Annotated in this window: 38 protein-coding genes (1 of these 38 running past the window's edge); 15 read left to right on the top strand and 23 right to left on the bottom strand. The window is 68.1% G+C overall.

What is annotated here, in order from left to right; all coding sequences use genetic code 11:
* From SPHPH_RS20290 to SPHPH_RS0100195, 3 genes are all read left to right on the top strand, one after another.
* Nucleotides 1-3599, top strand: partial view of an Ig-like domain-containing protein gene (locus tag SPHPH_RS20290; protein WP_156025719.1) — the 3' portion only. 697 nt of this gene lie to the left of the window's left edge; the window shows 3599 of its 4296 coding nt (coding positions 698-4296); its start codon lies off the left edge, out of view; its stop codon occupies nt 3597-3599.
* Between the two features lie 154 nt (nt 3600-3753).
* Entirely contained in the window at nt 3754-10560 is a 6807-nt protein-coding gene (locus tag SPHPH_RS0100200) for an autotransporter outer membrane beta-barrel domain-containing protein (protein WP_156025718.1), read from the top strand.
* A 105-nt stretch (nt 10561-10665) separates the two neighbouring features.
* Nucleotides 10666-11082 (top strand): cupin domain-containing protein, encoded by a 417-nt coding sequence (locus SPHPH_RS0100195; protein WP_028964903.1) that lies wholly within the window; start codon nt 10666-10668, stop codon nt 11080-11082.
* A 132-nt stretch (nt 11083-11214) separates the two neighbouring features.
* Here the strand turns inward: SPHPH_RS0100195 and SPHPH_RS0100190 are convergent, their stop codons facing one another.
* The 4 genes from SPHPH_RS0100190 to SPHPH_RS0100175 all read right to left on the bottom strand — a co-directional run bounded on the left by SPHPH_RS0100190 (nt 11215) and on the right by SPHPH_RS0100175 (nt 16390).
* A complete protein-coding gene (locus tag SPHPH_RS0100190) occupies nt 11215-12771 on the bottom strand; it encodes a cryptochrome/photolyase family protein (protein WP_028964902.1) in 1557 nt (518 codons plus the stop codon).
* A gap of 76 nt (nt 12772-12847) precedes the next feature.
* Nucleotides 12848-13543 carry an O-methyltransferase gene (locus tag SPHPH_RS18365; RefSeq protein WP_156025717.1) on the bottom strand — a complete coding sequence of 232 codons (696 nt, stop codon included), beginning with the start codon at nt 13541-13543 and terminating at the stop codon, nt 12848-12850.
* Nucleotides 13544-14007: 464 nt separating this feature from the next.
* Nucleotides 14008-14415: a GFA family protein gene (locus SPHPH_RS0100180; protein WP_238302769.1), complete on the bottom strand. Its 408-nt coding sequence runs from the start codon at nt 14413-14415 to the stop codon at nt 14008-14010.
* Nucleotide 14416: 1 nt separating this feature from the next.
* The gene (locus SPHPH_RS0100175; RefSeq protein WP_081668388.1) at nt 14417-16390 is read right to left on the bottom strand and encodes an energy transducer TonB; all 1974 of its coding nucleotides are present in this window, start codon (nt 16388-16390) and stop codon (nt 14417-14419) included.
* Between SPHPH_RS0100175 and SPHPH_RS0100170 the strand changes: the two genes are divergently transcribed.
* Nucleotides 16389-16862 (top strand): TlpA family protein disulfide reductase, encoded by a 474-nt coding sequence (locus tag SPHPH_RS0100170; protein ID WP_156025716.1) that lies wholly within the window; start codon nt 16389-16391, stop codon nt 16860-16862. The genes SPHPH_RS0100175 and SPHPH_RS0100170 overlap by 2 nt on opposite strands.
* Nucleotides 16863-17124: 262 nt before the next feature.
* On the opposite strand, the gene SPHPH_RS0100160 is transcribed toward SPHPH_RS0100170, so the two are convergent.
* Nucleotides 17125-18891, bottom strand: coding sequence for a chloride channel protein (locus SPHPH_RS0100160; protein WP_028964898.1), 1767 nt, complete (start codon nt 18889-18891; stop codon nt 17125-17127).
* Between the two features lie 175 nt (nt 18892-19066).
* On the opposite strand from SPHPH_RS0100160, the gene SPHPH_RS0100155 reads away from it, so the two are divergent.
* The 4 genes from SPHPH_RS0100155 to SPHPH_RS0100140 all read left to right on the top strand — a co-directional run bounded on the left by SPHPH_RS0100155 (nt 19067) and on the right by SPHPH_RS0100140 (nt 27087).
* Nucleotides 19067-21868 (top strand): TonB-dependent receptor, encoded by a 2802-nt coding sequence (locus SPHPH_RS0100155; RefSeq protein WP_028964897.1) that lies wholly within the window; start codon nt 19067-19069, stop codon nt 21866-21868.
* Between the two features lie 302 nt (nt 21869-22170).
* Nucleotides 22171-23358 (top strand): histidine-type phosphatase, encoded by a 1188-nt coding sequence (locus SPHPH_RS0100150; protein WP_037487752.1) that lies wholly within the window; start codon nt 22171-22173, stop codon nt 23356-23358.
* 27 nt (nt 23359-23385) lie between these two features.
* Complete coding sequence (locus SPHPH_RS0100145; protein WP_028964895.1) at nt 23386-23871, top strand: nuclear transport factor 2 family protein; 486 nt, start codon at nt 23386-23388, stop codon at nt 23869-23871.
* A gap of 222 nt (nt 23872-24093) precedes the next feature.
* Entirely contained in the window at nt 24094-27087 is a 2994-nt protein-coding gene (locus tag SPHPH_RS0100140) for a TonB-dependent receptor domain-containing protein (protein ID WP_028964894.1), read from the top strand.
* A 3-nt stretch (nt 27088-27090) separates the two neighbouring features.
* On the opposite strand, the gene SPHPH_RS0100135 is transcribed toward SPHPH_RS0100140, so the two are convergent.
* Genes SPHPH_RS0100135 through SPHPH_RS0100125 form a run of 3 tightly spaced genes read right to left on the bottom strand, consistent with a single transcriptional unit; the run spans nt 27091 to nt 28570 of the window.
* The gene (locus SPHPH_RS0100135) at nt 27091-27639 is read right to left on the bottom strand and encodes an RES family NAD+ phosphorylase (protein WP_028964893.1); all 549 of its coding nucleotides are present in this window, start codon (nt 27637-27639) and stop codon (nt 27091-27093) included.
* Between the two features lie 9 nt (nt 27640-27648).
* On the bottom strand, nt 27649-28248 hold the full coding sequence (locus SPHPH_RS0100130) for a hypothetical protein (RefSeq protein ID WP_051272711.1): 600 nt from the start codon (nt 28246-28248) through the stop codon (nt 27649-27651).
* A 52-nt stretch (nt 28249-28300) separates the two neighbouring features.
* Nucleotides 28301-28570 (bottom strand): WGR domain-containing protein, encoded by a 270-nt coding sequence (locus tag SPHPH_RS0100125; RefSeq protein WP_037487748.1) that lies wholly within the window; start codon nt 28568-28570, stop codon nt 28301-28303.
* A gap of 160 nt (nt 28571-28730) precedes the next feature.
* On the opposite strand from SPHPH_RS0100125, the gene SPHPH_RS20285 reads away from it, so the two are divergent.
* From SPHPH_RS20285 to SPHPH_RS0100100, 5 genes are all read left to right on the top strand, one after another.
* A complete protein-coding gene (locus SPHPH_RS20285; RefSeq protein ID WP_051272709.1) occupies nt 28731-29477 on the top strand; it encodes an SIMPL domain-containing protein in 747 nt (248 codons plus the stop codon).
* A gap of 510 nt (nt 29478-29987) precedes the next feature.
* A complete protein-coding gene (locus SPHPH_RS0100115) occupies nt 29988-32816 on the top strand; it encodes a TonB-dependent receptor (RefSeq protein WP_051272708.1) in 2829 nt (942 codons plus the stop codon).
* The gene (locus SPHPH_RS0100110; protein ID WP_028964889.1) at nt 32813-33832 is read left to right on the top strand and encodes a phytase; all 1020 of its coding nucleotides are present in this window, start codon (nt 32813-32815) and stop codon (nt 33830-33832) included. Before SPHPH_RS0100115 ends, SPHPH_RS0100110 begins: the two co-directional genes overlap by 4 nt.
* A gap of 42 nt (nt 33833-33874) precedes the next feature.
* On the top strand, nt 33875-35044 hold the full coding sequence (locus tag SPHPH_RS0100105; protein ID WP_028964888.1) for a hypothetical protein: 1170 nt from the start codon (nt 33875-33877) through the stop codon (nt 35042-35044).
* A gap of 33 nt (nt 35045-35077) precedes the next feature.
* Nucleotides 35078-36247 carry a hypothetical protein gene (locus tag SPHPH_RS0100100; protein ID WP_156025715.1) on the top strand — a complete coding sequence of 390 codons (1170 nt, stop codon included), beginning with the start codon at nt 35078-35080 and terminating at the stop codon, nt 36245-36247.
* Nucleotides 36248-36264: 17 nt separating this feature from the next.
* On the opposite strand, the gene SPHPH_RS0100095 is transcribed toward SPHPH_RS0100100, so the two are convergent.
* Both SPHPH_RS0100095 and SPHPH_RS18355 read right to left on the bottom strand, forming a co-directional pair.
* Complete coding sequence (locus SPHPH_RS0100095; RefSeq protein WP_028964886.1) at nt 36265-36537, bottom strand: hypothetical protein; 273 nt, start codon at nt 36535-36537, stop codon at nt 36265-36267.
* Nucleotides 36538-36811: 274 nt separating this feature from the next.
* On the bottom strand, nt 36812-39535 hold the full coding sequence (locus tag SPHPH_RS18355; protein ID WP_051272706.1) for a Calx-beta domain-containing protein: 2724 nt from the start codon (nt 39533-39535) through the stop codon (nt 36812-36814).
* Nucleotides 39536-39701: 166 nt separating this feature from the next.
* On the opposite strand from SPHPH_RS18355, the gene SPHPH_RS21485 reads away from it, so the two are divergent.
* Nucleotides 39702-40361, top strand: a complete 660-nt coding sequence (locus SPHPH_RS21485) for a PEPxxWA-CTERM sorting domain-containing protein (RefSeq protein ID WP_028964885.1) — start codon at nt 39702-39704, stop codon at nt 40359-40361.
* Between the two features lie 41 nt (nt 40362-40402).
* On the opposite strand, the gene SPHPH_RS0100075 is transcribed toward SPHPH_RS21485, so the two are convergent.
* The 11 genes from SPHPH_RS0100075 to SPHPH_RS0100020 form a co-directional block, all read right to left on the bottom strand.
* On the bottom strand, nt 40403-40810 hold the full coding sequence (locus SPHPH_RS0100075) for a nuclear transport factor 2 family protein (RefSeq protein ID WP_028964884.1): 408 nt from the start codon (nt 40808-40810) through the stop codon (nt 40403-40405).
* 192 nt (nt 40811-41002) lie between these two features.
* On the bottom strand, nt 41003-41317 hold the full coding sequence (locus SPHPH_RS0100065; RefSeq protein WP_028964883.1) for a ribbon-helix-helix domain-containing protein: 315 nt from the start codon (nt 41315-41317) through the stop codon (nt 41003-41005).
* Nucleotides 41314-41970 carry a ParA family partition ATPase gene (parA, locus tag SPHPH_RS0100060; protein ID WP_028964882.1) on the bottom strand — a complete coding sequence of 219 codons (657 nt, stop codon included), beginning with the start codon at nt 41968-41970 and terminating at the stop codon, nt 41314-41316. Before parA ends, SPHPH_RS0100065 begins: the two co-directional genes overlap by 4 nt.
* A gap of 73 nt (nt 41971-42043) precedes the next feature.
* A complete protein-coding gene (gene repC, locus SPHPH_RS0100055; RefSeq protein ID WP_028964881.1) occupies nt 42044-43294 on the bottom strand; it encodes a plasmid replication protein RepC in 1251 nt (416 codons plus the stop codon).
* 621 nt (nt 43295-43915) lie between these two features.
* Complete coding sequence (locus SPHPH_RS18350) at nt 43916-44827, bottom strand: replication initiator protein A (RefSeq protein ID WP_081668383.1); 912 nt, start codon at nt 44825-44827, stop codon at nt 43916-43918.
* A gap of 406 nt (nt 44828-45233) precedes the next feature.
* Nucleotides 45234-45554, bottom strand: coding sequence for a DUF3147 family protein (locus tag SPHPH_RS0100045; protein ID WP_028964880.1), 321 nt, complete (start codon nt 45552-45554; stop codon nt 45234-45236).
* 1754 nt (nt 45555-47308) lie between these two features.
* Nucleotides 47309-47899, bottom strand: coding sequence for a hypothetical protein (locus SPHPH_RS0100040; RefSeq protein WP_028964879.1), 591 nt, complete (start codon nt 47897-47899; stop codon nt 47309-47311).
* Between the two features lie 76 nt (nt 47900-47975).
* On the bottom strand, nt 47976-48164 hold the full coding sequence (locus tag SPHPH_RS0100035) for a YbdD/YjiX family protein (RefSeq protein ID WP_037487743.1): 189 nt from the start codon (nt 48162-48164) through the stop codon (nt 47976-47978).
* Nucleotides 48148-50250: a carbon starvation CstA family protein gene (locus SPHPH_RS0100030; protein WP_051272703.1), complete on the bottom strand. Its 2103-nt coding sequence runs from the start codon at nt 50248-50250 to the stop codon at nt 48148-48150. The genes SPHPH_RS0100035 and SPHPH_RS0100030 overlap by 17 nt, the downstream gene beginning before the upstream one ends.
* A gap of 171 nt (nt 50251-50421) precedes the next feature.
* The gene (locus tag SPHPH_RS0100025) at nt 50422-51156 is read right to left on the bottom strand and encodes a 2OG-Fe(II) oxygenase (RefSeq protein WP_028964876.1); all 735 of its coding nucleotides are present in this window, start codon (nt 51154-51156) and stop codon (nt 50422-50424) included.
* Nucleotides 51153-51890: a 2OG-Fe(II) oxygenase gene (locus SPHPH_RS0100020; protein WP_028964875.1), complete on the bottom strand. Its 738-nt coding sequence runs from the start codon at nt 51888-51890 to the stop codon at nt 51153-51155. The genes SPHPH_RS0100025 and SPHPH_RS0100020 overlap by 4 nt, the downstream gene beginning before the upstream one ends.
* A gap of 84 nt (nt 51891-51974) precedes the next feature.
* Here SPHPH_RS0100020 and SPHPH_RS18345 point away from each other — a divergent pair, with 84 nt between their 5' ends.
* The gene (locus tag SPHPH_RS18345; protein ID WP_051272701.1) at nt 51975-53744 is read left to right on the top strand and encodes a putative 2OG-Fe(II) oxygenase; all 1770 of its coding nucleotides are present in this window, start codon (nt 51975-51977) and stop codon (nt 53742-53744) included.
* Between the two features lie 27 nt (nt 53745-53771).
* On the opposite strand, the gene SPHPH_RS0100010 is transcribed toward SPHPH_RS18345, so the two are convergent.
* Complete coding sequence (locus SPHPH_RS0100010; protein ID WP_028964874.1) at nt 53772-54338, bottom strand: invasion associated locus B family protein; 567 nt, start codon at nt 54336-54338, stop codon at nt 53772-53774.
* 58 nt (nt 54339-54396) lie between these two features.
* The coding region (locus tag SPHPH_RS0100005; protein ID WP_028964873.1) for an autotransporter outer membrane beta-barrel domain-containing protein at nt 54397-57671 on the bottom strand (3275 nt) is incomplete at its 5' end.

The following is a 57671-nucleotide window of genomic DNA, read 5'->3' as shown; positions in this document are numbered from 1 at the left end:
ATACCGCGAGCTATGCGGATCTTTCTGCGGCGTTCGGCACTGACTTGGCCGCCGCGACGCGCCATTTCGTGACCGCGGGTGCCGCGGAAGGACGCGTTCCCAATGCGCTTCTGGCCGGTCCGAAGCTGGCAGAGGCATCCGACAGCGGCCGTATCGGCGATGACATCACCTCCAATTCCACGCTGACGGTCGAAGGGCGCGCCGCTTCCGGTTCGCTGGTAAAGGTTTCTGTCGACGGACGCGCAGTCGGCACGGCCGTCGCGAACGGCGTCGGAGGCAAGTGGACGTACGACGTCGCGGACCTGAGTGACGGCACACACCGCATCTCCGCAAGCGTTGGCAACAGCGCGTCGCTGGGCGTCGCGATCACGGTCGACAGCATCGACCCGCTCCGTCCCGACACGCCTACGCTGACGCCCGCGTCCGACACCGGCGTGGCAAACGACGGGCGAACGACGGTGGTCCGGCCGGTCATCCAGGGTACGGCCGAAGTCGGATCCAATGTACTGATCTATCTCGACGGGCGCAGGGTTGGGACCGTGGCCACCGATGCCGCGGGTGCCTGGACGTACGAGGTCGCCTCGGCGCTGTCGGTCGGGAGCCACCAGGTCCATGTTCGCTCCGTCGATACCGCCGGCAACGTCAGCGACCGCTCCGACGCGCTCGCGCTACGCATCCAGGTGCCGGTCGATGCGGCAACACTGACCACCGGATCGGACGACATCGTCACATCCGACAGCGGTGCGATCGTGTCAGCGACGGCGGCGACGTTGACGGCCAGCACGACGATGCCCATCCCCGTCGCTCCCTGGTCGCAGACCGTCGAGGGCGACCGCCTGATCGGCGGGACGGGATATGATACGCTGCAACTTTATGGCGCGGGGGAGTTCCGGGTCGACAGGCTGGGTGCCTTCGCGGGTTTCGAAAAAATTCTCCTCAGCAACCTGACCCCGGGGATCGAGGCAAGCATCTACCTGGGCGCGCAGGATATCGCGGTGGGTGTGACGCAAGGAAACGGTATGAGCCGCCTCTATCTCGGCTCCGGTAAGGTGACGATCGAGGGTCTTCGCAACAGCTCGGTCACTGTCACGTCCGCCGCCAACTGGAACAAGGCGAACGTCATCAAGGCGACGACGGCCACCTCGGCCGACCCTTATCCCGGCCCGATCAGCGTCATATTCGGCGCATACTCCTACGGGACCATCCAGACCTACGACCTGCGCGCGGCGACCCTGAAGAACGTCAGCATCAACTCGAACACTGGCGCAATCTTCCTCGTCGACAGCGCCGTCATGGCGGGCGTGTCGTCGTGGTATGCGTACACTTATACGGGCGAAAACACGCTCAGCACCGCGGATGCCGCGATCGATCTGGGAACGGCATCGGTCAGCGGCTTCAAGATCGTGTCGACCAACACGGCCGGCACGATCTTCTCGACCGGCAACGCCACTGCCGCATTGCAGGTGCAAGGCGGCGCCGGTCAGGATACCTTGGTACTGCGCGGCACCACCTTCACCACCGACCAGCGCAATACGATCTTCGCCACCAGCTCGATCGAAACGATTACCGATGCGGGCGGCACCTACATCATGGATCCCAATATGGTGCGCCTGACCAGCGGCATCGACCGCGTGGTGATGCCGGCCACCGGCGGAACGGTGGTCGCCACGGCGGCGACGCTGACGGCCAGCGCCGCGATTAGTGGGTCGACTGGCAGCGCTGGCGACGAACTGATTGGTGGCGCCGGCGAGGACACGCTGCAGCTTTACGGTGGCGGGGATTTCCGCATCGACCGACTGGGCAGCTTTACCAATTTCGAGAAAATCCTCATCACCAATCCTCGCGGGGGTGCGGAGGCACGCATCTACCTCGGTGCACAGGACATCGCGCTCGGCGTGTCGCGGAACAGTGGCTCCAGCCAAATCTACCTGGGCTCGGGCAAGGTCACGATCGACGGCTTGATCGATGGCACGGTGAACGTCACCTCGACTGCGAACTGGAACACCGGCAACGTCATCAGGGGAACGGCCCCCACGCCGTCCAATCCCTTTGCGACGACGATCAACGTTACGTTCGGCGACTATTCCGCGGCCAGCCAGACCTTCGACCTGCGTTCCGCGACCTTGTCGTGGGTTAATCTCACGTCGCGAAACGCGAGCACCTTCCTGGTCAACAGTGCTGCGATGACGGGGGTGTCGAATTGGTCCAGCTATTATCTGGGTACCAGCACGCTCAGCACCGGGGATGCAGCGATCGATCTGGGCACGGCCTCGATCAGCGGCTTCAAAATCGTGTCGACCAACACGACCGGCACGACCTTCTCGACCGAACGGAGCGCCACCGCGATGCAGGTGCAGGGCGGAACCGGACAGGACACGCTGGTCTTGCGCGGATCGGTGTTCACCGTCGACCAGCGCAACACGATTTTCGCCACCAGCTCGATCGAGACCATCACCGATGCGGGCGGCACCTATGCCATCGACCCGAACATGGTGCGGCTGACCAGCGGTGCTGACCGCGTGGTGATGCCGGCCGCCGGTGGAACGGTGACAGCGACGGCGGAGACGCTGACAGCCAGAGCCCCCATCATCGGATCGACCGGCAGCGCGGGAGACCAGCTGATCGGCGCCGCTGGCTACGATACGCTGCAATTGTACGGTAGCGGCGAGTTCCACATCGACCGGCTGGGCAGCTTCACCGACTTTGAGAAGGTCCTGCTCACCAATCCCAGCGGCGGCGCAGAGGCCCGCATCTACCTGGGTGATCAGGATATTGCGATGGCCACATCCCAAGGCAACGGATCAAGCCGCGTCTATCTCGGGTCAGGCAAGGTAACAATCGACGGCCTCAGCAACGGATCGGTGACGGTCACATCGGCGGCGAACTGGAACGTCGGTAACATCATCAAGGGAACGGCGCCCACGCCGTCCAGCCCCTATGCATCGCCGATCGGCGTCACGTTCGAGAATTATTCCTCCGTCGGTATCCAGACCTACGATCTGCGTACCGCGACACTGGCGTGGATGTACGTCAATGCGACGGGTGGCAGCACGTTCCTGGTCAACAGCAGCGCGATGGCGGGGATTACCAACTGGTCCGGTTATTCCTATTCGTCCACCAACACGATCAGCGTCGCCGACGCCGCGATCGACTTGGGCTCGGCCTCGATCACGGGGTTTAGCGTGGTGTCCACGAATGCCGGCGGAACGGTCTTCTCGACCAGCAACATCACCGCCGCGTTGCAGGTCAAGGGTGGCGCGGGTCAGGACACCCTGACGCTGCGTAGCCTGACCTTCACTCTTGAACAGCGTAACGCGATTTTCGCCACGGGCTCGATTGAAACCATCACGGATGCCAGCGGCACCTATACAAAGCCGGCCGCATCGGTGATGCTGTCGTCCGATATCGGCTTGTTCGGGGACGACGGCGCATTTTTGACGACGTCGTCCCATAATGACGCGCAGACACCCTATTCATCGTTTATGTCTGAGCCTTCGGTGACGACGGACACGTCGTCGGGTTTCATCGACGAACATCTGCCGCTTGCCGTGCCGACCTTGGGCACGATGCCGTTCCAAGTCGATTACGCCTTCCTATGACACGCCACGACCGGGGCATCGCCGATGCCCCGGTCGTCGGGCGTTCATCCTTGATGCATTTTCACCGCGATCGGTTCTGGACGGCGTATCGCCGACGCCATAGACATGACGCGGGCAGGCGCAGGGGAGCGCTTCGCACAGGGGGAAGATGAGAATGGCAGTTCAGCGTTCGGTGCGGTTGCGCCTATGGTCGCTCGCGCTCGGCACCAGCATCGCGGCGATGGGGGTGGCAACGACGGCGCAGGCGCAATGCTCGCCCGATCCGACGGTCGCTTATGGTGAAACGACCTGCACCGGCGTCGATTCCAACGGCTTGAACGTCTCCACCTCCGGCACGCGCGTGATTGTCCGGCAGGGCGCGGTTGTGACGACCGCCAGCGGTGATGGCGCGATCTTTAGCACCGGGCCGAATGCCTCCTTCACCGTCAACGGGATCGTCGATGGGGGCGCAAGGGCCGGATTGGTGATGGCCGCATCGGTCGACCTGTACAATTCCACGACCATTAGCGTTGCGGCCGGCGGCACGATCCGTGGAACGCAGGCGCTGCTCCTCCGTCAGCGGCTCCCCTATGGCTATACCCAGCTTACGCCGACCATCCTCAATGCGGGCGCACTGACGGGGACCGCCGGTGCCGCGATCCTGATGGCGGACAATTCCGATTTCAACAGCATGTTCGGCATGCAGATCACCAATACTGCGACCGGTACGATCGCGGGCGTCGGCAATGCCATCGACACCACGAGCATCCTGACGCTGACAAACGCCGGAACGATCAACGGATCCGTCGTGTCGCGGACGACGGACCGATCGAGGGCCAGCACGATCGACACCGTCGCCGGAACGATCAATGGCGACCTGCTCCTCGGGGCGGGCAATGACGTATTGCAGGCACGGTACAATAATGGCGCGCTCGTCACCGGCGTCACCGGGGCAATCGACGGGGGTGACGGCGTCGATACGGTGCGTGTACGGTTCGCGACCGACACGACGCTGGGTCCACTGGCACTACCGACCGGGTTCGAGCGAACGGGATTGTCGCTTGCGTCGAACGCGACGGTCACGCTGAGCAGCGCCTTCACCGGTCCGATCACGGTGGAGGGCTCCGGGAGCGTCATCAACAATGCCACGCTCGTCGGCACGACCCAGGTGGTCACCCAGCCCTTCATGGCGCTGGAGTCCGTTGGGCTTATCAACAACGGTACGCTGCGCACGACTGCAGCCGGCGGTGTAGACCTATTCGCGATTGACTTGCGAAGCGGTAGTTTCCGCAATGACGGCATGATCGACGCCGCGGGCAACGGCGTTCGCTCCTCGATTTCCGGTCCGTTCGTCAACACGGGCGTCCTTCGAGCGATTGGCACGGCGGTGTCGCTATTTGGAAGCAGCTTCGACAACAGCGGCACGATCCGCTCCACCGACGGCGTGGGGGCATTCCTGAGTGGCTCGTACGGTTTGAACTGGGTCAATAGCGGCACGATCGAGGGTGCGACCATCGGTGCGCAGCTGTCGAGCAAATTGACGAACGGCGGCACCATCTCTTCCGCCGGTACGGCGGTCGCGCTGGATTGGTACGGCGTCATCGACAATCTGGCCGGCGGCCGCATCGTCGGCGGGCAGAACGCCATCGCCCCCAGCAGCGGCTATTCCTCCGACGTGCAGAGCGCGGTCGTCGCCAATGCCGGCACCATCGACGGCAACGTGACGCTTGGCCGGCGACCGATCAACATCTATTATAACGACAATTATTATTTTGCGCTGCCCGGCGGCGTGTTGAACGGCAATCTGACGCTGGGCGGCGGCGACACGCTGATCACCGAACTGGCGAACAGCGGCGCCGGGGCGTTCGCGGGGATAAGCGGTACCGTGTCGGCAACGGAATCGCTCCTGCGCTATCGTGTCCGCGCGAACGCGAGCGCAGTTCCAACATTGCCGACCGGCTTCATCAAGCTGGGCTACGACCTGTTCGACGGCGCCGCGCTGACGCTGACCGGCGCGTCGACGCCGCTGACCTTTGCGGGCACCGGCAACGTCGACATCAGCGGCGACATCGTCGCCGGGCGTGACACTGCGATCTCTACCACCACCCTGCGCAATGCGCCGGGTGTGACCACGATCCCGCCCGCGAACGCGCTGTCGATCGTCAGCCGCGGTACGCTGACGCTCACGCGGCTTGACAGCATGCAGTACAGCAACGCCGCCGTGGCCATCGGCGGTGAGGATATCTTCACCAACGCCGGCACGATCCGCGTGATCGACCGTGCCTCGCCGATCTACAACCCGCTGACCGCGATCCGAGGCGCAACGATCATCAACGACGGCACCATCGCGGTGGGCGGTGCGACCGCCATCGACGCCGTGACCATTATCAACAACGGCTCGATCGTGCAGGTCGCAGGCGAGCGCAATGCGCAGGCGGTCGCCAATACCTACGCCAGCTTTACGCTGACCAACACCGGCACGATCGACGTTGCGAACGACGCGGTGACGGGCGACCGTGGCATGACGGTCGACAACAGCGGCCGGATCGCCAGCACAAGCGGCATCGCGATCGGCAGCCAAGCCTATGCGACCGGCTCCATCGTCAATCGTCTGGGCGGCACGATCATCGGTAACGGGACAGCAATCCGTCTGAGCGGCGGCATGCTGGAGAATGCCGGTACGATCGATGGTTCGGTCGACCTGGGCTTCTCGCCATTCGGCCGGTCGCGCTTGGATGCCATCTATGTCGCTCAGGGCGGCACGATCGCGGGTGACCTGTCGTTCGGTGACGGCGACGACACGCTCGTCGCGTACGACGACGTGACCGGCGTCAGCGGCACGATTGACGGCGGCGCGGGCATCAACACCTATATTTACGCCCGCACCACCAGCGGTATAGTAACGCTGGGCGGCGCTTTGCCGACCGGCTTCACTGTCGAGGGCGTTCGCGCCGTGAACGCCGACACGCAAGTGACCCTCGCGGCCGCGGCGCCCGTGACGACGGAGCTGGGCCTGTCGGGCATCGGTAGCATCGTCAACACCGCGACGATCGGCGGGATGGTGCTGACCGACAATGATCCATGGGGCAACGGGGCTGGGGCCGACGCGCAGATACTGGCGTCCTTCACCAACCAGGGCCAGCTGAACGGCGGCTTCCGCGGCAGCGTCGGGCAGTTCGTCAATAGTGCCACCGGCACCATGACCACACAGGATACGCAGGGAGCCGCGGTACGCATCGCACAGGCCGCTGCGATCGACTTCACCAACGCCGGGACGATCGACCGAGGCAACGGAGAGCAAGGGGCGCTGCTCTATTCGGACAGCGCCGTGACCGCCGTCAACGATGGTACGATCGTCGGCAGACTGGCCGCGTCGGTGCAGAACCGTACCAATGCGATCGCCGCCCAGCCGTTGACGGTATCGCTGATCAATCGCGGCACGATCAGCGACGACGGCGGCAGTACCGCGGTCGAGCTGGACACGATCGACGATGCCGGTGGAACATCGTCGGTGACGCTCGACAATCGCGGCACGATCGCGGTGACCGGAAAGGGCGGCCACGCCGTTTATCTCGAAACCTATGGCTTCGATGGCAACGGGACACCTTCCGGCGGCACGCGGCAGATCACCCTCACCAACAGCGGTACGATCCGCGCCAATGACGGTGGTCAGAATTTGACCTCCACCTATCAGGTGTTCAACCCGGCAACCGGGCAGATCGAGGATCGAACCGAAACCTACACGGAATCCGCCTCGGCGCTGAACCTGTGGGCCGACGCCGGCCATGCGATTACCGTCGTCAACACCGCGACCGGTACGATCGAGGCCACCGGTGTGCTGTCGACCGCCATCGTCGCGGGCGGCACGCTCGACCTTTCCAATGCCGGCACGCTTCACGGCGGGGGTAACTTCACCACCGCTTATGGTGAAACCGTCGCCGGTGCGATCCAAGCGTTCGACGCCAACGACCGCATCGTGAACACCGGCACGATCATCGGCTCGATCGCGACCGGCGCCGGCGACGATCGAATCGAGAATTATGGCACGATCACCGGCGACGTGTTCCTAGGCGACGGCGACGACACGTTCCTGCACCGTGCGTCGGCGACGCTCACCGGGACGGTCGACGCGGGCAACGGTATCGACAGTCTCATCATCGACGGGACCGGGGGCGGCACGGTGCGGGCCGGCCAGTTCATCAACTTCGAACGCTTCAGCCAGATCGGCAACGGTGCGGTCGATTACGTCGGCGCGTTCCAGGCCGATACGATCGGAGTCAGCGGCGGCACCGTCACGGTCGCCGCGGGCGAGACGCTGAGCAGCGCCGGCGCGGTCACTATCACCGGCACCGACAATGCCGAGACGGTCGACAATGCCGGGACGATCACCGGCGCGGTGGCGCTGGGCGCGGGCAACGACACGTTCGTTGAGCGGGCGGGCAGCAGCGTCGTCGGCGGGGTCGACGGCGGCGCGGGCATCGACACTTATCGCGTCGCACTGTCGGGCGACCGCAGCGGGATCGGCGCGCGCAGCGGCTTCGAGCAGCTTGCCGTCACCGGCTCGGGCACGCTGGGGCTGACGCTCGACCAGAGCTTCGACAATGTCGCGCTGGCGGGCACTGCGCTGGCGCTGACGCTGAACGGCAACACCGTCGGCGCGGTCACCGGCAGCGATGCCGCCGAGACGCTGAGCGTCGATAGCGATCTCGCGCGCGTCGCGCTGGGCGGCGGCAACGACACGCTGGCGCTGGGGACCGCAACCGCCAACGGCAGCTATGCCGGCGGCGCAGGCAGCGACGCGCTGCGCTTCACCGCGAACGCGCCGGTCACGCTGGCGGGCAACGCCAGCGGGTTCGAGACGATCGCGCTGACCGGCAACGCGCTGACCGTCACCGGTACGCTGGGCGCAAGCGGCGAGACCGCGACGCTGGGCGACGGTGCGCAGACGCTGACGCTCGCCAACGGCGGGACGATCGCCGGGACGATCGACCTTGGCGCGGGTAACGACAGCTTCAGCCTGGCGCCCGGCGGCACGCTGGCCGGCACCGTCGCGGGCGGCGCGGGCGACGATCTCGCCACCGTCACGCTGGCGGGCGCACGGACCCTCGATGCCGCGTCGCTGACCGGTTTCGAGACGCTGGCCAGCACCGGCACGGGCACGCTGACGCTGACCGGCGCGCAAAGCTATGACCAGGTGCTCGCGGGCACCGATCTGACGATCGCGAGCAGCGGGTCGCTGACCACCGGCACGGTGCGGATGGACGGCGGCAACGAGCGGCTGACGATTGCGGGCGGCTTCGCCGGCGCGGTCGACGGCGGCGCCGGGACCGACACGATCGCGGTATCGGGCGGCAGCGCCAGCGCGCCGGTCGCCTTCACCAACGTCACCAATGTCGAGGCGTTCGGGATGAGCGCGGGCTTCACGACGGTCTCGGGCAACGCGTCGCTCGGTGCGGTGACGCTGAGCGGCGGGCGGCTGGTCGGGCTCGCCAATTCGACGCTCAGCGCCAGCCGCTTCGACGTCGCCGCGGGCGCAACCTTCGGCTCGGCGGGCACCGTCAACGGCAACGTCAACGTCGCGGGCATCCTCAGCCCGGGCGCTTCACCCGGCGTGATGACCGTCAACGGCAATGTCGCGCTCGCCAGCGGGTCACGCGCGCTGTTCGAGCTGACCCCGACGATCTCCGACAAGCTGGTCGTCAACGGCGCGATGTCGATCGCCAGCGGCACGACGCTGGAAATCGTGCCGGTCGGCACGTTGCGCGCCGGCACCAGCTACGACCTGATCACCGCCAGCGGCGGGATCACCGGCGGGTTCACGACCGTGTCGAAGCCGGCGTCGCTGTTCGGGGTGATCGTCCAGCGTGCCGACCGCATCCAGCTGCTCGGCCAGTTCCTGACCGACGCGCGCTTCTCCCCGCAGGTCGCGCGCAGCATCGCCTATGCGAATGCGACGCTGGCGGTGCAGCCGGCGACGAGCACGCTGTTCGACAGCCTGCCCGCGTTGGTGGACGCGTCGGGGGCGTCGAACGCACGCGGCTTCGCGCAGCTGACACCGGAGGCCTATGCCTCGGCGACCCAGCTCGGCGTCGACCATGCGCTGTCGCTGACCCAGGTGGCGCGCGGCAACGGCTTCGCCACCGATCGCGAGGACGCGGGCGCGTTCACCTTCGCGCAGACCGTCGGCCAGTGGCACACGCTGCAGGGCGACGCGGCGCAGGGCAGCAACACCGCGCGCGCGCAGAGCTACGGCTTCCTCGGCGGGGTCGGCTATGGCGACCGGACGTGGATGGTCGGCGCGTTCGCCGGCTATCTCAACGGGCGGCAGCAGATCGGCGCACTGGGCGCACGCACCCGCGCCGATGGCACGGTCGGCGGCATCCACGCGCGCTACGGCGCGGACAGCGGCTGGGGCATCAGCGCCTCGGTGCTGTACGACGGCGGCAAGGCGCGCACCGACCGTGCGCTGCCCGGCGCGGGCGCGGTGAGCGGGCGCTACGATCTGCACAGCTGGGTCAGCGATCTCGCCGCCAGCTACGGGCTCGACACCGGTGACGGCTGGTCGCTGCGCCCGCGCGTCGGCGTGACCTATATCCGCACCACCCGCGCGGGCGTGGCGGAAGAGGGCCGCAGCCCGTTCGCGTTGCAGGTCGCGCGCGACCGGCATGTCGCGGGCTTCGCGGATGCCGGCGTGACGCTGGCGCGCAGCGACGCGTCAGACGCATCGTTCCGGCCGTTCGTAACGCTCGGCGCGCGCTACCAGATCGAGGGGCAGCGCGCCGACGCGCTGGCGGGCTATGCCGGGGGCGGGCTCGGCCTCAACGCGGTCGGCGCCGCCCGCAACGAGCTGGTCGGCACCGCGGCGGGCGGGGTCGGCTATCGCCTGCCGAGCGGGCTCGACCTGTTCGCCTCTGCCTCGGCGCAGACCGGGCGCGACGACCATCAGGAGACGATCAGCGCCGGCGTGCGGCTGCGCTTCTGAGCGTGAACGGGCGGGGAGCGCCGCGTCGCTCCCCGCCCCCTAATGCATCCCTTCGCCGGCTGCGCCGTTCGTCTCCTCGAACCCATTCGAGAAAGGACGCGCTTCATGGCGATCTTCAACAAGGACATGGTCGCGCTCGCGGGCAAGAACGAGCTGTGGCAGAAGGAAGTGTACCGCGACGCCAAGGTGCAGATCGTGCTGATGGCGATCCCGGCCGGCGAGGAGATCGGGATGGAGACGCACCGCGCCGACCAGACCACCTTCATCGTCGAGGGCGAGGCGAAGGTGACGATCGACGGCCACAACACCACCGCCGGGCCGAACCATCTGGTCGTCGTGCCGAAGGGCGCCGAGCACAACATCGTCAACAAGGGCACCGCCGCGCTGAAGCTGTTCTCGGTCTACGCGCCCCCCGCCGAGCCCGAGGGCGCGGCGTTCAAGACCAAGGCCGAGGCCGAGGAGGCCGAGAAGGGCCTGCTGGCGAAGGCGGCGGAGAAGGTGAAGGACGTCATCGGCGGGTGACGTTCGGGGGCACCTGCCTCTCTCCGTCATCCCGGACTTGGTCCGGGATCCCGCTTCTTCCCTTAGGTCGAGAAGGAGAAGCGGGGCCCCGGATCAAGTCCGGGGCGACGAAGGAGGGGGAAGCCGCAGCCATCACGGCTGCCGCGCCCACCCCTCCTCCGCCGGGGTCAGCGTCTCGAGGAACGCCGTCGCACTCTCCCGATATTCGGCCTGCTTCTCGGGCGAGAACCGCTCCCACGTCCCGTACATATTCCGCATCCGCGCATTGCCCCCAAAGCGCTTCTCGTGCCGCGCGAGAAAGTCCCAATACAGCGCGTTGAACGGGCACGCGCCCTCCCCGGTCTTCTTCTTCACGTCATAGCGGCAGCGCCCGCAATAATCGGACATGCGGTCAATATACGCCCCGCTCGACACATACGGCTTGGAGGCGATCGCGCCGCCGTCGGCGAACTGGCTCATCCCGATCACATTGGGCATCTCGACCCATTCATAGGCGTCGAAATAGACGACCAGGTACCAGTCCGACACCGCCTGCGGGTCGATCCCCGCCAGCAGCGCGAAATTGCCGAGCACCATCAACCGCTGGATATGATGCGCATAGGCCTCGCGCTTCGTCTGCCCGACGCTTTCGGCGAGGCAGCGCATCCCGGTGTCGCCGGTCCAGTAGAAATCGGGGAGCGGGCGCTTGGCCTCCAGCGCGTTGCGCGTCGCCAGTTTCGGCATATCCCACCAATACATGCCGCGCATATATTCGCGCCAGCCAATGATCTGCCGCACGAAGCCCTCGACCGCGTTGAGCGGCGCATCGCCGCGCGCATAGGCCGCGACCGCCGCCTCGCACACCTCGATCGGGCCGAGCAGCCCGAGGTTGAGGCACAGCGACAGGCTGCTGTGGAACAGATAATCCTGCCCCGCGATCATCGCATCCTGATAGCGGCCGAAATCGGGAAGCGCGGCGGCGATGAAATGATCGAGCGCAACCAGCGCCTGCGCGCGCGTCACCGGCAGCGCGAACGGCGCCAGATCGCCGAAATGATCCGCGAAACGCGTAGCCACCAGCGCCAGCACCTCGTTGGTGATCGCATCGGGGGCGAAGCGTTCGGGGGCGGGATAATTGACCCCGCGCGGCGGCGTGTCGCGATTGTCGTGGTCGTAATTCCACTTATCCCCCTCGGGCTTGCCGTCAGCGGTCATCAGCAAGCCGGTGCGGCGGCGCATGTCACGGTAGAAATATTCCATGCGCTGCTCGCGCCGCCCCTGCGCCCAGGCGTAGAAATCGGGGAGCGGGCAAACGAAGCGATCGTCCTCCAGGATCTCGACCGGCAATCCGGTGCGCAATGCCCAATCGTCCTGCGCCTGCCGCACCCGATATTCGCCGCCTGCGACGGTACGGATCGCGCGCGCATCGTGACGCACCGCGGCGCGCGCGACCTCGCCGGTGAAGCTGTGGGTATTGTCGGCCGCGTCGAGCGTGACGTAATCGACCGTCAAGCCCTCCGCGCGCAGTTCCTCGGCGAAGTGGCGCATCGCGGCGAAGATCAGCGCGATCTTCTTCTTGTGGTGGCGGACGTAGGTCGCCTCGTCCCACACCTCCATCATCAGCACCACCGCGTCCCCGCGATCGGCGTCGCGCAAGCTGGCAAGCGTGTGGGTAAGCTGGTCGCCCAGCACCGGGATCAGGACGGTCATGCTTGCGGGAACGCCCCAATGCGGGTTTGGGGCGCGTGTCAGCGGGGGTCGGGCTGCGGGAACGCGGCTGCCGCTCTCAGACGCGGATCGCCACGTCATGAAGGAAGGTCTGGCCGAGCGCCTGCGTCGCAACGCCCGCCATCCGGTAACCGTTCGTCATGTCGGTCAGATAGGCGATATGGGCGGCGGCACGATCACCGTCCCCGCCATCGAGGTCCGCCCGGTCGCTGACGACCAGCCCGCCCTTGCGCAAACGCGGCTCCAGAAGTCGCAGCACGTCGAGGTAGAGGTCCTTCGCCGCGTCGAGGAGGATGAGGTCGATCGGCGCGCCATCGTCGGACCGCAGCGTCTCGCGCGCATCGCCGACGCGGATCTCCACCAGATCGGCCAGCCCGGCTTCGCGCAGATTGGCTTCGGCGCGCGCCGCCTTGGCGGGGAACAGCTCGGTGCTGACGATCCGGCCGCCCCCGTTGTCCCGCAGGGCGGCGGCAAGAAACAGCGTCGAGACGCCGAACGACGTCCCGAACTCGACCACCTCCCGCGCCCCGCTCGACCGTGCCATCACGTAGAGAAGGTTGCCGAACTCCGGCGTCACCGGCATCCGCGCGTCGGTCATCGCCGCATAGAACCCTGCGTGGCTCTCGTTCGCCATTCCTTCGGCAAGCGCCGCATCGCGGGTTCGCGGGTCCTGCGCGACCGTCTCGGCGTAGAGACGGTTGATGACCCGCTGGATGGCCGGGGGAAATTGCGGACGGAAGAGCGGCGCTGTCATCATAGCCCTCGGCCTGTTGGCGATCGGCAGCTTGTAGCCGGATCGTTGCGAAAACGAAACCACCGGCAGCCATCCGATGCCTGTCGGAAAGCGCCGCCTAGGGTCTGTACTCAATCGCAACAAGGATCGTGATCGCCCGTGGAAGGTCGCCCACGAGGAGCGCAGCGCAGTCGGGTAGCAGAGCTACCCGCAAGCAAGTGACGATGTGCAGGTGACATCGTCCCCCGGACGATGTCAGCCATGCCGGGGGCATGGCGACCTGCACATGGCCGGCCTTCCACGGGCGACCGCTGCGCGGCGGGCGGATTTTGGCGCCATGCGGCGTCGGGGCTCCCCGCAAAGTACTACTTTGCGGGGAGCCCGGCCGCGCGTCGGTCACGATGCTTTGGCATCGCTCCCTCCTTGCTCCTTGCCTGGCGCCAAAATCCGCTCCGTCACGACCTTGTTGCGGTTGAGTACAGACCCTAGCCTGCGTCGATCGTGCACCAGCCCACGCGGCGCTGGTCGAACACCTGCACCGTCGGCCGGGGAAAGTCGGTCGACGCGAAGGCCCCCGCCGGCACGGAGATCATGCCGGGGCGCATCGCTACGTCGTAGAAGACCGTCGAGCCGCAGGTCGGGCAGAAATGATAGACATTGGTTCGCCCGGAGTCCGTCGCCCGCGCAAAACGATGTCGCTCGCCCGCCGTCGTCACCGCCCCGGCGGGAAAGCTCGCGTTCCATGCGAACGCGCTGCCCGTCCGACGCTTGCAGTTCGTGCAGTGGCAAACGGAGACGCGATCGGGCTCGCCGACACAGGTCGCACGAAGCTGGCCGCAATTGCACTCTGCCTGCCATTCCACTCCGCTACCCTCCGCCTTTGGTTCGCGCACGTCACGACGCCGGCGGCGCGCCGCCCGGCAGCACGAAGCGGATCGCCTGCTGTTCGCCCGAACAGGCCAGCGCGCCTTCGGGGCGGAAGGTGCTGGTATAGCGGGTGTCGCGGATCATGCCGGTCGCTGCTTCGTCGAAGATGAACGGCGGATAGGCGATCACGCTGCGCGGCGCGACCGTGTGGCCGTCCGCGGCGATGTCATAGGCGATCCGCACCCAGCCCTCGAACCCCATGCGGATCGCCTCGTCGGGATAGTTGCTCGCGCCGAAGCCGGTGCGCTTCATCGCGGGTTGCAGCCCAAGCATCGAACATTGCTCGCCGGTCAGCCCGGTGCGCGCGAACACGCCGCTGGCCCCCGCCAGATCGCCCTTCGCCGCGAGCAGATTGGCCTGCTGCAACAAGGCGGCGATCTTCAGCGGATGCTGCGCCGGTAACGACGGCTCGTCGGCCACCGCATGCAGCAACGCATCCGCGTCGGCGGGCGGGCGCGTGGTGAACACCGGTTGCGCGATCAGCAGCCGCAGCGTCGCCGCGGTCAGCGGATCGCGCGCCAGATCGGGCCGCACCAGCAACGCGCGCAGCCGCTTGCGCTCCGCCTCGGGCTTGCCGCGGTGGCTGTCGTCGCTTTCGATGTCGATATAGCCGCGCACCGACGCCGGCGCCGCCAGCGCGTCGGCCGCGGCGCGCGCGGCGGCATAGGTCGCCGCCTTGTCGGCGTCGGCGATCACCGGGTTCGTCCCCGCCGCCAGCGCGGCCTGCAACTGGTGCAGCCGATCGCCGGCCGCGGTCGCGGCGGTCAGCGCGGCGCGCTGCATCGGCAAGGCGATCGCCGGGGCGCGATCCGCCCAGGCCGGCGTGCCCGCGCCCTTTTCGGCGAGCCACGCCTCGGCGGCATCGGCAAGCGGCTTGATCAGTTGCGGCGCGCGATCGGCGACGACGCACCGGATCTCGACCCGCGTCGCCATGCGGAACAGCGGCGCGATCTTCGCGGCATCCGCGGCGCGCCACGACCAGTCGGTGACCGCGCGCGCAAAGGCGATTGCCTTCTCGCGCCCGCCATTGGTGTAGATCGGCGCGACGCCCGCGACATGGCCGTCCTCCTCCATCGAGAATTCGACGATCGCCTCGTCCTCGGGGGTCAGCCCGCCCTCCCCGCACGTCGGCGGCTCGATCGCGCCGTACGAGGTGAACGGCGTATTCTCCACCCGCCCGGCACCGGTATAGGCCAGATAGCGGCGCGCATTGTCGCGATCGCCGGTCTTGAGCGCGGCGATCGCCAGGTCCGATCGCGTCGCGATGTCCGACGCGCCGACGCGGTTGGTGAGCCCGCCCTGCTTGGCGAGGCTGTCCTTGAGCAGCGCATAGGCGTCCTTCGCGCGCCCTTCGTTCAGCAGCACACGCGCGCGGATCGTCTGCACCGCGGCGAGGTTCTTCTTGCCGAGATCGGACGCGGCGGCGAGCCGCAACGCCTCATCGGTCGCGGCCAGCGCGCGGCCGTCGTGATCGAACAATGTCGCCTGCGCCAGCCGCAGCAGCGCGGGGATGCGCGCGGCGTCCTTCACCTGTGCGGCGGCATCGGCATAGGCGCGCGCGGCGGCGTCGTAATCGAAGTCGCGCTGCGCCTGACGGCCGAGCGCCATCTGCGCGTCATAGACGTCGCCCGCGAACCCCTCGCCCTTCTCGCGCAGCACCGGCAGCCCGCGCGCGATCGCGGCCTTGCCCTCCGCGGCGCGCGGCCCGTCGAGCAGGCAGCGGCCCTTGCGGACGCCAACGGTCGCGCCGAGCAGCGCGTTGCGCTTGGTCGCGCCGCTCGCGTCGAGCTGGTCGAAATAGCTCACCGCCTCGGCGCAGCGGCCGTCGGAGGCGGCGGCGGTGCCGGCGTCGAACAATGCCTGCGCCCCCTTCGGCGCCGCGGCTGCGGCAGGCGCGGCGGCTTGACCGGCGATCGCCAGCGCGAGCAAAGATATCGACATGAACCCTCCCGTTGTTCCCGCCAACACATCATGGCGCGCCCGCGCTGTCGAGGGGGTCCGTGGCCCGATGCGGCTGGCGGCGCTGGCGCTGTTGCTGGGCGGCGCGGCACCGGGGACGGACGCGCCGCGCTATCCCGCCGACAGCGTCCTGCTGCTGATCGCGCCGTGGTGCGCGCCGTGCCATGCCGAGCTGGCGCGGCTCGACACGATCGCCGCGGCGGTCCGGCCGCGCGCGGTGCGGGTGTTCATGGTCGAGGACGGCGCGCGCGCCGCGGCGATGTGGCGGCGCGTCCCCGACACCTATCGCTGGACCCCGCCCGACGGCGAGGTACGCCGCTACCGCACCGACGCGCTTGCGCGCGCCGCCGGGCTGCCGTTCGCGATCGCGACCGACGCGCGCGGGCGTGTCTGCGCGACGCGTGACGGGGGGATGGATGCGACACGGGTGGTGGCGCTGGTGGGAGCGTGCTGAGCTAGACTCGCCTCCCTTGAAAGGGAGGGGAGTCTAGATTGTTCCACTTTTGTTCTTTCCTACATCCTCCTAACCTGCTGAGGTAACGGCAGGAAAGGAGGTCGAGTCATGATGATCGACACGCCCGTGCTGCTGGCGGTGGCCGCGATCCTCACCGCTTTGGCGAACGTGATCTGGTCGCTGCGGCGCAAGCCCTGAACGCGTCGTCGTTGTCGCGTCGGTCTCGGGAACCGGCTCGCAGCGACGACGGTCGGTCCCGCCCTCACCGCTCCCCGAAGATCTCGCGCTGGTGGCGGTCGAGTTCCTCGAAATAGCGGCGGCGCGCATAGACTTCGGTCACGATCCCCACCACGCGCCGCTCGTCGTCCACGACAGCGATCTCGTCGGCGATCGCGCTGTCGAACGCCGTCAGCAGCACGTCGATCGGGGTCGCGCGCGCGACCGCGGTGTCCTGCAGCGTGAGCAGCGCGGCGAGCGGGGTGTCCGCGGCCACGTCGCTGGCATGGCCCGCCGCGGTGGCGAGGATGCCGGCATAGCGCCCGTCGCCGTCGAGCGCGACGACCTTGGACGCGGTGCCCAGCGGCACCGCGGCGCGGAATGCCGCGACGGTCAGGTCCGCCGGCACCGCGACGAAATCGCGGCGCATGATCCACCCGGCGGGCAGGTCGCTGGTCCAGCCGATGTCGCGCGGGCTGCGCACCCGCGAGCCGCGCAGGTGGAGCCGCCACGTCGAGAAGGAATAGCCGAACAGCTCGCGCGTCACCGCACTGGACAGCAATGTCGCGAGCAGCACCACCCCCATCAGCGCGAAATCGTGCGTGATCTCCAGCATCAGGATCGACAGCGTCATCGGCCCGCCGACGATCGACACGCTGAGCGCCGCCATTCCGACCAGCGCGGCATCCTGCGGGTCGATCGCCAGCCCGGGCACCACATGGCCGAGCGCCGCCGCGAAGATCTGCCCGACGATCGACCCCAGGAACAGCGACGCGAAGAACAGCCCGCCGCGAAACCCGAACGCTAGCGAGACCACCGACGCCGCGATCTTGAGCGCCAGCACGGTGGCGAGGAAGACGATCGTCGGGTGCAGCACGAGGTCGAGGTGCAGCGCGCCATGCCCCGCCGACAGCGTCTGCGGCGAGACGAGCGCCAGAGGGATCAGCAACAGGCCGCCGATCACTGGCCGCCACATCGTCCAGCGCCCGAGCCGCGCGGTCGCCTGCTCGACCGCCGCGACCAGCCGCATGATGAAGATGCCGAGCAGCGCGCACGCGAGCCCCAGCATGGCGAAGGCGAGATAATGCGACAGCGGAAACGCGGGCGTCGCGGTGGTCGCGATCAGATAGGGCGCGATGCCGAGCGCGTGCGACAGCGACACCGCGGCGAGCGATGCCGCCAGCACCGGCGCGATCGTCGCCGGGCTATACGTGCCAATCACGATCTCGAACGCGTAGAAGGCGCCGGTCAGCGGCGCGCCGAACGCGGCGGCGATCGCGCTCCCCGCCCCCGCCCCGACCAACGTGCGCAAGTCGTTGCGCCGCAGCCCCAGCCACATGCCGAGCAGCGACGCCGCCCCGCCGCCCATTTGCGCATAGGCGGCCTCCAGCCCGACTGATGCCCCCGCGCCATTGGAAAGGATCGTCTGCGCCGACACGGCAAGGCTGTCGGTGGCCGGGATGCGCCCGCCGTGGAGCGCATTGGCCTCGACGACGTCGACCGGCGCGGGCACCCGCCGGCGCAACGCCGCGGTCAGCGCGACGAGCAACAGCCCGCCCAGCGGCAGCGCGATCAGCCGCCACGGATGGTGGATCGACCCCAGCGCGCTCAGCCGGTTGACGCTGACGCCGTAGAACAGGCTCTGGAGCCCGTGCGCCAGCATCTGCTGCGCGATCGCGAGCACCCCCGCGACCGCGCCGGCAACCGCCGCCAGCGCGATGAACGCCGCCTCGCTCTTGCGCAACCGCCGGCGCTGCCGCGCGAGCAGCACGCGGAGCGACACGCGCAATGACGGGGAAGCGGGCAGCGCCATGAAGTTGCTCAATGCCTCCGACGCCGCAGCGTCAATGGCCAATGTGCCACACGCTCTCGCGCCGACGGCGTCCGGTTTCACAAAAGTACTAAATTGGTGTCATCGAATCGTCGCACATCGGCCCTAACGCGCCGCATGCGGCAGCGACCGCGTATAACATATCACCGGGGGTTCCATGTTCTCGCATCTTCCGCTGCCGGGCGTCCGGCGGCGTCGGCTTCGTTCGTCCTGCGTCCGTCAGTTGCTGACCTGTTCGGCGCTCGCGCTCAGCCTGCCCGCGTTCGCGCAGGAGCGCGCGCCCGACGCGACCGACACCGCGGGACAGACGACCAGCGAGATGCTGACCGGCGACATCGTCATCAACGGCCGTCGTGATCGCAGCGCGCTGGCCGAAGAGCGCAACATGCCCGGCGTGGTCGACATCATCACCACCGGCGACGTCGCGATCAACTCGCAGACCAACGTCACCGATCTCGCGCGGCGGCTGCCCGGCGTGTCGGTGGCGCGCGATCAGGGCCGCAACCAGAGCGCGACCGGCGAGACGCAGTTCGCGACGATCCGCGGCTTCGACACCGGGTTCAACGCCTATACGCTGGACGGCGTGCGCTTGCCGCAGACCGCGGGCAGCGGGCGCGCGATCTCGCTCAACCTGTTCTCGCCGTTCGCGATCGGCGGGCTGGTGGTCGACAAGACCCCGGGCGCGTCGCGTGACGCCGATGCGATCGCCGGCATCATCGACCTGCGCACCCCGACCGCGTTCGATTTCAGCACCAACTTCACGCGCGGCCGCGTGCTGGCGCAGGGCGCGGGCCTCGCGCTCGATCGCAGCCAGGAAGCATGGGGCGGCGCGATGGGGATCGACGCGGCACGCCGGTTCGGCGACGCGCAGCAGTTCGGCTTCTACATCGCGGGCTATTACGAGGAACGCGCCAATGCCGCGGAATCGACCGCGGTGCAGAACGATTACAAGACCACGAAGGTCAACGTCGGCACCGCGCGCGCCAACGCGGATGCGCTGTCGGCGGACGGCGTGCAGTGGAATTTCTACAACAACAAGATCAAGCGCTACGGCGCGAGCGGTTCGCTCGACATGCGCACCGATCCGGTCGATCTGTACGCGCGCGTCAATTACGCGACGTACCTCAACACCAACACGATGAACCAGACCGGCCTGCGCAACGAGCTGACCAGCGGTCAGACCAACCCCAATCCGTCGCAGGCGCACAACGGCGGCAAGACCACCGCCTATAATGCCGCGGGCGTCTACGCGCCGATCGGCGTCAACCCGGCCAGCTATTTCCGCACCGAGGACGTCGAGCAGGAATTGTTCTCCGCGCAACTCGGCGCGAAGGCGCATTGGAACGGCTTCACCGCCGCGCTGGAGGGCGCCTATGCCGATGGCCGCTTCGACCAGCCGACGCGCATCGAGGCGGCGTTCCGCGGCATCTCCTACGGCAACGCCACGCAGAGCGGCACCGCGACCGAGGCGTGGGGGGTCGACCTGTCCAACCCGATCTCGCCGCGCCCGGTGCTGTCGACCGGCGCGCAAGCCTATGTCGCGTCGCTCGATCGTCCGACGCAGCTCTACGTCCAGCAGGGCTATGACTATCTGAGCGAGAAGAAGAAGACGCTGCGCGCCAGCATCGGGCATGACGGCGACGGCGTGTTGCGCCGCGTCGAAGTGGGCGGGCTGTACGAGGATGCGGATCGCACCGGCCGCTCGCTCGCGCCCGACGCGACGCGCTACCGGTTCAAGACCCCGCTCCAGAACGGCAGCGTTACGGGTCCGACGATCAACGAATATCTGGGCTACGTCCTCAAGGACTTCCTCGATTACTACCCGGTCCGCCCGATCAAGGTGCTGTCGCGCGCGCAGCTCGACAGCCAGGCGCGGTTGCTGGTGCCGTCGGTCGCGGTGTCGCAGGCGACGATCAACCAGGGGCTGTTGCAGGGCGAGGAGCAGCGCAAGGCGCTCTACGCCACCGCGACGCTCGCCGCCGGCAATTTCGAGCTGGTGCCGGGCGTGCGCTACGAGGCGAACGACTTCTCGGCGCGCTATTATTTGTCCGACGCCGATGGCGCGCGCTTCGTCAACGCCGGTCGCCGCTACGACCATGTCGACCCCAGCGTGCTGGCGGCATGGCGTCCCGACGAGCGCTTCGTAGTGCGCGGTGCGGTGCGCTCCAGCTATGCGCGCCCGGCGTTCGACCAGCTCGCCGGCCCGACGCGCATCACGCGCGACATCGATCCGAAGACCGGCCAGTCGGTCATCACCGCGATCATTCAGCCGAACCCGAACCTGAAGCCGGTGCAGGCGTGGAGCTACGACCTGGGCGTCGAATATTACGGCGGCACCGGCCGCTATGCGCAGGTTGCGGTCTATCACAAGGATCTGACGAACATCCTCGTCCCCACCGCGGTGCGCACCGCCGGCCAGACGATCGACGGCATCCAGTACACGCGCCCGAACAACGGCGGCACCGGCAAGGCGACCGGCATCGAGGCGTCGGGGCGCTTCACGATCGGCGATCTCGTCACGTCGCCGCTGCTCAGCGGCGTCGGCGTCGGCGGTAACGTGACGTGGCAGAAGACCGAGGCGACCTATCAGATCGCCGCCAGCGACATCCGCACCTCGCGGCTGCCGCAGGCGCCGAACCTGATCTACAACGCCGAACTGTTCTACGCCGCCGGGCCGATGCGCGCGAACCTGTGGTACAATTACACCGGCAGCGTGCTGGCGACGGTGCAGGACAGCCAGCCCGACATCTACGTCCAGCCGCTCAAGGAGCTGAACTTCGGTCTCGCCTTCGCGGCGACCGATCACCTCGAGATCGGCGTGTCGGCGCGCAACCTGCTCGACAGCGCCAGCTACTGGACGACGGTCGGCAAGTCGGAGAAGTACATCTCGAACGACCGCAACGGCGGCTATCTGAAGACCGGCCGCGTCTTCCAGATCAGCCTGACGATGACGCGGTAAGGCACCCGCCCACCACCGTCGCCCCGGACTCGATCCGGGGCCCCGCTTCTTCTGCAACGGTCAGGTCAGAAGCGGGACCCCGGCTCAGGGCCGAGGCGACGGTAAAGGCCACGCCATACCACCCCGGCGGACGCGAAACCTCTGCGAACCTCCCCTTCTTGTACCCCGGCGAAGGCCGGGGCCCAGTTGGGGGACGTTTGTAGCCAACCGAAACACCTTCCCAACTGGACCCCGGCCTCCGCCGGGGCACGGCTTACGAAGGATATGAGCCGCACTCTAACCACACTCGTCATTGAAAACCTATGAACCTCGCCCGCACCCTGCTCGCCATCGCGCTCGCGCTCACCCCCACCGTCGCGAACGCCGCCCCGACGGTCGAGCGCGTGGTGATGGTGATGCGCCACGGCGTGCGCGCGCCGATCGACGGCGAGGTGCCCGCGGGCACGCGCACCGCCGCGCCGTGGCCGGCATGGCCGGTCGCGGCGGAGCAGATCACCCCGCACGGCGCGCGCGCGTTGCAGGCGCGCGGCCGCGCCGATCATGCGTGGCTCGCCGCGCTGGGCGTGGTCCCCGCAACCGGCTGCCCGGCCGCGGGCAGCGTCCGCGTCTGGACCAACGTCAGCCAGCGGACGATCGACAGCGGAACGGCCTATCTCGCCGGCTTCGCGCCGACGTGCGCCATCACCGTCGGGCACCGCGCGGTGGGCGAGGTCGACCCGCTGTTCGAGGCGCTCCGCGCCCACACCACCGACTTCCGCGCCGCCGACGCGATCGCCTCGATCGAGAAATTCACCGGCGGCATGGACCGGCTGGTGACGAAGCACGCCGGCGAACTGCGGCTGCTCGACCGCGTGCTGGCGTGCGCGCAGCCGACGTGCAGCCCCGGCGCGCCCTCCGCCTTGCGCGCGACCGCCGACGGGCGCGGGATCGACCTCGACGGCCCGATCCGCCGCACCTCCGGCATCGCGCAGGTGTTGCTGCTCGAAGCCGCCGAGGGGATGCCGCACCCCGGCTGGGGCCGCGCGACGCCAGCGGTGCTGGAGCGCATCGGGCGATTGCACGCCGCGCTGTTCGACATCTTCACGCGCTCCCCCTATATGGCCGCGCACCAGGCCGGCCCGCTCGGCCGCCGCGTGATCGCATCGCTGACCGCGCAGGATGGCCCCGCGCTCGACCTGCTGGTCGGCCACGACACCAACGTCACCGCGCTCGCGGCGGCACTGGGGGTCGATCTGGTCTCACCCGGCTATGCGAGAAACGACACCGCTCCGGCGGGCGTGCTGGTGATGGAGCGGCTACGCGACGCCCGCGGCGCACGCTTCATACGCCTGTCGTACCGGACGCAGACCCCTGCGGAACTGGGCCGACTGGGGCGCCACGTCACGACGACGCCGATGACGGTGCCGGGCTGCGCGCGGCTGTGCCCGGTCGAACGGTTCGCGACCTTGCTCCGCGCACGGCTGGCGCCGGCAGTGGACAGCGGCACCTGACCATTGCGACGGCTGTCGGCGTACGGCATGATGGCGCCGCGCATGGGAGAGAAGGTGATGTACAGGATCGCCGCACCGCTGCTCGCACTGATCGTCGCCGCCCCCACCCCCGCCCTCGCCCAGCTCGCCCCCGGCGTGCGGATGCCGCCCGAGATCGGTCAGGCGTACGGGCGCTTGGGGAAAGCGATGATGGCGCATGACGCGAACGGCGTGCGCACGGTGTGGGCCGAGGATTTCGTGGTCAACTCGCCCGGCGACGCCGTGCTGCACCGCGAGGAGGTGATCGCGCTGATGGCGCAGGACTTCCTCGACTATAAGGATTTCCGCAAGCACATCACCTTCGTCGGCGAGAAGCCCGAGGTGACGGTCGTCATGGGATATGACACGATGGTCCCGCTCAAGGGGCCGGGCGCGGGCAAGCAGGTCACCCGCCCGTTCACCGATGTCTGGGCGAAGCGCGCTGGCGGCTGGCAATTGATCGCGCGACAGGCGACGATCGCGGCGGCGCGCTGACCAAGCCGCTTACGGATCGATACGCTGCTTCCCCGAACGGCGTCCAGTCGGTCGGTTCGCGACGCTTGGCATGCGGCCGACGCAAAGCAGCCGCTAATCACAGACTAAAAATACTGTATAATATATTTGTCATAACGTCAGCGATGTGCTTGAATGCTCCTACAAAAATAACGCGGGGAATCCGAAATGGGGGAATTTCGTTGCGCACGGCAGCTCTTGGGAGTGTCGCTTCTCGCGCTGGCGTGGCCGGGTGTCGCCGCTGCACAAGTCGCCGCCGATAGCATAACCCCTGCGCCACAGGACGAAACGCCCCCCGTCACCGGCGTCGCCGCCTCGACCGACCGCATCGACGCGAAGCAGGACAAGGCCGATCCCGGCGACGTCATCGTCACCGGCACGCGGATCATCCGCCCCAACATGACGAGCAACGCGCCGATCGCGACGATCGACTCGACCTATCTCAAGGAGCGCGGGCTCGCACGCGTCGAGGATGCGCTCGCGCAATTGCCGCAGGTCACCCCGATGCTCGGGTTGCAGGGGCAGAGCTGGACGTCGGGCGCGGCGTCGGTCGGCCTGCGCAATCTCGGCGCGGGCCGCACGCTGACGCTGCTCAACGGGCAGCGGATGGACAATGACGTCAACATCATCCCCGGCGCGCTGATCGACCGGATCGACATCATGACCGGCGGCGCGTCGGCGGTCTATGGCTCGGACGCGATCGCGGGCGTCGTCAATTTCGTCCTCAAGCGCAAGTTCGACGGCATCGCCTTCGACGGCGAGGTCAGCGGGTTCAGCCACAACAACGACAGCCAGCTGCTGCGCGAGACCGCGCAAAAGGCCGGCTACAGCTATCCGCGCGGGCCGTGGCTGGGCGGCGGCAATTACTTCGCGTCGCTGGCGGCAGGCAAGAACCTGCTCGGCGGTGCGCTCAACATCAGCGCGTTCGCGACCTACAAGCTGGCGCTGCCGATCCAGTATCGCGAGATCGACACGGTCAATTGCCCGTTGCTGATGTTCGATCCGAACAATCGCGACGCCGGCAACACCAGCTATGCCTGCGACGGCACCACCTACAACCCGTACAATTACTTCAACATCAACGGACAGGATCGCACCAACGCCCTTGATGGGTCGCGCGCCTTCCGCCCGTATGACACCGCCGACGAGGTGCGCATCCAGCGCGTCGATTCGATCCAGCGCCGCAGCGAAACCTACAATGCCGGCGGCTTCCTGACCGCGGAGCTGCCGCTCGGGCTGCGGCTCAACGGCAGCTTCCTCTACAGCCGGATCAACGAGCGCGGCGCGAACTCGGTCGACGGCGGCATGTATACCCCGTCCTCGCCGGTCAATTGCGACAATCCGTACCTCAGCGCGGCGCAGGCGCAGGAGATCTGCGGCGCTAAGGCCGGCACCACCGCGCTCAGCGATCCGATCGCGCTGTCGCTGTTCCGCCCGGGGATGATCCAGAATTTCCGCAACAGCACCACCGACTGGCGCGGCGCGCTCAACCTGTCGGGGCGGATCGTCGACAACATCCGCTTCGAACTCAGCTACCAGCAGACCCGCAACATCATGGAGGGGTCGTCCGACCATCTCAACTTCGCCGATCAGGCCGACCGCCTGACCAAGGGGTTGCAGGTCCGCAACGTGAACGGCGTGCCGACTTGCCTGTCCACGATCGACGGCAGCGATCCCAGCTGCCAACCGATCGACGCCTTTTCCTCCAATTCGACGATCAGCGACGCGGTCTATAATTACGTGACCGGCGACGGCAGCCGTCGCCAGCAGAACGACCTGCAGGTCGTCAACGGCGTCATCTCCGGCACGCTCGAAAAATACGGCATCAAAAGCCCGTTCGCGACCAGCGGTATCGGCTTCGCGGTCACCGGCGAATATCGCAAATACCGCAACCAGTCGCAGGGCTTCGGCGCGTGGTCGATCTTCACCACCTATGACGGGCGTACCAGCGTCAAGGAGCTGGGCGGCGAGATCGACATCCCGCTGATCGAGGACAAGCCGTTCTTCAAGGAACTCAGCGTCAACGGCGGCTATCGGATCTCCGATTACGACGTCTACCAGAAGCTGATCCGCAGCTGGAAGGCGGAAGCGAGCTGGGCGCCGGTCGACGGGTTGCGCTTCCGCGGCAGCTACAACCGCGCGGTTCGCGTGGGCGTGCAGCAGCGGCTCGAGGGCGAGAACCGTTACCCCAATACGCCGATGCTCGATCTGTGCGCCCCGCCGCGCGCCGCGAGCGACGGCAAGGGCGCGACGCGCTACACGTTCGATCAATGCTCGGTCGCGATGACGCGCGCACAATATGATGCGCTCAGCAGCTACACCGGGTGCGATTCACAGGGTTATTGCCCGACGACGCTGGTCAACGGCGGCAATTCGGCGCTGCAACCCGAACGCTCGCGCAGCAAGACGCTCGGCGTGGTGCTGCAACCGCGCGGCATCCCCGGCTTCACCGCCTCGGCCGACTGGTACGACATCAACATCCAGGGCGCGTTCGAATGGACGCGGATCGGGATGGCGTTCAACCAATGCTACGACAACAAGGTCGAGTTTTTCTGCCAGTTCTACCAGCGCGATCCGCAGACCGGGCAGCTGGTCGTCGCCGATGCGCGCTACAACAATTCTGGCTACACCGCGACGCGCGGGATCGACTTCAGCACCAGCTATTCGCTCGATCCTAAGCGGCTCGGTATTGCCGACAACATCGGCACGTTCGGGCTGAACTTCAACGGCACGCTGACCACCAAGTTCGAGAAGCAGTTCGCGCCCGGCAATCCGTCCTGGTCGTGCCTCGGCTATTTCGGCTTCGCCTGTCAGGACCCGATGCCACGCTGGCGGCATGTCGCGGGCGTCAACTGGCAGCTGCCGTGGATCAAGGGCGGCATCGGCTTCACCTGGCGCTATATCGGCGGCACCGAGAATTCGAAGCTGTCGAGCAGCACGGTGCTCAAGGCGGCCACGGGGCAGACCTATCCGCTCGCCAACCGCATCCCGGCCTGCAGCTACTTCGACTTCAACACCAATGTGACGCTGGTAAAGGGCATCGACGTGCGCTTCAACGTCCAGAACCTGTTCGACAAGGACCCGCCGCTGATCGGCAACGATCTGACCTACGGGATCGGCTATGGGTTCAACACCTTCCCGACCTATTATCAGGTCCGCGGCCGGACGGTGCGGGTCGGCCTGTCGGCGCGCTTCTAGCGCTCAGGCATCGACGTACTGCTTCCCGAACCGCGCGGCGAGCGCGTGCGCGTCTTCGGGGAGCAGCGCGGCGGTCGTCGTGATCGCCACCGCATCACGCGCGCGGTCGAACAGCGCGACGCAGCGCCGGTCATTGAAGCGCGACGTATAGAGGATCCCGTCCGCGCTGCTCCCCGCGTGGATTGCCGCGCCGATCGCCTGCGTGCGGCGATAGTCGCTGCCGTGCAGCTCGGTGAACGACAGGCCGTGCGCCGACACGCCGGCATCGACCAGCGGATATAGTTTCAGCGCGCGCCGCGCGACCAGTTCGCTGCGCGCACGCACCGCCACGTCGCTCGACAGCACGTCGGTGACGGTCGGCACGCGCACCAGCGTCTCGCCGAACGCCGTCTCCAGATCGAGCGCGAGATACAACAGCTTATACCCGCCCGCCGGATCGTCGTAGCGTTGCAGCGGGGTCACGCCGTTCGGGCCGAAGAACAGCGGCGACAAGGCCTTGCGATGGATGCGGTGAAACACCGCGCCCTCGCGCATCCGGCGCAGCCGCAGCATCGGTCGGCGTCAGGCCGCCCAGCCCGCCGCCAGCGCCGCCAGCCGCGCACGCGTCTCCGCATCGGCCCCGTCCGCCAGCAAGGCGAGCACCGACGCGGGCGCATCCCCGAACCCATCGAGCGGCGCGGCGAGCAATTGCAACTGCCCCCACGAGTTCATGTCGCCGAACGCATCGAGGATCGGCTTGAGCCCGGCAACCGCCGCGCCGTCGCGGAACTGCGCCGCCGGATAGCGGATTTCGTTGCCATAAGGCACGCCGAGAATCTGCCGCCGTTGCCGCTGCTTGTCGATCGCCGCGGGGGTAACGCCGAGCAGCTCGGCGACCTCGGCGCGGTCGTACATCCCCCCGACCCGCGCCGCCAGTTCGGCGCGGAACCCGGCGGTGCGCGCCCGCGCGGCGCGCTCGGCGGCGAGCCGTTCGGGGGGCGGCGGGGCGAGGTCGCGCGGCGCGATCGCCAGCGCCTCGCGCGGGTCCTGTGCGCCGACGATCGCGGCCAGCGTCTCCTCGCTGGCGCTGTCGAGCGCGCGCGCGACCGCCTCGGTCAACGCCTGCATCGCGCGGCGGCGCAGCGTGTCGGGGGTGGCGAGCGAGCGGGCGAGCGCGGTCATCAGGCTGTCCTTCCTGTCTGCGATATAGCGGATCGAGACAGAGTGGACAAGGTCAGGCGACGACATATCCGGTGCCGATCCGCCGCGGCGCCCCCGCCCGACGCCGCAGCAGCGCACGCACGTAGCGCAACGCCTCGTCCTCGGCGGCGAAGCTGCGCACCAGCGTGCGCCCCGGCGCGCCGATCCGGCCCCATGCGGTTTCGACGGTGACGCGCCCGAACAGGTCGCGCGCCGCGTGCAGCCGCCAGCGCCGGTACACCCCACGCGCCGGGTTGCGCGCGACCAGCTCGATCGGGGCATAGGGGAGCGTATCGGGCGTCATCGCGGCCTCCTGCGGTACACGGCGGAAGGTAGCGCGACGGCACGTGGCTGTCCGACGGATTTCCTGACTCACCGGCGGCGCAATGAGTCACGCACTCGATCAGTCGCGCTCGACAGGGGCCGCGTCGTGGCTAAGCTGGGCCAAAAGACGGGGGAACTTAATGCTACGAAACATCCTGTTGGCGGCGGCGCTTGTCGCGACTCCCGCGCTGGCAACCGCGGCCGAGGATCCCTCGCGGATCAGGGTGACCGGCCACGGCAAGGTCAGCACCGATCCCGACGTGGCGTCGCTGTCGTTCGCGATCCGCGGCGAGGGCACCAGCACCGACGACGCCGCCCGCGCCCTGTCGCGCAAGCGCACCGCAATCGCCGAGGGGCTGGCCGGGTTGCTCGGCCCCAAGGCGGTGTTGCGAACCGGCGATTTGTCGATGGTGGAGGTGCGCGACCGTGCCTGCTTCGGCACTGATGGCGACGATGATCGTCCCAAACTCTCCTCGGGTGCGTGCGCGGTGCGCGGCTATATCGCCGTCATGGAAGGTTCGCTGCGGATCAGCCCGGTCAAGGACGCGGGCACCGCGCTGAGCCTTGCCAGCCGGCTGGGGGCCGTCAACGCCCGGCTCAGCGGCTTCTCGCTCGGCAGCCCCAGCGCCGCGCGGCAACGCGCCCAGGCAGCGGCGATCGCCGACGCGCGCGCCCGCGCCACCGCGATCGCTGCGGCTTCCGGTGCGCGGCTCGGACGCTTGCTGAGCGTGGAAGACCCGGAGGCGCGATCGGGCGGGCAGGATATCGCCGTTACCGCCACACGCGGTGCCAACGCTTACGCCCCCGCCCCGGTCGCGATCGACATCACGCCCGAGCCGGTCGACACCTCCGCGACCCTGATCGTCACCTACGCGATCGAATCCTAGGAATGGTCGACATTCGGGCTCCTGAAGGAGCGTAAGAAAAAGGGGTTTTCACGCGGAGGCGCGAAGGACGCAGAGATGTTGCGCTCGCCACATCTGGAGCGATCCGTAATGACAGGATCACGCGTACACCGCGCGGTACATCTCCGCGTCCTCCGCGCCTCCGCGTGATCCAAACCGGCTGCCGACACCTAGCGTGCGCAGCTGGGCTGGAGCGGAATGACATCAACTTGACCACGTCATTGCGAGCGTAGCGAAGCAATCCAGGGCGTCCTGATCCGGCTCTGGATTGCGTCGCTGCGCTCGCAATGACGATCAGCGATCTCAGCTCATGTCCTCCCGCCTGCTCGCTCATGCGAACACCCCCCCCGCTGTGCCCCAACAGCCACAGCCCCACCGCTGTCATATCCACGTCACCAAACCTGCGTCGTTCCGTCATCTAACCCCGTCATGCGCACCCCCATCACCGGCCGGCGGCCAACGCCGGCACCACAGCGCCCAAGGGGGAGCCACATGCTCGTCACTCACTCCGGCGTCCGCGCGTTCGCGGGCGTCTCGCTCATCGCACTCGCCATCGCCGCGCAACCCGCCGCAGCGGCCGACACCACCGCGCCCGATGCCGCCCCCGCCGGCACCGTCGCCGCGGTCGCGGGGCCGAGCGTGTCGGGGCACGTCTATGACGCGACCGGCGCGGCGCTGCCCGGCGCGCGGATCGTCGTCGAGGGCACCGGCGCGCAGGCGACCACCGATCTGCAGGGCGGGTTCACGATCGCCACCCCCGATGCGACCAGCGCGGTGACGCTGCTGATCGACTATCTCGGCCGCCCGCAGGCGACGCAGGGCGTCACCGCCGCGGAGCGCGTCCGCGATGTCGAGATCACGCTCCCCGCAGCCGGCGAAAACAGCGGCGACATCGTCGTGCGCGGCGCGTCGCTGTTCGACAATACCGCGCGCGCGCTCAACCAGCAGCGCACCGCCAACAACACGATCACCGTCATCTCCGCCGACGCGATCGGGCGCTTCCCCGATCCCAACATCGCCGAGGCGCTGCAACGCGCGCCCGGCGTCGGGATCGAGCGCGATCAGGGCGAAGGCCGCTATATCAACGTGCGCGGCGCGCCGAGCGAATGGTCAGCGATCTCGGTCGACGGCATCCAGATCCCGTCGGTCGATCCCACGACGCGCGCGGTCGATCTCGATACCTTGCCGTCGGACATCGTCGCCAATCTGGAGGTGACCAAGTCGCTGCTCCCCAATCAGGATGCGGATTCGATCGCGGGCGCGGTCAACATCACCACGCGTTCGGCGTTCGATCGCAAGGGCTTCGCGCTGACGGGCATGGCGGGCGCCAGCTACAACCAGTTCGGCAAGGGCAGCGACTACCGCGCGTCGGGATCGGTCGGCGACCGCTTCGGCGCCGATCGCCAGTTCGGCCTGCTGCTGTCGGGCAGCTATTCGCGCACCGATCGCCAGCCCGACAATGTCGAGAACGCCTGGACCCCGACCAGCGCCGGGCTGCGCGTCACCGAGACGCTGTTCAAGGATTACGTGACGAAGCGCGAGCGGATCGCGGGCACCGCGGCGCTCGAATGGCGCCCCACCGACGCGACGCGCACCTGGGTGCGCGGCACCTATGCGCGGTTCGAGGACAATGAATATCGCGACCGGATCGGCATCACCTGGAACGCCGATCAGGCCGCGCCGGTCGCCGGATCGACCGACACCGCCGCGACCTGGACCAAGACGCGGATCGAAAAGGCGCTGCGCCACCGCCAGCAGGTCAACGAGATCAAGACCGTCACCGGCGGCATCGAGCAGCAACTCGGCGACGGGCAGGTCCGCGCCGATGTCGCGTACAGCGAGACGTCGCAGACCTATCCGCGCCGCGACGAGCTGGTGTTCCGCTCGACGCTGCGCCCCACCCTGTCGTACGATTTCGGGCGCGACACCGATCTGCCCGGCTATTCGCTGTTCACCTCGAACGAGCATCTCCAGCTCGATCGCTACGGGTTCCGCGAGAACAGCTATCGCAGCAACACGACGAAGAACGACGAATTCACCGCGCAGATCCGCATGGACATCCCGCAGCCGCTGGGCAGCGGCACCGCGACGCTGTCGACCGGCGGCAAGTTCCGCGCCCGCAACATCCGCGCCGACGAGGAACGGCTGCGCGACCAGCGCGCGTCCGCCGCGCCGACCCAGACGCTCGCCGGATTGCTGTCCGACGAAGACTCGCGCAACTTCGACTATGCGCTCGGCGACCGCTTCGACACCGGCTTGGTCGACAGCTATTTCGACGCCACCAAAAGCGCGGCGCAACGCCGGCTGCCGCAATCGGTCAGCGCCGATTACCGCGCGACCGAAAAGCTGCTGGCGATGTTCGGGATGGGCACGTTCGAATTCGGCGACACGACGCTGATCGCGGGGCTACGCGTCGAGGCGACGTCGTTCCGCAGCGAGGCGCCGACCGTCTCCGCCAAGGGCGTGATCGGCAATGCGCGCGGCGACACCAGCTACACCGATTTCTTCCCCAATCTGACGCTGCGTCAGGCGTTCACGCCGAACCTGATCGGGCGCGTCGCGCTGACCCGCGCGATCAACCGCCCCAACTTCCCGCAAATCGCGCCGCGCGTGCTGGAGACGACCGAGGGCAATACGGTGCGCGTCGAATTCGGTAACCCGAATCTGCGCCCGACGCTGTCGAACAATGTCGATGCCGGCTTGGAATATTACATCCGCCCGCTCGGGGTGATCGCGGTCAATGCGTTCTACAAGGACCTCAGCGACTATCGCTACAACGTCACCGGCTTCGGCACCTATAACGGCGTCGCGGGGGCGGTGCTCAGCCGTCCGGTCAACGCGCGCGAGGGCAAGCTCTATGGCGTCGAGGTCAATTGGCAGCAGCAATTGTCGTTCCTGCCCGGCGCGCTCGGCGGGTTCGGGGTGTTCGCCAATTACACCTATACCGCGGGCGATGCGCGCTTCGACACCGCGTTCGGCGGGCGCACGCGCTTCCGCCTGCCCGGCCAGTCGACGCATATGTGGAACGCCAGCCTGTTCTACGAACGCGGGCCCGTGAACCTGCGCGTCGCCTATACCAAGCGCAGCGATTACCTCGACGAGATCAACGCCGATCTGCCGGCGCTCGACCTCTATTGGGAGGGCCGCGGGCAGCTCGACGCGACTGGCAGCGTCCAGCTCACCAAGGAGATCAACCTGTTCGTCGAGGGCAAGAACCTCACCAACTCGGCGGGCGTGCGCTATTACGGCGAACGCCAGCGCGTGTATGAATATGAGAAGTTCGGTTACACGATCTTCGGCGGCGTGCGGGTGAAGCTGTGAAGCGCGCGCTTCCCCTCGCGCTGCTGCTGTCGGCCTGCGCAACCGCGACGCCGGCCGCGGACGTGGTACCGACCGTCGCCGCGACTGCCGAGACCGATCCGGTCGACACCGCCGCCGATGCCGCGGACGATCCCGCGATCTGGCGCAACCCGCGCGACCCGGCGAAGAGCCTCGTGATCGGCACCGACAAGCAGGCGGGCATCCACGTCTACGACCTGAAGGGCAAGCGGCTGTCGTTCACCCCGGCGGCGCGGCTCAACAACGTCGACCTGCGCGACCTCGGCGGGCGGGTGATCGTCGCGGCGAGTGATCGTGCCGACAAGACGCACGGGCATGTCGCCTTGTTCACGCTCGATACCGCGCGCGCCACCTTGCTGCCGCTCGGCCGCTATCCGTCGGGTGCGGGCGAGGCCTATGGCATGTGCCTGTGGCAGCGCGCGCGCGACAAGGCGCTGTTCGCGTTCGTGGTGATGAAGGACGGCCGCATCGATCAGGTCGCGATCGACCTGACCGCCGCCACCCCGCGCGTCACGACGGTGCGCTCGATGAAGCTCGCCACACAGTCCGAGGGCTGCGTCGCCGACGACCGCACCGGGCAATTGTACGTCGCGGAGGAAGACGTCGGCCTCTGGCGCTTCGCCGCCGACCCCGCCGCGCCGGTCACCGCCACGCCGGTCGCGAAGGTCGATGGCAAGACGCTGGTCGCCGATGCCGAAGGGCTCGCGCTCGCGCCGCGCGGACGGGACGGCGGATTTCTCGTCGTTTCCAGTCAGGGCGACAGCAAATACACGCTCTACCGGCTACCGGACGTCACCTTCGCGGGGTATTTTCGGATCAATGGTGGCACCATCGACGGCACCAGTGATACCGACGGCGTCGAACTGGCGCTCGGCGATTTCGGCCGCGACTATCCCGCCGGGCTGTTCGTCGCGCAGGACGGCGACAACGCGCCCGACACGCAGAACTTTAAATATGTGAGCTGGTTAGCGGTGCTGAAGGCGCTGAAGCTGCGATAAACCGCGCTTGACATGGGGTGGGCGGCGGGTGAGCCTCGCTCCATGACGGGTCCGCTGCTGCTTCTGCTGGCGCAAGTCGCCGCTTCCTCCACCCCCGCGGAGCCGAAGGACGTGATCGTCGTCGGCCACCGCGCGGAAAAGGAACTGGCGGCCTGCCTCGCGCGGAATTGCCCGCCCGCGCAAGAGGTTGAGGCATCGTTGCAGGCGTCGGTCGAACAATTCGCCGACGGCCGCTACACCGACGCGCGCCGCACGCTGCAACGCGCGATCACCCGCAACAAACGCCACGCCGCCGAGCTGCCGGGCCCGGTATCCAGCCTCTACGCAACCCTCGCAACGGTCGCCGAGCATGAGGGGGACGAGGACCTGTGGCGCACCGCGTCGCGCAACAACCTGCTGACATTGCGGGGGCAATTGGGCGACACCAGCCTCGCGACGATGGGCGAGGAGCTGAAGTTCGCCGACGACATGGCCGCGCAAGGCGCGTTCGATCTCGCCGACGGCACCTACACCAAGGTCCAACGCAACGCCGCCGCCACGGGCCGCAACGATCTGGCGGCGGGCGCGACGTTCCGGCGCGCCTGGCTGGCGCTGGCGCGCGGCCGGAATCGCGACGCCGAACGCTTCGCCGACGCGGCGGTCGCGCTGGCCGGGCCGGGCGACGCGACGATGGCGCAACTGCGTGACATCGTTCGGACGCGGGTCGCGGTGCGCAAGGGCGACAAGGATGCGGTCGACGCGCTGGCTGCGCGCATCCGCCAGTCGACCAACGCGCCACCGATCCTGCTGTATGCGCCGCCGATCGAGGACATCAATCCGCCGCCGGGTTCCATCGCGATCATGTCTCAGTCCGACACGAGTATCCGGTTCGCCGACGTCGGCTATTGGATCCGCCCCGACGGCCGGATCGCGGACGCCGAGCTGCTCCGCACCAACGAACTGGGGCAATGGTCGCCGGTAATTCTGGAGCAGGTCCGGGCGCGCCGCTACGTTCCACCGAAGCTCGCGGAGGGTGAACCGGGGCTCTACCGGATCGACCGGTTCACGGTACGCGGCACGATGGGGACGCCAGTGGGGACACGCATCGAACAGCGCACCGGGCGCATGTCGGTGCACGTCATCGACCTGACCGAAACCCAGGCGATGAGCGAAGCGCATCGGGCGCGCGTGGCGAAAGGTCTTTCGACCGCGATGACGAACGAAACGAACTAGCCGTCACCGGCGTCAAGGCGAGGAGTCCGTTAGATGCCCGGCCGATTGTTGCTCCTGCTGGCGCAGGTCACCACCACTCCGCCCCCTGCCCCGCCAGAACCCACGACATTGCGTGACGTCATCGTCGTCGGCCACCGCGCCGAGAAGGAGCTGGCGGCCTGCCTCGCGCGGAATTGCCCGCCCGCGCAAGAGGTTGAGGCGTCGTTGCAGGCGTCGGTCGAACAATTCGCCGACGCGCGCTACACCGATGCGCTGCGCACGCTGCAACGCGCGGTCGGCCGTAACAAGCGCTATGCGGCGCAGCTCCCAGGACCGGTATCGAGCCTGTATGCGACGATGGCGACGGTCGCCGAGCATGAGGGTCTGGACCGGATCTGGCGCAACGCCGCGCGCCACAATGTCGAGGTGCTGCGCACCCATATCGGCACCACCAACGCTGCGACGCTGACGCAGGAGCTGCAACTGGCCGACGACCTGCTCGCGCTCAACATGCCGGGCGCGGCGGAGGGGATCTACAAGAAGGTGGCGCAGCGCGGGCGCGACAACGGGCAACCGGCGATGGCCGCGAACGCGACGTTCCGGCAGGCGTGGGTCGCGCTGATGCGCGGGCAGTTCCGCAACGCCGGACGATTGGCCGACGAGAGCGTCGCGGTCGCCGGTCCCGCGCAGTCGGCGATCGGCGAGCTGCGCGACATCCTGCGGATGCGGATCGCGGTGCGGAAGGGCGATGCGGGTGCGATCGACGCGCTGGCGGCACGGTTGCGCCAATCGGGAAAGCGCAGCCCGGCGTTGCTGTATGCACCCGATATCAAGGACATCAATCCGTCCCGCGAATTCAACGGTCGTGCTAGCAGCGACGAGGTGCAATGGGCGGATGTCGGCTATTGGATCCGCCCGGATGGCCGCACCGCCGACGTCGAGCTGTTGCGCAGCAACGGCCTCGGCCCGTGGCAGCCCTCGATCCTGAAGCATGTCGGCGCGCGCCGCTACATCCCGCTGGACCTGCAACCGACCGATCCCGGGCTCTACCGCATCGACCGGTTCACCGTTCGCGCGCCGTTCGAGATCATTTTGGGTAGCCGCATCCCGCAGCGCTCCGGCCCAGCGACGGTGCATATCGTCGACCTGACCGATACCGATGCGATGAGCGAGGCCGCGCGCACGCGGGTGGCGCAGGCGACGCCGGCAACGGTACCGCAATAGCCACCACGTCCACCGCCTTATTGCCGGTCGTAGACGAGCGTGACCTTCTTGGCCGGCTTGGCGACCAGCCAGCTCACTTCGGTGAACGACCGGCGATCCACCGCGAGCGTGTTGATGCCGCGAACGTAGGGCGCGCCGGCGATCGCGAACGTCCAGCGATATTGCGTCGGCGACACCGCGGTGACCGCCAGCGTGTGGCCGCGACCGGCGTTCGCGCCACGGTCGGCGGCGGGGCGTCCGTCGAGGCGGGTGACGATCTCGCTTTTGTCCTCGACCGAAACCATCCGCATCGCGCCCTCCCCCGCATCGCTGTAGATCAGCGTTTCGGGGGGCTCGCCCGGCGTACGCAGCCGGAGCGTCCATGTGCCGAACCAGGCATCCGGCCGGTCGATATCGTCGCCGCCACCAGCGCAACGGCAAGCCCTACCGTCGCCACGATCCGTCTCGTCATCATCGCTCCCCCCGGGCCGATACCGGGAGGATGACCGCTCGCCACGCGCCTGCAAGCGGGGCCGGACGCCGGGACAAAGGCATAAGCCCCGGCCCCGGCGTCCCCGTATCGCCTTACGCGATGTGCAGATGCTCCATGCCGCCGAAGCGCAGATACGCGGCACTGTGATAACCGTGGCTGACGTCGTCGCTCCACGCGTCGGTCGCCAATACCGCCGGTGCCGTATCGCGGCCGAGCTGGAGCAACGCCAGTTGCGGATCGTGGTCGGTCGGGCGATCGCCGCCGAATTCCGAATTGAGGTGCACCGCGTCGAACGACGCGCCGTTCAGCAGCTCTCCGGTCACCAGCATGTTGTCGAGCGCCTGCGCATTGCCCTGGAACATGTAGCTGTAGCGCTCTTCCTCGGGCAGCAAGGTGTTGAGGTTGGTGAACTTGCCACCCTGCGCCGGGTCGGTGAGCTGGGTCTGCGCCTGTTCGAAATAGAAGCCGTTCCAGTCGCCCATGATCGCGATGTTGAGCGACGGGTCGGCGGCGAGCTTGTCGTTGACCCATGCCTTCACCCCCGCCGCCTGGGCGGTGCGGGCGGCATCGCCGGCGTCCAACGCGGGCTGGTTGGCGCCCCACAACGGCTCGCTGCCGCCGCGCGAGGTGAGGTGGACGTTGATCGTCGTCAGCTGCTCGCCGTGGAAGTCCCACGTCGCGACCAGCGGCTTGCGACTGTTGGCATAGGCATCGCCGGTAATCAGCGTCGCGCTGCCGTCGACATAGCCGACGCGGTCGAGGTTGTAGAGATAGCCGTTGCGGATGTTGCCGCCCGGCTCGCCGCCGGTCGACCCCGCGACGGTCGGCGCGATCTCGACATAGGCGTAGCGCCCACCGTTGATCGCGGCGATCGCATCGATCAGCCCCTGCGCGGTCTTCTGCCCCGACAGGTCGCTGCCGGTGCCCGCGCCGTCGGCGTCCTGAATCTCCTGCAACGCGACGATGTCGGGCGCGCGCAAATTGTAGACGATGTTGCTGGCCAGCACGTCGAACTTGCCGTCGCTGGTGTCGAGATTCTCGACGTTATAGGTCGCGATCGACAGGTGCGTCGCATCGCCCGTGAGCGCCGAGATTTCCTTGGCGAGCGTCACGTCCTTCGTCACCGACACCGCCTCGGTGACGATCACTTCATAGGTGGCGTTGGCGTAATTGACGACGCCGGTGACGCTCGAGAGCTGGTCGCCGATGCTGTACTGCGGGTCGAAGCCGTCGAACACCGCGCGATCCGCCTGTAGCTGGATCTTCTCGGGGTTGTAGTCGCCCGGCGAGATCGTGATCCCGCCGCGCGCGTTCAGCCCGGTCGCGCCTTCGCCGCCCGAGACAACGACGTCGGTTTCGCGCCACTGATCGTCGGTGGTGTTCGAGACGACGTGCGGCGCATCGAGCGTGACGCGCATCCCCTCCAGCGCTTCCCAGAAGGCGAAGCCGTCGGTGATTTTCTCGGTCGGGATCGTCAGCCCGCCCTTCCCGATCAGGACGGCGTCGGGCAGCGCGTCGCCGAAGCTGTCGACGGTGATCGACGTCGGGTTGAGCTGCGTCACGGTCAGCCCGCCGGTGCCGGCGCGATATTCGCTGACGCGGCCCTCGATCGTCAGCGTGTCGCCGATGAACACGTCCTGCGGCGCCGCGGAGGTAAAGACGAAGATCGCATCCGAGGTGCGCGCGTCGCCGTCGCCATAATCCTGGATATAGAAGCCGTTGCTGTCGATCGCGGTAACGACGCCGGTGGTGAGCACCTGCTGCCCCTCGAACGCCGACTTCGCGCCAATGCCCTGGATCGCGCCGATCGTGCGATAGCCGATATCGTCGTTGACGATCGTCCCCGTCGCGATCGCACGGTCGAGCGTCGCGCCGCCGGTCGCGCCCGACAGCGCCACCGAGAAGCTCTCGTTGCCTTCCAGCAGCGTATCGCCGACCACCGGCAGGCGGATCGTCGCGCTGGTCTGGCCATCGGCGAACTGCACCTTGCCCGAAAAGACCGTCCCCGCCGCGAAGTCGTCGGCGGTCGCGCCGTCCGCGCCACCCGGCAGCGTCACGCTCCAGTCGGCCTCGACCGCGCCGCTGCTGCCGCCGACCCGCGAGACGGTGAAGGCGATGTCGTGCGTGCCACTGTTGCCCTCAATCGTGGTGGCATCGGCGATCGACAAGGCGCCCGGCTGCGGCGCGCCCGCGCCGTTGCTGGTGACGCGGATATCGTCGATCCCGACCCATTCGTCGTTGCCGACCGCGTTGGTGGTCATCATGCGGATCTGGAGCGTCGCGACGCCGTTCGCCGCATCGGGCAGCGTGACGTCGATCTTGCTTTCCTGCGTCGCGGTGCCGCCGGTCGTCGCATCGGCGATATAGGCGGACGGCAGGTCGACCCACGCCGCGGTGTCGTTGAGCCGATACTGGACCGCAACCTGCTGGATCGCATTGTCGGACGTGCCGTCGATGTCGCGGATCAGCGCGGTGAAGTGCACGTCGCTGCGCCCGGTCGCGTCGAGATAGAAGGCCAGGTACGGCGCGTCGGCAGTGCCCGAGCCTTGCAGCGCGACGACCGGATTGGCGATCTCGAACTCGGCCACGCCGCCGTTGGTGATCGCGGTGTTGGTCTGGTTGGCGATCACGTCGACGACGTCACTGCTGCCGGTGATCGTGCGCGGGTCGGTGCCGGTGCGCGTCGTCAGATCGTCGCCGCGGAAGCCCATGATGCTCGGGACGCGGCTCCAGTCGTCGTCCTTGGTGATCAGCGACGCGTCGCTCCAGTCCTGAACCAGATCGCCGGCGCCCAGCTTCCAATAGTTCGTGCTCATCTGACGACCCCCGTTAACCCGTTTCGTTCGTGAGCGGCCTACTCAGTCATCATGACAGTCGGGTTGCAGATCAGGGACTTGCGACACTTTCACGGTGTCGCGCGACTGCAACATCACCCTGATAGACGCCGCGGCGTTTACGAAGATTAACAGGGGGTTGCGGATCATGAAGCGGGTGATGATGGCGGCGGCGCTGGCCGCGGCAGGGGTGATGGCGGCGCCGGCACAGGCGGCGACCGTCGTGCACGATGCCGGCGGCTCGCGCGGTACCAGCATCTTCCAGTACGGCCCGGTCGGCCAGTCGTTCACGATGGTCGGCACGTCGCTGACGTCGTTCGGCTTCCAGTTCCAGACGATCAGCACCGCGCAGACCAACGCCGCGCTGACCTTCGCGCTGCTGGACGGCAGCACGCTGGGCGCGACGGTGCTCCGCCAGGTGACCGGCACGCCGACGGCCGGCGCGGCGCGTCAGAACTTCTGGTATGATTTCGACCTCGGCGGCCTCTCGCTGACCGACGGCGCGACCTATACCGCGGTGGTGAGCGCGACGACCGACCGGCTCGGGCTGGTCTACGGCCCGGCGGCGAATGCAACTGCCGACGGCTATGCGGGCGGGCAGTTGCTGACGACCAAGCCGGCGTTCAACGCCAACAGCAATTGCACCACCGGCATCTGCGACACGAACTTCCGTTTCGCCAGCACCGGCGCGACCAGCGGCGCGGTGCCCGAGCCGGCGACGTGGGCGATGCTGCTGCTCGGCTTCGGCGCGGTCGGCTATGCGCTGCGCCGCGGACGCGGGGTACGCGTGACGCGCCAGCTGGTGTGAGGTCCGTAAGGGGGAGCCGGTGCGGCTCCCCCTCCTTCCGTTCAGACGACCGCTTGCGCGACCGCGTGGCTGTCCTCGAACATTCGGAACCGGACGATCTCGCCAGCCTCGACGGTGAAATCGAAGACGAATTCGGTTTCGATCCGCTTGCCCGTTGCGCGCACGCGCGAGGCGAGCGCGCCCAGCACGACGACGCGGTCGCCCTTTGCGAGAATGTCCGAAACCTCGACCTTCTCCGAGATGAGTCGTTCGCCGATCTGGCGATAGAAGTCGGCGGCACCGGCGCGTCCGGACTTGCGGCCGATCCAAGGGACGCGATCGACCGCGCCCGCGACGTACCAGTCGACGTCATCGCTGACCAACGCCGCGATGCGCTCGGGCGGGTCGCCCGCTCCCATCCGACGGAGCAATTCCTCAATGGTTGCTTGTGGCGAAGGCGGCATGGTCATCCTGTTGTCTTTTCGTCGCGGTCCGGGGCGACGGACACTGGCAGGCTGCACCGTCAGGCGAAGTCGCCAAGATTCTCCGCCGGTTCCTCGGGCAGATCGACGGGTGCTTCGTCATCGGCGGGGAGATCGTCGGGGTCGGTCATCGTCATGCTCCGGCAGCGTCCCCGGTCAACGCCTCTCCCCCGGGTCCGTTCAGTCGCCGATCGGGCTTTCGCCATGTTTGCGCAGCACGTCGTTAAACGCCTCGGCCATCAACGCTTGGAGGCTGCGGCCCTGCCGGCGCGCAAGCATGTGCATCGCCAGCGACATGTCGGGCGAGAAGAAGCCCGCGATCTGCTTGCGACCTTCGCGGCTGACCGGGCGGGTCGAGACGGGGGCGGGCTCGGGCGGCGCGGAAGTGGCGACCGGGGCTGGCGCGGGTGTCGCCTTCACGCGCGGGGCGGGTGCGACGGCTGGTGTCGGGGTCGCGGTGCCGCGCAGGTTGGCGAAACTGGGCTTGCGGCTCATGCGGCGACCTTCTTGCGGAAACGGGGGGCGGGCAGGTCGAGCTGTCGACACACCCATTTATATAGGTCGCGGACGTCCTGCGCGGCGCGGCCGTTCGGCTCGGCTTCCATGACGGTGCGCCCCTCGGCGCTGGCGTGGCGGAAGGCGGCGCGGTCGGGGAGCAGAACCGGACACGCCGGGGTGCCATAGCTTTCGACCAGCTCGCCCGCCTCGGCATAGACGCGCGGCGCATTGGGGCTGCCGGCGCTGAACACGACGAAGGCAGGCTTGCGGAGCAATTGCACCAGCTTGGCGCTGGTCTGGATCGCCGCGAGATCGAAGGCGCTCGGACGGCACGGGATCAGCACCAGATCGGCGATCTCGACCGCGGCGCGCGCCGCGCTGTCGGCGTGCGGCGGGGTGTCGATGACGATCACCTGCGCGCCCTGTTCGCCGGCCTGCGCGACCTTGGCGGCGAGCCGGGGCGGCGGACTGTCGATCACTTCGGGGGGCGCGTCCTGCCGCCACGCGGCCCATTGGCTGGCGGTGGCCTGCGGATCGGTATCGATGATGAGCGACACAGCGCCCGCATCCTGCGCCGCGGCGGCGAGGTGCAGCGCAAGCGTCGTCTTCCCCGCCCCGCCCTTCTGGCTGATGATCGCGATCGTCGGCATGGCGCTATCCCTACATGTCGTGGTGTCGACATGGCAACATGAATGCGCGTCGACAGGGGGAGATTTCCAATCCTCAATGATCGACAGACTTTTGGACGTCAGTGCGGAACCCCCACAGGCTCTTGCCCAGATCGAGCTGGTCGGCGCGCGCCTTCGCCAGCATGCCCGCGAAATAGGCGCCGGTCGTCACGCGGATGTCGCCGCGCGCCTGGCGTTCGGCGGTGATGAACATCGCGATCGCCGCGCCGTCGCGTCCCAGCCGCTCGACCGCATCGACCCAGGTGTCGGTCCGGATGCCGAGATCGTGGCGGAGCCGCGCCGCGGCGGCGTGGAGGTCGGGCCAGCCGGGGTGCGGTGTCGCGACGTACATCGCCGCCCCCGGGAACATCGCGAGCAGATCCGCCGGCCGTGCCTTGAACACACTTCCCGACGGCGACACCGGGACCGACGCCGCAGCAGGAGCGGAACACGTCGGATCAGAACTACGCTGTCGCAAGCTCGGTACAGAGTCATTGGGAAGGGAGGTGGTTTGTATATGTATAGCGGGTGCGGTTTTTGACCCCGACGCGTCACTTTCTGCAGAAAACATGTGCGTGTCGATCGTGGCGCCGATCGTCTGCTCGAGCACCGGCAATCGATCGAGCGCCGCCTGATAGGCCTGGCTGTCGCGCGCACTGCGGGCCGTCGCGGCTTCGTCGGCGATAACGTCGATCGCATCCTGCAACGCCAACCAGTGCGCGCCGGTCAGGTGCAGATCGGCAGCCTGCGCGAGCACCTGCCCGACCAGCCGCCGCGTCCGCGCGATCGCGAGCCGACCTTCCTTGAACAACCGCGACTGCGCGGTCTGCGCCTCGGCGAGCGCGGCGAGTTCGGCGAAGCGGATGCGGAGCGGCGACAGGTCGAGCCCATAGGCGGAGGTAATCACCCCCGAAGCATCGCGCCGCCCGGTGCGGCGGCCGTGCGCGCTGTCGTGCGCGGCGACCAGTCCGAGCGCGCGCAACTGGCGTAGCCGCGCCTTGATCGCGCTTTCGGTGACCCCGGCGAGTTCGGCGAGCGTGTAATTGCTCGGCCAGGCGAGCGGGGTGCGCCCCTCCTTCCAGTCGTCGGGACGGGTGAAGCCGATCAGATGCTTGAGCGTCTCGAGCGCCGGCGTCCCCAGCCCCAGCGCCACCTTCACGCCGTCGAGCACCGGATAGAGCCGGTTGCGCTCGACCGCGCCCGCGGCGGGCGCGCGCGCTTCCAGATCGCGCACCAGCCGGCGCGACCACGCGGTGATCGGCCGCGCCCCCGTGGCCCCGGTAAAGGCCGTCTGGGTAAAGGTCATCGTTCGTCCCCTCGGATAAGGGGCCGTCAGCAGGCAAAACTAGAGCATGGCGCGAAGCGCGCTCCCTTGAACCGGAGTTCGTAAACCGCTAGATGGAAGGTCGTCTGTTAGGACCGGTCAGCGTTTGGCGACGCTGCCATATAGCAATCTCGGGTGCCCGGCCTTCGTGCCGGGCATTCGTTTATGTGCTCACAGCCAATTTCCCCATCGGCAGTGCGACTGCGCAACCGCCTCCTCTTCGTCTTTGTGGCGGGCGGCCTTGATGTAGGAAAGCGCGAATATTCGTGCTTTCGGGCGGAAAACCGGACGAATGCTCGTGCTTTCGGGCGGAAAACTGCCGGGGTTATGGGCCGGCGACACGCCATCTCCCCGCGGATCATTCGTGCTTTCGGGCGGAAAAGTCGGTGTTCGCCACGCCGCGTGGCCCGATTGCAGCGCGAATCGCGCGTCGTGGCACCGGCACGCTGCCGATCGGGGTGGTGAGCGGCGTTTCGATCGCCCGAACGCTAGCGAAAAGCCCCCTCGTTGCGCCTTCGTGCTTACGCACGGAAAACCGTCGGGGTGGTTCGTGCTTTCGGGCGGGAAACCCCCTGCCCTGCCCGCGACGCGCGCGCGGACGGGTCAGGCGTCGGTCGTTGCGGGGCCGCTGGCGGTCGGCGCGGGCGGGCCGACGAACTGCAACGCCGCGTCATGCGTGATCGTGACCAGCGTCGTCAGCCGCGGCCGCCCGCCATTGGGCCCGGGCTCCTTATGGTCCGTCAACGCCAGCATATATTCGGGGATCGACTGGTTGCGGACCACCTCCCGCAGCGTGCGGCGGAAGTTTTCGAGCGAGCGCGGTTCGAGCGAGCACCCCACTCTGCCCGCCAGCTCGACCGCGTCGATCTCGAACCGCGCGCCGTCGACGCAATTGAACTTCGCCAGCTCATACAGCCGCCGCTCGATCGGGCCGAGCTTGAAGAAATCGTCGTGATAGGCTGCGATCCGGCGATCGGTGAGGATCGCGCGGTGCAGCCAGTCGCACAGCATGACCTCGACATGCTTCACACGGCGTTCGCCATTGGGAAGCTTGGTATATTTGATGTCGGCCTTGAGCAGCCACGAGAAAGCGCTGTCCGACCCCTCCCCGCCCGTCTCGATATTGGTGATGATCTGCGTGCCCTGCAGCCGCGCCAGCGACGCCTTGAGCGCGCTGTACGATCGCGCCGAGGCGTTGGTGCCGGTCATGCGGAACAGGTCGTTGGCGGTGAAGCTGAGCGTGCGGTCGACCGTCTCCCCCGCCTCGAGCCGCCCGACCATTATGCTGGCGATATAGAGCAGGATTTCCTTGTCGTAGATCGTCGCCACCCCGGTCTTGCTGGGGTTGATCTCGATCCGCGCCGCCTCGCTCTCGAAGGTCATCGGCTCCATCTGCGCGCGCTTGGTGAGCGCGAAGAACGGGAATTCGGCGACGGTGCGCTCACCCTGAATATCGCCGAGCAGTGGGCTGTCGAGCCGGAACAGATCGCCTTGGGGCGGAATGACCTTGGTCATGGATGCGGCTCCGTGCGCGCGTGCCGGATGCGTTCGTGCTTTCGGGCGGAAAACCCCTGCCCCGCCGTGCGGAGCGTCGCGGGGGGTGGCGTGCGCATGACGCGGATTTACCGGGCCGCGGGCGGGCGTGTCAAACGTCGGCAGGTGGTGCGGTTCGGGTGGATGTTGGCGAAGGTGGCGCAAAAACGAGGTGTAGTGAAATCTATGTCTACGTGTAGGCATGTGGGATAATTGACCTATCGACGTGTCGTAAATTCGACACTTAGGCGGTCATTGCGAGCGTAGCGAAGCAATCCAGGGCGTCCTGGTCCGGCTCTGGATTGCTTCGCTACGCTCGCAATGACGGACACGACATGTCTACACGCCGACACGTCGATCACAGCGACAGCTCGAAGCGCGGGCCCAGTCACGTCATCCCCGTGTAGAGAGTAATCGTCAGTGCGCAGCCCGCCGCCAGCGCGGGCCAGAAGCCGACGCCGTGGCGCAGCAGCGCCGGGATCAACAGGAACATCGGCAGCGACGGCAGCACGTACCAGAAGGTCGCGCCGGCGTGCGCGGCCATGTTCGCGGCGTCGGGCTTCTCAAGCCAGAGCCACATCATCCCGAGCACCGACACGAGCGGCAGCGACGCGACCAACGCGCCGACGCCGGGATAGCGCTTCGCCAGCGTCGAGGCGGCGGCGATCAGCAGCCCGGAAACGAACGACTTGAGGAGGAAGGGGACCATGCCCCGTTGTAGGGCCGCGCCGGCCGCAGAGGGAAGGGGATATGTCGGGGTGTCGAGCTGTCGACATGCCGACCGGTTTTGCTGAAGTGAGGCGTCGCCTTGGCAGGTTGGGGGCGCGCCGCGGGGTGGCACCGGCCTACATTTTAGCGACCGTGTCGACATTACGACACGTCGACAGTGCAGGTGATCGCTGCGTGCGCATCGAGGCATCCAACGGCGAACGGACACATACTCCAATTGCTCTGTCACTTGATGGGATCGTATTGGTGTCTGCGCGTCGAGCCGTCGACATGTACGGCCAACGACGGGCGCTATGGGGTCGACAGCACGACGCGTTATTGCGAGCGAAGCGAAGTAATCCAGTGTTGGATCAGGACGCCCTGGATGGCTTCCCCCGGCCTTCGCCGAGGTCGTAATGGCGACCCGCGCGGAGAGAGGGGCATCGGCGTGTGCCGGGCAGTTGAGGGGCGGGGGCTCCACGAACAGGACTGGAGGCTGATCGATCGGTCGGTGGCTATCGAGACGCTGAAGAAGGTTGGGTCACGCGGAGGCGCAGAGGACGCGGAGGTGTTGCGCTCGCCGCACCGGCCCGCTTGGCATCGAGCTGACTTAGGTGCGGGCGCCGATCTGGATGCCGAGCGTCGTCCGGCTACGCTATGATCACGGCAATGGGGTTCCAGAACGATGGATGTCGAGGCGTCGAGGTGTCGACATCCTGACGTGCTGGCGGATCGACACGGTGACCTGAGGAACGCCGGCCATGCTGGCCGCGCTCGGTTACCTTCGACGCCGGCGGTGAGGGCAGAGGAGCGCTCCGCTTGGCGGTGCGCAGCAAGGCCAGCATTACCTTTCGCGTCACGACATCAGCACATGTCGACATGTCGGGTCATCGACATGTTGCCTGCACCGCGAGCGATGGAACGCGCCTCGCGGACGGTTGCTCATGCCGGCCCCCGCCATCACAATTCGCGACAGAGATGCCGGAGGAGGGGAGGGCACCGATCGTGCTACCGCCCGGCGAGGCGGTGCGCGGCGGGGCCAGCATAACCTTACGGATCACGCCATCATCGCATGTCGACATGTCGTGTTATCGACATGTCGTCTACATCGCGGGACGCGGGAATTGCGCCACGAACGGTTGCTCAGGCCGGCCGATCGTCATCATGGTGCCCGGAGGAGGGGTGGGGAGCTCTCGCCCGCTCGCACGATCAGGCGCTGACGACCGGGCGGTCGGGCTCTCTACCTCGGTGAAATGGCGATCCGCCAACAGCACTCCATTCCGAGCCGAAAGGGCAGAGGTTCTCACGCGGAGGCGCGGAGACGCGGAGGTCTCGCGCCTGCCTCACCCGGCTGCGAGAACCGGGACCGCCTTTCCGATCGTTCGGCGGTGGTCGGGAGCACGTCGCGTCGGGATCGCGCCTTTTGCCCGGATCGCGAAGAAGTGGGGCCCCGGATCAAGTCCGGGGCGACGATCGAGGGAGTCTTTGGTGCAGAAGCACCGATACCCCTTCAGGCAATGTCGATCGGCCGAGCTGCCGACGATCGCAGGCAGAACATCCCGATCGTCATGCGGAGCGCTGCGTCACGATGACGGCTACCGATAGCGCCATCACGCCCCGACGCCCGCGGAAGACGACCTCGCACTGCGTCGTCCGGCACCCTCTCTGCGCCTCCGCGCCTCCGCGTGAACCAATCCCTCCTCTACAAACGCCGCCCGCCAGACAATCCGACACGTCGACACCTCGACATGAAGATTAGGAATGCGGCTGGGTGTAGATCGTGAAGCCGTCACTACCGAACGAGCCCAGCGCGATCTCCAGCCCGGCGGCGTTCAGCCCCTCCCGCAAGGCGCCGCCCTGCAAGCCCTGCATCGCGACATTGACATTGTCGGTGCTGGCGCCGGCCACGAAGTCACCGTGGATCTCGCACAGCGTCGTCGCGCAGTGCACGCGCAGCTTGTCGCGATCGAGATACGGCACCTTGACCAGCCCCGCGTCGATCACGCGCTGCATCCGCGCGGCGGCCGCGGCGTCGATCGGCTCGGCACGGAGCCGGCGATACAAGGCGTTCGCGGACATCGCTGGGTCGGGAAGCGTCTGGCGCAGGGTGTCGTCATCGGGGATGCGCGCGGGCGCACCGGTCGCGGTCGCCGCAGGAGTCGGCCCGGCGTGCGGGTCGGCGCGCGCGACCGTCGGCGGCGCGGGCGCATCGGCCGGATGCGCCGCGACCACCTTCACGCCGTCCGCCGGTGGGGCAGGGGAGGGGCCGGTCTGTCGTCCGAGCAGCCAGCCGACCGCCAGCAACGCCACCCCCGCGATCACGCCCCAGACGATGTTCGGCCGCATCCCCGTCCTCCCGCTCGCATTGCTGCCAATCTAGGCTGGCGCGGCCCCGCCGCAATCGGACGACCGTCAGACCGCTTCAGCAACAGCGCGGCGGCGCGCCCTTGCCGGTGCCGTAACGGCGATCGATCCGGTCACGGTGGAAGTCGGTACGGCTCAGCACCGGCTCGCCGGGGTGATGCGCGGCGCGGTGTGCGAGGTAGGCGTCGTAATCGGGGACGCCGACCATCAGCCGCGCGGTTTGCGCCGCCTTACGCCACCACGACATCGCCAGCCTCCTGCCCGATTTCCTGTGCGGTCGGGCGGTCGCTGGCCAGCGCACGCCGCGCCACCGCCACCCCGTAGACCACGATCGCCAGCACCAGCACGACGAAGAACGCGCACACCGCGGCGTCGACGCGGTCGTTGAAGACGATCCGCGCCATGTCGGCGGGGGTCTTCGCCGGGGCGAGCAGCCGGCCCTCGCGCAGCGCGATCGCGAACTTGTCGGCGTGCGACAGGAAGCCGATCCGCGAATCGGGGTGGAACAGCTTCTGCCACCCCGCGGTCAGCGTGCAGATCAGCAGCCAGATCGTCGGCGCGATCGTCACCCATGCGTAGCGTTGCCGCTTCATGCGGAACAGGATCACGGTCGCCAGCGTCAGCGCGATCGCCGCCAGCATCTGGTTCGAGATACCGAACAGCGGCCACAACGTGTTGATGCCGCCGAGCGGATCGGTGACGCCTTGATACAGGAACCAGCCCCACGCCCCGACCGCCAGCGCGGTCGCGATCAGGTTCGGCGCGAGCTTCTCGGTCGCGCGCATCGCCGGGATGACGCTGCCGAGCAGGTCCTGGATCATGAAGCGCGCCACGCGCGTGCCGGCGTCGACGGTGGTGAGGATGAACAACGCCTCGAACAGGATCGCAAAATGGTACCAGAAGGCCATCAGCGCTTGCCCGCCGATCACGCGGCTGAGGATGTGCGCCATCCCCACCGCCAGCGTCGGCGCGCCGCCCGCGCGGCTCAGGATCGTGCCCTCGCCGACGTCGCGCGCGATCTGGGTCAGCGCCTCGGGCTGGATCTGGAAGCCCCATTGGCCGATCGCCTGCGCGGCGCTGGCGACATCGGTGCCGATCAGCGCGGCTGGCGCGTTCATCGCGAAATAGACCGCCGGGTCGAGCACGCACGCCGCGATCAGCGCCATCACCGCGACGAAGCTTTCGGTCAGCATCGCGCCGTAACCGATGAAGCGCAGGTCGCCTTCGGTCGCGATCATCTTGGGCGTGGTGCCGCTGGCGATCAGCGCGTGGAAGCCGGACACCGCGCCGCACGCGATCGTAATAAACAGGAACGGGAACAGCGCGCCCGCGAACGCCGGGCCGGTGCCGTCGATGAAATGCGTCACCGCGGGCATCTGCAGCGTGGGCCGGACGATCAGGATGCCGAGCGCGAGCCCCGCGATCACCCCGATCTTGAGGAAGGTCGACAGATAGTCGCGCGGCGCGAGCAGCAGCCACACCGGCACCACCGAGGCGATGAAGCCGTACGCCATCAGCGCGAGCGCGAGCGTCGGCCCGGTCAGCGTGAACAATGGCGCGAGGGCAGGGGAGGCGGCAACCTGCTGCCCGCCGAAGATCGCGGCCATCAGCAATACGAAGCCGATCCCCGACATTTCGGCGATCCGGCCGGGGCGGAGGAAGCGGCCGTAGAGGCCCATGAACAAGGCGATCGGGATCGTCGCGGCGACGGTGAAGGTCCCCCACGGGCTGTCGGCGAGCGCCTTGACGACGACCAGCGCCAGCACCGCGAGCAGAATGACCATGATCGCGAGCACCCCGATGAGCGCGATCGTGCCGGGGACGCGCCCCATTTCGGTGCGGATCATGTCGCCGAGCGAGCGCGCGTCGCGGCGCGTCGAGCAGAACAGGATCAGGAAATCCTGCACCGCGCCCGCGAACACCACTCCGACCAGCAGCCAGAGCGTGCCGGGGAGATAGCCCATCTGCGCCGCGAGCACCGGCCCGACCAGCGGCCCGGCACCCGCGATCGCGGCGAAGTGATGCCCGAACAGCACGTTGCGGTCGGTCGGGACGAAGTCGAGCCCGTCGGCACGCCGCTGCGCCGGGGTGGCGCGCGTGGGGTCGACCTGCGCGACGCGGGTGGCGATGAACAAGGCGTAGAAGCGGTAGGCGACGAGATAGGTACACAGCGCGGCGGTAACGATCCACAACGCGTTGACCGGCTCGCCCCGGTGGAGCGCAACGACGCCGAGCGCTCCCGCGCCGAGCAAGGTGATCGCGCCCCACAGCAACCACTCGCGCGGGGTTTGCGGGGTGAGCCGTCGATGCGCCGTCACCGTCGCCGCTGCCATGTCGATCCTCCCGCCTGTATCGTTACCCCTGCATCGCATCCCGGCAGCGGCAGCGCCAGTGTGCGTGCGGCGCTTCGAGGGATTACCGCGGAGCCGCGCCGGGTGATGTTTCCGCTTCGATCGACCGCGCTCGTCACCGCAGACGTGTCGACAGGTATGACCGTCGACCTGTCAGCCGGGCGTTCGCGCGCCCCGCAGCCAGCCGGTGATCGCATAGCGGCGATACGGGGCCTCGGGTGCGACGCGCGAGACGCTGTGGACCTGCGGCACCGCGAAGACGTCGAGCGTGTTGAAACCGGGGGCGACGCCGGTCACCCACCCGTCGTCGCCGTGGAACAGCAGCAGCCCGCCCCATTCAACCCGCCATTCGGGGTTGAGCCCCAGCACATAGGCCGCACGGCGCGCCTTGCCGGGGACCGCGTCGGTATGCCCGGTCAGGAAATCGCCGGGCGCATAAGCGGTCGCCTGTCCGTCGGCAAAGGCGATGTCGGGCGCGCCGACCAGACGGCGGAGCGCCGCACGCGCGGGGCCTTCCGACAGCCAGCGCGTGAAAGGTGACAGCGCCGGGTCGCCGGCCGGACCGTCGCCATCGCCGTCGCTCAGCCGCAGCGTTTCGTAGCGATATTGGAAGCCGTGCCGCGCGCCGTTGCGCACCGCCTCGTCGAGCGCGGCGGCTTGCGCAGGCGCCATCGCCGCGCGCGTGGCGCGATCCAGCTCGAACACCTTATCGCCGCTGTTGATGACCTGTCGCCAGTCGTCACGCCCGCGCAGCGCGGCGTGAAGCCGCTCGGCGGCGTCGCCCGCCAGCAGGTCGCGGATTCGTACGCGCCCGTCCGCCGCAAAGCGCGCGCGCAACGCATCCCAGTCGAGCGCCGGGTTCAGCGCCAGCGTCGCGGAGTCAATCATCGGTCGCGGAACCAGCCGGTCACCGCGAAGCGCCCGACCGGCGCGAACGGCGGGACGAACGTGACGTTATGGCGCTGCGGCACCTCGAAGATGTTCAGGCTGTTGAAGCGCGGGCGATAGCCGGCGATGATGTCGTCGTCGTCGTCGAGGAAGGTCAGATAGCCGCCCCAATCGGGCCGCCAGTCACGCGACAGGCCCAGCACATAGGCGACCCGCCGCGCCTCGTCGTTCGTGCCGCGATCGTCGTGGACCGCCAGGAAATGATTGGGCGCGAACAGGGTCGCCTGCGCATCGGCCTTGATCAGCTCGGGAATGCCGGTGACCGCGCGGATGAAGTCGAGGAAGGCGGGCGCGTTTATGTGTTCGAGCAGCAGCTCGAGCGGATGCCCCGGTACCCAGCGTTGCAGATAGGCATCCAGCATCGGATATTGCGCATAGACGAAGCCATAGTCGCCGCGCCCGACCGCGCCCGCCGCACCCTGCCACATCTCGTTGGCGCGCGCCGGGGCGAGCGACCGGATTGCCTCGGCGCGCAGCGACTGCGGCGCGGCGCCCGCCTCGCGCCATGCCAAGCCATAGGGGGTCTGGCGCTGCACGACCTCGGCGAGCACCTCGGCCGAGCGCTCGGTCAGCAGGTCGCGGATCTGAAGACGGCGGGTCGCGGCGAATTGCACCGCCAGCGCCGACGCATCCAGCGCGGGGTTGAGATCGAACAGGGGCAGAGGGGCGGTCATCCCCCGCATCTTTCCCGACACCGGCGATGCGATCAAGGGCAGGGGCATGGACAGGGCGGCGGTCGCGCGTGCAATCTTACCCCGATGTCGAACAGCTTGCCGCTCCTCGCCCGTGCCGAAGCCGCCTTCCGCGCCGGACGGCTGGAGGACGCCGACCGCGACCTGACGCAACTGATCGCGACGCAGGGCGAGCAGCCCGCGGCCTGCCACCTGCTGGCGCTGGTCGCGCGGCGGCGCGGCGATGCGGCGCGCGCCGACGCATTGTTCCGGCGCGCGCTGGCCGGGGCACCTCGCGACGCGCAGGTGCACAACAATTACGCCAACCTGCTGCTCGACAGCGGCGCGCTCCACCGTGCGCTCGACCATTATGAAGCGGCGGTGCGGTTCGGGGGCGCGGCGTTCGTCGAGGCGCGCTACCATCGCGCGGTGGTGCTGCACCGGCTGGGGCGCCAAGCGGAGGCGCTGGCGGCGCTCGACGACGTGCTGCGCACCCACCCCGACCATGCCGCCGCGCACAGCCAGCGCGCGATCGTGCTGCGCGCCATGGGGCGGCTCGACGATGCCGCGGCAGCGTTCGACCGCGCGCTGGCGCTTCAGCCGACGCGCGCGGTGAGCCTGTATGGCCGGGCGCGGGTGGCGCTGGAGCGCGGCGAGGCCGACGCGGCGGCATTGTTCCAGCGCTGCATCGCAGCCGGGGCAGGGGACCGCGATGTGCTGCTGGGGCTGGCCAATGCGCTGGAGGCGGAGGGCGATCCGAAAGGCGCGGCGCTGCTCGCCAATGCGGTCGCGCAATTCCCCGACTGGATCGAGGCGCAGGAGGAACTGGCGCGGATGCGTTCCGAGGCAGGGGAGGGGGCGCTGCTGACCACGGGCTATCGCGCCGCGCTGACGCAACGCCCGCGCGATCTGGCGCTGCATCTGTCGCACTGGCGGACGCTGGCGCGCGCCGAACGGCATAGCGAGGCGCTCGCGGCGATCGCAGCGGCGCGTGCCGACCTGCCCGATACGCCTGAACTATGGCTCGCCGAGGCGACGATCGCGGTCGAGGCGCGCGACGGCGCGCGCGCCGATGCGGCTCTGGCGCGCGTGGCGGGGCATTCCGAGGCGGCGGTGCCGGCGGCGCGACGCGCGCTGGCCGCGGGCGACCCGACGCGCGCGGCCAGCTTGCTCGACGAACGGTTGGCGACCGCGCCCGACGATGTCGCGGCGTGGGCGTATCGCGATCTGGCATGGCGGCTGACCGGAGACGCGCGCCACGCATGGCTGAGCGGACAAGCGGGGCTGATCGCGGCGATCGACCTCGAATTATCGGCTACGACGCTGGACGAACTCGCGACGCTGCTCCGTTCGCTGCACCGTGCGCGTGCACATCCGATTGGCCAGTCGCTGCGCACCGGCACGCAGACGCGCGGACGATTGCTGGAACGCACCGAGCCGGCGTTGCGGGCATTGCGCGCGCGGTTGCACGAGGCGATCGCCGCGCATCTCGCCGCACTGCCGCCACGTGACGCCGCGCACCCGCTGCTGAGGTACCGCGACGCGACACCGAAGCTCGCGGGGTCGTGGTCGGTGCGGCTGACCGATGCGGGCTTCCACGTCAGCCATATCCATACCGCGGGCGTGCTCAGCTCGGCGATGTACGTCGCGCTGCCCGACGGGCTGGACGAGGGCGATCGCGAGGGATGGCTGGAACTCGGCTGTCCGCCCGATGCCCTCGGTCTCGCGCTGGAGCCGCTGACGACGATCGCACCGCGACCGGGGCGGCTGGCGCTGTTCCCCAGCTATCTGTTCCACGGCACCCGCCCGTTCGCGCGCGGAGAACGGCTGAGCGTCGCGTTCGACGTGGTGTTCTAGCGTTCTACGATGCCGCCCGGCGAGGCTTCAAACGCCCTCGCTCAAGCTCTTTTCCAGCGCCGCCGCGCCCCCGGCGAAACCTCGCATCGAGAAGGTGAGTGTTACCGTCTTGCGGGTCTGAAGCTGGTAGGTCGCATCTGCCTGATCGGCGATCGCACCAAGCGCGGCGAGCTGGTCGGGGCTCAGCACCGCCCCGGCCTGACAGCTGTCGGGGCGACAGGCCACGAAGGGCAGCCGCACCAGTTCCTTGCCCGCATGGGTCAACCGGACGCCTTCCGGCAACCACGCGCTGATCGGCACATCGACCGACAATTGCCGCCCCGTCTCGCCGGGAACGGAGCGAAGCATCAGCTTCAGCGCCACCGCGGACGCGCCGGCATCGTTCTTCAGCGTGACCGTCGACATCAGGCCGCAGATACGGACGTGCGGCTTGGCATCGGTGCGCGTCTCGCAATGCAGGTTCCACGCCTCGAAATTGCGGTCCGAGCCGTAGACCTTCGGCGCTGCCTCGGCCTGTCCGGCGACCGCGGGTGTCGTGGCGAGCATCGCCACCGTCAGCGCCAGTGCCGCAACCTTGTCGATCATCGTCTTCATCCGTCTCTTCTTACCGGGGATGGCCCGGCCGCCCGATCATGGACGGCCGGGGCATCGGTTACCAGCGAACGCTGATCCCGCCGGCATAGGTGTTGCTCTGCGCATTGGCCGCATCGCCGTAGCGATAGCTCGCCCGCAGGCTGACCGCCGGCGTCACCGCGACGTCGACGCCGACCGCACCGCGGAACGCGGTATCGCCGGCATTGGCGGCGCGCACCGAGAAGCGCTGGCCGTACAGCGTGGGATCGATCGTGCTGTACGCATCGGCCAGTTCCCGAACCGCAAAGGCCGAGGCATAGGGCCGCACCTGCGCCCCGCCCAGGTCGAAGCTGGTCGACAGGCGTGCGCCGCTGCGTAGCTGGAACGCCTCGCGGCGATCGGTCCCGGTCGAAAGCGCGGTGATCGCATCGCCACGCTCGTCGAGCGCGCGGCGATCGAGCCGGTCATAGGCCAGACCGATCGCGGGGGTCAGATCGAGGCGACCGAGCCGGACCGGCGCGCCGATCTCCAGATCGCCGCCGATCGAGGCGCCGCGCGGCGTGGCCGACAACCGCGCCGTATCGTTCGACAACTGAACCGCACGCGACACCTTGTAGCGATCGATCCCGCTGGAGACGATCGCATTGGCGTAGATGCCGTCACCCTGCCACTGCGCGTATGCGAGCAACTGGTAGCTGTTCATCCGCGCCTGACCGAGCCCGTTCGCCGAGGCGTTGGAGCGGGCGTAGGAAACACCGCCGCCGATCATCGCCCCGTCCGAGACGCTCTTGTCGATACCGACCGTCATCGTGGTGCCGGTGCCGCGATAGCCTTGGCCGAAGCCGTCGCCATCGATCTGCTGCGTCGCGCCGGCAATCGTGCCCCACAAGCGCTGGCTGATCGGCGTGTCGCTGCCGGTCAGTCCGCTCACGGCGGTGTCGAGCAGGTGATCCGACACGCTGGTACGCGTCAGGCGGCTGCTCTGCACCACTGCGTCCATCGCATCGGCGTAGATCTCGCCCGAGCTCTGGCTGAGCGTCCGGCCGAGCTGTTCGGGCGACAGGGCCATCAGGCCGGTCGCGAACGTGCCCTTGCCGCTGGTGTCGCGGACACCGGCCGCGCCGCGGAAGCTGTCGACCGCGGCACCGACGCTGGCCGCGTTGCCGTTGGTCCCGTCGAACAGTCGGGCGTAGCTGGCCGCCGTCACCGTCAGCACCACGGCATTGGGGGCGTACAGCACGTCGAAGCGGCTGTTGGGCGCCAGCCCCGCGCTCGGCTGCGTCAGGCCGGTGTAGCTGCCGGTGACACCGCCCTGCGCCGTGACCACGGTGAAGGTCTGGCCAATCGCCGGGGTGTAGCTGTTGCTGGCATCACCGGTGATCCCGCGCAGCTTTGGTGCGATCGTGCCCGCCGCGGTATAGACGCTGCCCGCCCCGTTGAGCACCAACGTGTCGTAATGGCCGGCACCCAGGCCCGCGGTCGCGCCATCGACGTCGACGGCGAACGTGCTGCCTGCGAACTGCGTGACGCTGCCCGACACCACCAGGCGACCCGGCGAGTTGCCGGGGGCCAGCGTGCCGCGCACTTCCATGCTGCCGTTGATCGCGCCGGAACCGCCGGCGGTGCCGTCCTTATCTACCCACACGTTGCCGGCGAAGCTGTTGTTGAAGCTCAGCGTCCCCTGCTGGACACAGGCACCGATCGCATTGCTGGCGGCGGCGAGCAGGTTGAGTTGCCCGGCACCCTGCTTGATCAGGCACTGATCGCCGTCGAGCGTTCCCGTCAGGCGAACGATGCTGTCGCCGGTATCCATCACCGCGTTCGTGCCGGTGACATGGACATTCTGGGTAATCGCCATGTCAGCACCCGCGGAGAAGCGGCTGTCCTTGCGCAAATAGATGTCGCCACCCGCCGCACCGATCGCCGACTGCTGGGTTGCCAGCAGACGCCCGCCCAGAACGTCGATCACGACTTGGCTGTTCGTGCCGGTCAGCGTCAGCGTGCCCGAACCCGTCTTCTGCACGATGCCCGAGCCCAGGATGTTGCCCGACACCGTGATGTCGTGCGCGCCCGTGTCGAACGCGGCCAGCTTGGTGTTCTGGACCTGGATCGCATGCGCGATCGTCATGTCGGCCAGCGTGCGCAGCGTGGTGTTGTCTTCGATCGTGACGACGCTGCCGGCCTTGCCGAGCGCGGCGTCCGAGCTGAAGGCAAGCGTGCCGCCGCGCACGTTGATGCCGTTCTGCGAATTGACCCCCGTCAGCGTCAACGTGCCGTTGCCCAGCTTGTTGAGCGTACCGTCGCCGGACACGGCCCCGGTCAGCGTCACGTCATGACCCAGCGTGTCGATGCCGCTGGTGGCATCGGTCAGCACGACCGCATTGCCCGTCGATAGGTTCCCCGCCGTCGCCAGCGTGGCCGCATCGATCGTGATCGGTCCATTGCCCAGGTTCGCGGCCCGCGCGACTGCCACGGTACCTTCCGCGATCGTCAGGCCGCCGGTCATGTCGTTGTCGCCGCTCAGCGCAAGGATCCCGCTCCCGGTCTTGGTCAAGCCGCCGGTGCCGGTGATCGTGCCGGCATAAAGCGTGTCGCCGTCGTTGCGGGTGCCCAGCGTGCCGCCCGTCAGACGGATTGTGCCGTTGCCGCTGATCGGTCCGACCTGCTCGGACGACAGGAGGTCGAGCGTGCCGTCGTTACGTAGCGGACCATTGTCCGCCAACGCGTTGCCGCCGCTGACCGCCAGTTCCGCCCCCCGCGCGACGGTCGTGCCACCCGTGTAGGTGTTGGTACCGGCCAACTGCTGCCGCCCGCCCGCAACCGTCACGCCACCGGTACCCGCGATCGTGCCGTCGAAGCGGTCGGCGGCGTCGGTCAGGACGAGGCCGTTGGTGCCCAGCGCAACATTGCCGGTGCCATCGAGGGTGCGGATCGACGCGCCGCCATTATGCGGGGCAATGTCGAACGTGCCGTTGGCGGTGACGCCGCTCGAGGTGGCGAGGCTGCCGTCGCCGGCCAGACCCAGCGTCGCGTCCTGCGCGATGATCGTGCGCCCAGTGAAGGTGTTGGTGCCTGCGAGCTGCTGGTTGCCACCTGCGACCGTCACACCGCCGGTGCCCGCGATCGTGCCGTCGAAGCGGTCCGCCGCGTTGGTGAGGATCAGGCCGTTGGTGCCCAGCGCAACATTGCCGGTGCCATCGAGGGTGCGGATCGACGCGCCGCCATTATGCGGCACGATGTCGAACGTACCGTTGGCGGTGACGCCGCTCGAGGTGGCGAGGCTGCCGTCGCCGGCCAGACCCAGCGTCGCGTCCTGCGCGATGATCGTGCGCCCAGTGAAGGTGTTGGTGCCTG

This window comes from Sphingomonas phyllosphaerae FA2 (assembly GCF_000427645.1).
Lineage (GTDB): Bacteria > Pseudomonadota > Alphaproteobacteria > Sphingomonadales > Sphingomonadaceae > Sphingomonas > Sphingomonas phyllosphaerae.
Note: the sequence above shows the minus strand (reverse complement) of the source record. Positions and strands in the feature narration are given on the sequence as shown.

Bases quoted from the DNA above. Each gene is read 5' to 3' on its own strand.
- SPHPH_RS0100200 (WP_156025718.1), top strand. From the start codon at position 3,754: ATGGCAGTTCAGCGTTCGGTGCGGTTGCGCCTATGGTCGCTCGCGCTC.
- SPHPH_RS0100195 (WP_028964903.1), top strand. From the start codon at position 10,666: ATGGCGATCTTCAACAAGGACATGGTCGCGCTCGCGGGCAAGAACGAG.
- SPHPH_RS0100190 (WP_028964902.1), bottom strand. From the start codon at position 12,771: ATGACCGTCCTGATCCCGGTGCTGGGCGACCAGCTTACCCACACGCTT.
- SPHPH_RS18365 (WP_156025717.1), bottom strand. From the start codon at position 13,543: ATGACAGCGCCGCTCTTCCGTCCGCAATTTCCCCCGGCCATCCAGCGG.
- SPHPH_RS0100170 (WP_156025716.1), top strand. From the start codon at position 16,389: ATGAACCCTCCCGTTGTTCCCGCCAACACATCATGGCGCGCCCGCGCT.
- SPHPH_RS0100175 (WP_081668388.1), bottom strand. From the start codon at position 16,390: ATGTCGATATCTTTGCTCGCGCTGGCGATCGCCGGTCAAGCCGCCGCG.
- SPHPH_RS0100160 (WP_028964898.1), bottom strand. From the start codon at position 18,891: ATGGCGCTGCCCGCTTCCCCGTCATTGCGCGTGTCGCTCCGCGTGCTG.
- SPHPH_RS0100155 (WP_028964897.1), top strand. From the start codon at position 19,067: ATGTTCTCGCATCTTCCGCTGCCGGGCGTCCGGCGGCGTCGGCTTCGT.
- SPHPH_RS0100150 (WP_037487752.1), top strand. From the start codon at position 22,171: ATGAACCTCGCCCGCACCCTGCTCGCCATCGCGCTCGCGCTCACCCCC.
- SPHPH_RS0100145 (WP_028964895.1), top strand. From the start codon at position 23,386: ATGATGGCGCCGCGCATGGGAGAGAAGGTGATGTACAGGATCGCCGCA.
- SPHPH_RS0100135 (WP_028964893.1), bottom strand. From the start codon at position 27,639: ATGCTGCGGCTGCGCCGGATGCGCGAGGGCGCGGTGTTTCACCGCATC.
- SPHPH_RS0100130 (WP_051272711.1), bottom strand. From the start codon at position 28,248: ATGACCGCGCTCGCCCGCTCGCTCGCCACCCCCGACACGCTGCGCCGC.
- SPHPH_RS0100125 (WP_037487748.1), bottom strand. From the start codon at position 28,570: ATGACGCCCGATACGCTCCCCTATGCCCCGATCGAGCTGGTCGCGCGC.
- SPHPH_RS20285 (WP_051272709.1), top strand. From the start codon at position 28,731: ATGCTACGAAACATCCTGTTGGCGGCGGCGCTTGTCGCGACTCCCGCG.
- SPHPH_RS0100115 (WP_051272708.1), top strand. From the start codon at position 29,988: ATGCTCGTCACTCACTCCGGCGTCCGCGCGTTCGCGGGCGTCTCGCTC.
- SPHPH_RS0100105 (WP_028964888.1), top strand. From the start codon at position 33,875: ATGACGGGTCCGCTGCTGCTTCTGCTGGCGCAAGTCGCCGCTTCCTCC.
- SPHPH_RS0100100 (WP_156025715.1), top strand. From the start codon at position 35,078: ATGCCCGGCCGATTGTTGCTCCTGCTGGCGCAGGTCACCACCACTCCG.
- SPHPH_RS0100095 (WP_028964886.1), bottom strand. From the start codon at position 36,537: ATGCGGATGGTTTCGGTCGAGGACAAAAGCGAGATCGTCACCCGCCTC.
- SPHPH_RS18355 (WP_051272706.1), bottom strand. From the start codon at position 39,535: ATGAGCACGAACTATTGGAAGCTGGGCGCCGGCGATCTGGTTCAGGAC.
- SPHPH_RS21485 (WP_028964885.1), top strand. From the start codon at position 39,702: ATGAAGCGGGTGATGATGGCGGCGGCGCTGGCCGCGGCAGGGGTGATG.
- SPHPH_RS0100075 (WP_028964884.1), bottom strand. From the start codon at position 40,810: ATGACCATGCCGCCTTCGCCACAAGCAACCATTGAGGAATTGCTCCGT.
- SPHPH_RS0100065 (WP_028964883.1), bottom strand. From the start codon at position 41,317: ATGAGCCGCAAGCCCAGTTTCGCCAACCTGCGCGGCACCGCGACCCCG.
- parA (WP_028964882.1), bottom strand. From the start codon at position 41,970: ATGCCGACGATCGCGATCATCAGCCAGAAGGGCGGGGCGGGGAAGACG.
- repC (WP_028964881.1), bottom strand. From the start codon at position 43,294: ATGACCTTTACCCAGACGGCCTTTACCGGGGCCACGGGGGCGCGGCCG.
- SPHPH_RS18350 (WP_081668383.1), bottom strand. From the start codon at position 44,827: ATGACCAAGGTCATTCCGCCCCAAGGCGATCTGTTCCGGCTCGACAGC.
- SPHPH_RS0100045 (WP_028964880.1), bottom strand. From the start codon at position 45,554: ATGGTCCCCTTCCTCCTCAAGTCGTTCGTTTCCGGGCTGCTGATCGCC.
- SPHPH_RS0100040 (WP_028964879.1), bottom strand. From the start codon at position 47,899: ATGCGGCCGAACATCGTCTGGGGCGTGATCGCGGGGGTGGCGTTGCTG.
- SPHPH_RS0100035 (WP_037487743.1), bottom strand. From the start codon at position 48,164: ATGTCGTGGTGGCGTAAGGCGGCGCAAACCGCGCGGCTGATGGTCGGC.
- SPHPH_RS0100030 (WP_051272703.1), bottom strand. From the start codon at position 50,250: ATGGCAGCGGCGACGGTGACGGCGCATCGACGGCTCACCCCGCAAACC.
- SPHPH_RS0100025 (WP_028964876.1), bottom strand. From the start codon at position 51,156: ATGATTGACTCCGCGACGCTGGCGCTGAACCCGGCGCTCGACTGGGAT.
- SPHPH_RS0100020 (WP_028964875.1), bottom strand. From the start codon at position 51,890: ATGACCGCCCCTCTGCCCCTGTTCGATCTCAACCCCGCGCTGGATGCG.
- SPHPH_RS18345 (WP_051272701.1), top strand. From the start codon at position 51,975: ATGTCGAACAGCTTGCCGCTCCTCGCCCGTGCCGAAGCCGCCTTCCGC.
- SPHPH_RS0100010 (WP_028964874.1), bottom strand. From the start codon at position 54,338: ATGAAGACGATGATCGACAAGGTTGCGGCACTGGCGCTGACGGTGGCG.